Raw genomic sequence first — 57,671 nt, forward strand, 5'->3', positions numbered from 1 at the left:
CTGTTTCATAGCTTTTTAGACGTGCAAGCGTTACGAGTGGACTCGTTTCAGTCATGCCATATGCATGGACGAAAGGAACATTATATTTTTGCTCAAACGCTTTAATAACGCTTTTCGGTGCAGCTGCGCCTCCGCATAGTAATCTCGTTATACTAGATAAATCATAACTATTATTTTCTAACTCTTGTAAAACACCAAGCCAAATTGTCGGCACACCCGCAGCTATCGTTACTTTTTCAGTTTGCATCATTTCTAATAAAATTTTCGGCGTAAACATCGGCCCCGGAAGAACTTGTTTTGCCCCAAACCAAGTAGCCGCAAAAGGAAGTCCCCAAGCGTTCACATGAAACATTGGCACAATAGCCATTGCTGCATCACTTTCCGATAAAGCTGTCGTATCCGCTAATCCGAGTGCCATACAGTGCAACACTGTACTACGATGTGTATAAACAACACCTTTTGGATTCCCTGTAGTCGCTGACGTATAACACATACCAGCAGGTGTATTTTCATCAATATCTTTAACAAATTGGAAATTTGGCTCGCCTTCTTCTAAAAGTTTCTCATAATGATATACAGGCTGAAGTGTAGTTTTTGGGAGCTCCTCTTTATCAGTCATAATAATATATGCTTGTACAGTCGATAATTCAGACTGGATATTCTCAATGAGTGGTACAAGATCTTCATCAATAAGTAAAATACGATCTTCTGCATGTTGAATAATGTATGAAATATGTTGAGGAGATAAACGAATATTAATTGTGTGTAATACGGAAGCAATACCTGGAATAGCAAAATATGCCTCCACATGTCGATGATGATTCCACGCTAACGTTCCTATGCGCTCGCCTTCTTTAATCCCAAGCTTTTTTAACGCACTTGAAAGTCTTCTTGTCCTTTCCCCTAGTTGCTTATACGTTAATGTCGTAACTGTATCATGTGTCCGTGAAATAATTTCTTTCTTTGGGAATAGTTTTTCTGCCCTTTCCATCATAGAACTAATTGTTAGAGGTACATTCATCATCATATTGTTTACATCCTCCCTTTAAAGCGTTTTCATTTCGTTCATTATAACAGACTTCTACAAATAATTACGATATTTTTCTGTATTTTCTGAATTATTTCTTTGGAAATAATTCAGAAAATACTAAGAGAAAATATATTAAAATTCCTTCTTACGATATATAAATACCGAAATGAAATAAGAAAAGATATATATGATAACGCCAATTATTGTATATAGAATTGAAACGTATACAGATGAATTTACATTTGATATTGGAAATTGTTCTATTAGATATCCAATTACACTTTGTAATCCAAAATAAGTAACAAGTCCCCCACATGCGCCTCCAATTGTAATAGCATCAGATTTTTCTGCTCCAAAAACATAGAGAAGCGGATAAGCTATTGCTCCGGCATTAAGAATGATGAACGTCCCTAAAGAAACACTCTTAAATATACCATCATCAATTGGTGTATCTGAAACTAAACCATGTACATAAAATATGCCGTACGATAGTAAAGTACCAATAATTACAACTAAAAAATAGAAAAGATAGTGACTTTGTACAATATTATTTCTAGTAACCGGTAAAGTAAGTACATATTTTTCATACCCCGACTTACTCTCATATTTAATAACTTCAAGTGCAGGAATCGCAGCAAATAAGATAATGAACGTAGCAATTAAACGGTACATTGAAGCATTACCAAAATAAAAAACAAATCCCGATCCTAATATCGCTATTCCCATGAACGTAAAGAAAGTTCGATACACTAGATAATAGTTTGTCAATAATAAACCTTTCATTTATTTTTCACTCCTCGTTAATAAAACACTTATTTCTTCTATCGAAATGGTTCTATGAGCAATCCCATTTGGTAATTTATGCACATCTGATACAAGTACATTGAAATAAGAACCATTATTCCTTTTCACCACAACTATATCTTTGTTGATTAAAGTTAGTTGTTCCTCATCAACATCTACAATGGCATAATTGTCCAAAACCTTATCCTTTTCTTCATTCAATAAAACTTCTCCATCTTTTATCACAATAAGGTGACTAGCTATTTTTTCTACATCACTCATAATATGTGAAGAAAGTAATATACCACCATTACTTTTATTCACAAAACTTTTTAATTCCTCTAATACCTCCTCCCTAGATGAAGGATCAAGACCTCCCGTCGCTTCATCTAGGATTAATAATTTTGCATTATGCGACAATGCAACAGCTATAGATAGTTTCATCGACATTCCACGGGAAAATCTACCTACTTTTTCATTAGTAGGTAAAGAGAAAGAATGAACTAATCTGTAAAAATTTTCTCTATCCCAAGATTCAAACATCTTTTCAAAAACCGTATTTAGTTGTTTTATTGTAAGATGAGCTGGGAGATTCATAGCATCAAATACGACTCCAATCTTCTCCTTAATCTTGGCATCTTTATTTATATTTTCTTCACCTAATATTTTTACTGTACCGCTATCTTTAGAAATTAATTCTAATACTGTTTTAAATGTTGTTGATTTACCTGCCCCATTGTCACCAATGAATCCAACAATTGACCCTGATGGCACATTGAATGTAATATTTTTTAAAACAGCTTTGTTTCCAAATGATTTACTTAAATTTCTAATTTCTAGAACGTTTGACATCATTTCACTCCTATCTTAGCTTTTAATAAAAATAGGTTTTCTACTATTAAAAATTATCCACTTTGTCTCTCACTTTCTTTTTTAGTTTAAAAATAATACGATTGCTATATTCCTTATTTTCTACCAAAATTCGATACACCTCTAATACCCCTAACACACGAACAAAAAGATAAACTCCAAGAGCAATAAGTACAACACAATAAGGATAGTACTGCACGAGCTCTCCAGAAGTAATTCGTTTTTTCTCAAATAAAAATGGTATCGCTCCTGCTGCTATGAAACAAAATCCAACGATCACTACTGCAGCATACTTTTTCTTAATAATCGCATATCTTTTTGTCAATTCTTTTAGAAAGTTTTGATCAAATAGTAGTTCTTCCTTTTTCAATACATTGTATCGACTCTCTTCTATCGTTACAGGTACCATCATTGCTCCAATTCCAAGGACAGCAATGATAATGACAAGGAATGTCGACATTGTTGCATTTTCTTTAAATAATAAATACGGTATTGTAGATAAAATGAGCAAACTAAATCCTAACGCAATATATTTAGAAATTTTTTGTCCATACACTATATACCCTTCTGCCATTTCCTGACTTACGTAATAGCCCTCCACATTTTCATTACTTTGCTCAGCAGTTTCTTTTAATAAATAGTCGAGTGATACTTCAAATACATTTCCAATCATTATTAATTTTTCAGTTTCAGGAAATCCTTGACCGTTTTCCCATTTACTAACTGCTTGCCTTGTTGTGTTTAATTTTTCAGCTAACGCTTCTTGAGAAAGGCCCTTTTCCTTTCTTAATTTAAAAAGCTTTTCACCAAATCCCATATGTGTGTCCCCCTTTGTTTTCTTAACTAAATTGTATGTAAGCATTGCCCTTATCTCTATCTTCCTGCGGTTGCACTTTGTCAACTTACGGTTGCGATTGTGTTATATAGCGGTTTTCTATACGATTTAGCTAGTTTTCTTCTGTGATTATCGCGTTAATAAAACACTCTCTCCTAATAACCAATCATAACAATTAAAGGTAATTATTGTTATAAAAAACAAAAACTCCCTTATTCATTTAAAGGAGCTTTCGATATGAAATATTCCAATAGGGACTAATTTTTCTTCCTCATATTGATTCACAATTTCTTCTATACATTTTTGTATGTCATATAGCGACAGTATATGTTGTCATCTCCTTATATAAGGCATACTCATATATATGTAAAATATTACTCCTATTAACTTCCCTAATAAAAACACTTCTCAATAATCATAACGGCTTCTGCTTAAACTTTTCATAATGTCGTACTTTTAATAAAAGGATATTCCCGCAATCTGTACAAATATAAGCATCTACTGGTGAAGATGTGAACATCGTTTCCTTTTTCCGTATTTGTGCATAACCGATAAACTCACCTTCTCCTATGTTTTGAGAACCGCAATGAGAGCATGTCTGCACGTCTTTCTGTTTCATGAGAGCACCACCTTTAATCTGTTTCCACTCCCTTCGACAGTTCGCTTCCATTTCCCTTCCAAAAAACTTCTTATTCTCTTACATTTCAACAGGAATCTCAGAAGTAAAATCGTATATGTACTATGAACTATATTAATTGACGGAGGAATCTTATGAGTACGATTATGACATTCAATGCAGCACAAGAAATTGAAAACGCAGAAATAGATATGCTCTCTTCTAGATTAGCGCTACTACAAGCAATAAGCGGAAATCCAATGCAAATACAAATGAAAAAATTCGAGAGCGCCACTGCCTTTTCATCAAAAGTAATTCTTGGTCCTGCTTTTAATACAGTAAAAGGCATTACATATACAAATACAGATGCGATAGATGAAATCATCTCTTATTTTGAATCACTACAAATCCCTTGCCGTTTTGAAATTACACCAGCGCAAGGTACAGCTGAACTATTTCAACATTTATCTCAAAAAGGTTTTTATCAATCTAGCTTCCATACTGCTTTATATAGTATACCGAGAGCAGATCCATCCCTTATTCCTTCTAACATTTCAGTACGCCAACTAAAAGAAAATGAATTTGATATTTTTGCAGACATATATGTACGTGGATTTAACATGCCATCCTTTACAAAAGATGGTGTGCACCAAAATAACGAAATTCTCTACAATAAATCCAGCTGGCATTTTTTCATAGCCGAAGTTCAAAACACTCCTGCTAGTATAGGGGTACTTTATATAAATAAAGGTGTTGCCTCTTTAGCTGCATCCGCTACTTTACCGGAATTTCAGCGTAAAGGGTGTCATACTGCATTAATTCAAAAACGAATTGAGACCGCTGTTGAAGCCAATTGTAATTTAATAGTTGGACAAGCAAGATTCGGTAGCGGCAGTCAAAATAATATGGAACGTGCCCATATGAAAATTGCTTATACAAAATCAATATGGACTGCGAAAGACATGTAATTAACATTCTTTCTCCTTCCATTACAACCTTATACATTTTATGACAATTCCTTTTCTATTCTATTAATCACTTGAATATTCAAATTATATTCGTTACGCTATTACTAGATACATCATTCAACTTGCAATATGAAAAGAGAATTCTAATCAAACTACAAGGAGGAAAAATGTATGACTAAGCATGATCATGGTTTAAAAGAAAAAGTAGAGGGTGCCATTGATAAAGTAAAAGGTGAAGTAAAAGAAGTTGTCGGGAAAGTCACTGACAATAAAAAATTACAAGCTGAAGGAAAATGGGATAAGGTAAAAGGCACTGCTAAAGATACTGTCGGTAATGTAAAAGAGAAAATACATGAATATAAAGAGAACAAATAAAAAAGAGCCACGATGTATGGTTGTGCAAGTAGTAAGTTACTAAATCTGAGAAGATTGTCAGCTACTCAAAGATGAAAATACAACCGAGAAAGTAAGAGAGTTTGTATTTTATATTTACCAATAATCTTATTTTAAAACGACAAATAGATGCCTCAAGCTCGAGGCATCTATTTGTCTATAAACAACTATTTTACTTCTATTGTATAATTACCTAATCCTAATCACTCAGGTTTTTCCTTACTAACATTTTCTAAGATAATGCCTTTGCTACAAAAGATTATTTGCTTTAAGATTAATTTTACATCTTATTTTTATTTACTTTGTGAAATCTGGTTTTAGGTCACCTGTATACGGTTCATGCTCAACAAAGATTTTTATATCTTTTCCATCCGCATCTTTCCCCATTCTTGTATACGTAAATTTATCTTTATTTAACTCTGTAAGTTCAAGAACCGCACCATATTTATTATTCCCTAACGAAACGTGAGCTCTTATTTTATTCCCATGTACAACATCGAAGAAACCATAATCCCCACGACTTACACCTGTATTCACATTGAAAAACTCGTATTTATTTGTATTTTTATCATATTTTGCTAGACTGATTAAGTTAGAGTTGTACTTTGTTACATTATTACCCTGTTCATCTAATACCACTGTTCCGTTCCATAGAGTACTAGATAAGATTTCATCTCCATCAACGTCTGTAACTACTTTCCCCGTCGAACTTTCTAAATTTTTATCAGGTCGCGTGAAAGAAAGCTCTTTTTCTTGATAAGGAACATGCTCAACAAATACTTCTACATCGTTCCCTTTTGCATCTTTCCCCATCCTTTTATATGTAAATTTCTCCTTATCTAATTGCGTTAATTCAACAACTGCCTGATAATTTTGCGTTTCAGAAATTAACACTCTTTTCTTCCCATCATTGGTTATAAAAAAGGTACCACTATCATTACGACTCTCTCCTGTATTTGCATTAAAAAATTCATACCTTGCAGTTTTAGCGTCATATTTTGCAAGCCCGATGAAATTTTGGTTTTCTTTCGTTAAATCATTATGATCTTTGTCATAGACTTTTGTCCCTTTCCAGTTTGTTTCACCAAGTATACTAGCTAGTAGTTGCCCTTTCGTTTGTTTAGTTTGTTTAGTTTGTTTAGTTTCTTGTATTGCATTGTATAAAAATTGTGCGTACTGTTCACGCGTCACATCCATACTTGGAGCGAATTCCCCTCCTCCTACTCCTTTTGCAATATTATTTGTTTGAACAGCACTAATTGCATTTCTTGCCCATGAGTTCGTTGAAACGTCATTAAAAGTGTGATCACTCTTTGCCTTTAAATGAAAAGCATTTGTAAGAACCTGTGCCATTTCTGCACGTGTTAAAGATGCCTTTGGTCTAAAGTTCCCATGCTCGTCACCCGTAAAAACACCCATTTCTGTTAAAGACAAGATTTCCTTTATATAGCTTGTCGAATCTTCGCTTACATCCCCGTATGGGTTCTGATAACTTTTGTTTTCTGCCATATTAAAATAACGATACATTAAAGCTGCAACTTGTTCACGTGTTACGTTATCTCCAAAACCAAATCTTCCATCATCATAGCCGAAAATGATTTTCTCACCTGTTAATTGCTGAATCGCCTCATATGCCCAGTGCCCCTTTGGAACATCTTTGAATACACCAGTATGATTTGTTTGTGGTGTAACCTCTTCTGCTTTTACTTCTCCATTTTTTTCACTTAATAGACTTCCACCTAAAACTGCTGATATGATACATGTTTTTAAAATTGTTTTATTCATAGCTTCCCAATACCTTCCTTCATTTAACAATGAATTACACCACTTATCTTCCAAAAGAAGATTCTATATGAGCAATTCATGTTTTAAATTTTAATTACAGCTAATTGTATACAAATTTTCAATTCCCCAACTTTGATACGAAGTATGTTGCTACCTACATCGTTACACTTCCAAAGTTCTTTTTCATAGTATCCATAGCTGTTATATATAGGAATTATAAATAGCAACTATAAATTGCCCATAAATAAATTATTAAAAAAAGATAAAATTAAGATAATATATTTTTAATCTCAATCAAAAAACGTTATTCTTTCTCATCTAGCTTGTTAAGAAAGAATAACGTTTTTTTTAATTCTAGGGTTACTTGTGGCAAAAAAGAAAAGTTTTATTTTATATGTCCAAAAACAATTTCACGGCCTTTTCCAAACAAAACATCGAAAAAAAGCCGTGGCATATACTTATTTTATAATTGACGGAAGACGACCAAAATAGCTCTTTTTACTTCCCTTCATTCTTCTCTAACACATACAAATCTTCTTCAATATTTGTTAATTTTTCAGTTACAAGTTTTCTTGCATCTCCAATTGCTTGATTGTATGCAAATGGTCCTACTAACTTTATCATTTCTTCTATTAAACGTTCTGCTTGGAAACGTCCAATTTCATCTAAATCTTCTTCAACGAAAAATTGCTGAATTTGTGCTACAAGCTCTTCTTTTTTATCATTCGGTATTTTTATGTTCATCATCATTCATTACTCCTCTATATTTAAGATAATACTTTTCTTAACTCTACCATAGAAAATCGATTTCCTGGACAAGTTTTTGTAACCCCTTCTAACTCCCTATGGCCGAGTATATTTCCTTTATCTATGGCAAACTGCTTCATAAACATTTTACATAAAGAATATAATGAATTCATTTGTGCAGTAGTTGGATCATATTTATCAAAATTTCCCGTCATACATATTCCAATTGTGTCACTATTATTATCTTTCGCATGTGCTCCAATATGTAAACCTCGTCCTTCGACTACAGTTCCGTCTTCTTCAATAAAATAATTGTAACCAATCCCACTCCATCCTCTTACCTTTTGATGAAATTCGTGGGTTTTATACACATCCCATCCATCTTCTGACGTATGGTGGATAATCAGTTTATTTACTTTCTCTAAAGGAACTAATTCATCTTGAAATGTTAAATTTACACATTTAATTTCCATTTGAACTTCCTCCCCTTAAAAATCAATTATAATAATTGTTTTATCATCTGGTCTTATTCTATTTTCTCCTTCTAGCCTTTCAATGATTGCTACATATTCTTTTATACTATTCTTTCTTATATATACCACAATTTGTTCTAACGACCACTCCGGATGGAACAATCCGTCCGAACAAATAAAGATCCCACTTACATCAGCTACATGTAATTCCCCATGTTGTAAATAAGTCATTGCTTCTTTCATCCCATTTGCAACTGAGTAACCGTTTGGCACATTCGCAAGATAGCGGTTGTATTTCAACTGCTCCCGAACATCTTGAAAAACATGTTCTTCCGGGACTGGTAATCCTTTTTTACGATCTTCTTCTCTCTTCTTTTTTGCGCGTTTACTAATTCCCTTAACTGTATCTTTCGTTAATACTCTTATCGCTCCATCCTGAAGTATTGCAACGATCATACAATCACCTAATTGTGCATATTCAAGTTTCTCGCCTTCTATTTGAACTGCTGCAATACATGTACACCACAGATGGTCTTTTTTTCTCGTATCAACCTTGTACTCTAGCATCTTGTTTTGCAATAATTCATTCGCCCTTGCAACTTCACCTTGTAAACTATTAATCTCCCTTAACGAATTAAAATGACTTGCAAATAAATGTGAAGCGATGTATGCTCCATTATGTCCTTCTTCATCACAAAATGGAACTAACGGTGTTGCTCCATCGCATACACCGTAAATCATTTTATCTTCATTACAAAAAAATGAATCCTCACACTCTTGTTTTAAAGGACTCTTCTGTTGATACGTCGTTATCTTCATATCTGTATCTCCTCCTAATTTATCAAACACTCAAACTATTTAGATTAATCTAATTTTCCGAAATAAACTGTTTTTCCCTAAAACTTTCAATTTCATATATAATCTTGAAATAATATGATTATTTAGTGAAGGACGGGAAAGAGATGGTCAGATTTCTTGGTGTTATTTTTGGTTCTATTATTATTGCAATTGCCTTTAATCTTTTCCTTATCCCCCATAAAATATTAAGTAGTGGAATTGGCGGAATTGCTATTATTTTAGGGATTGTAACCCCTGTAAACACAGGTATTATTAACTTTGTATTGAACTTACCTATCCTTATTTTAGGATACATAGGTCTTGGAAAAAAAGTAATTTTTAACACGGTTGTTTCTGTAATTGTATTATCTGTTGCATTATACTATGTTCCAGTAAAAGTCGTAGCAACAGATCCACTTTTATCATCTGTATTTGGCGGTGTCATCGCCGGAGCTGGTATCGGTCTTGTCTTTAACTGCCATGGCTCAACTGGTGGATTTGATATTATCGGTATGTTGTTATCTCGTAAGCGAGATATTAAACTTGGTGGATTCCTTATTGCATTAAATACCGTTGTTGTTGTCATTGCAGGATTTTTCTTCACTTGGGATGTTGCCCTTACAAGCTTACTTTCAATTTATGTAACTGGTAAAGTAATTGATGCCGTTCATACGAAACATCGTAAAGTTACACTTATGATTGTAACAAATCAAGCAGAAGAAATGAAAAAAAAGCTTCTTTCAACTGTAGTACGTGGAATTACGTTACTTGATGGTGAAGGTGCTTATTCAAACGAGAAAAAACGTGTACTTATGACAGTCGTTTCACGTGAAGAACTGGCAAGTATGAAACTAACGATTTCGGAAATTGATCCTCATGCATTCGTTAATATTACGGAGACTGTTGAAGTATTAGGATTGTTTAGAAAAGTGTAAAAAACTAGGTGGATCTCCACCTAGTTTTTATTTTCCATAAATTCAATTCGATTTCCAAACGGATCTGACACGTAAAATCTGATTACATCTGGTCGCACATGATCATCTATTACTTCAATACCTTGCTTTATTAACCCTTGTTTAAATTCATTAATTTTCAAAACATAAAAAGCTGGATGCGCTTTTTTAGCTGGATTAAAATTTTGCTCAACTCCGATATGAATCTCTTGATTTCCACACTTAAACCAACACCCACCACGCTTCTTTAATTCCTCTGGCTTTGGGATTTCCTCCATACCAATTTTATTACCATAAAATTCTCGTGCTTCTTCTTCACATCCTAGTGGCGCCGCTACTTGTACATGATCAATTCCTTGAATATAATTTTTCATATTCCTTCCCCCTCTTCTATCCTAATGTTATAACGAAAATACATTCATGGAACTTAGAAAAAATTAATAAAGCAATATAAGATTCTCTTATTACTACCTTTTTTACCTTCCACTAAAAATAAAAAAGAAAATTTATTATATAATTTCCATTTTTTATAGAAATACATATTGAACCTATATTATAGTTAGTACTAGATTAATCTTTTTTAGATGCTAGTTGTACGGAGGAAATATTATGAGTCGTAAAAAATATTCATCTACCCAAAAAAAGCGTCATCCGAACGTATCTGGACGCTTGCGAAACCATATACAAAATCGTTCTTTAGCAGAAATGTATGCATCTCTTTTTGAACATAATCCTGATAGTATTATTTCATTGAATTTAGAAGGAGTTATTTTACATATTAACCCCGCTGCTGAAAGAATATTAGGTTATACTTCTAGCGAATTAGAGCGAAAAATAATCACTTCTATTTTAGAAGCACATATTTCTGAGCAAGTACTACAATACATAAAAAATACTGCAGCTGACAATCAAAAAGAGTATATCGTCTCTATTTATCATAAAGACGGATATTCACTAGATGTCGTAACAAAATTAGTTCCTATTTTTGTTGAAAACCGTTTAACAGGTGTATACGCCATTATGAAACCCCTTGAAAAATCAGAAAGAATTGAGAAAGTATTACAAGAGAGTGAGAAACGATTACGCACATTAATGAATTCAATGCCTGCGTTTGTTATTTTTAAGGATCATGAAGGGCGCTGGCTTGAAGCAAATGACTATGCGCTTTCTTGTTTCAATTTCCATAACGTTCCTTATCGTGGAAAAAGAGATAATGAACTCATTCAATATAACGAAGCGTACCGCGAATCTTTTTTGCATTGTGAAGAAGTTGATGAACTAACATGGCAAAAAGGACAAATTCTTCACGGAGAGGAATTTATTATACATAGAGATGATTTCGACCTAGTTTTAAGTATTTCAAAAGTTCCGCTCTTCCACCCTGATGGCTCACGCAAAGGTCTTATAGTGATGGGAAGAGACGTTACCGAACTAAAAGAAACTGAAAAGTTATTACGAAAATCCGAAAAGCTTGCAGTAGTAGGACAACTGACAGCTGGAATTGCCCATGAAATTAGAAACCCACTCACTTCATTAAAAGGATTTTTAACATTATTACATCCAGAAATAAATGAGGAAAATAAATGGTATGTGGACGTTATGTTGAGTGAAATTTCACAAATGGAATCTATAACAAGCCAATTTATGGCGATGTCTAAACCACAAGTGTTATCTATTCATACATGCAACGTACAAGCATTAATTGAAGAAGTTGTAACTTTTATTTTACCAACAGCAGTTATGCATAGCGTTCATATCATCATGGATCATTTCGATTATATTTCTGACATTCAATGTGACAGTAATCAATTAAAACAAGTTTTGATTAACATATTAAAAAATGCAATTGAGGCGATGCCTGATGGTGGTAACATATTCATTCAAACAGCTTCGTTAGAAAATGATTTTGTTTCAATACGCATTATGGATGAAGGTTGTGGGATTCCTGAAGAGCGCATGGCTCGTCTTGGCGAACCTTTTTATAGCTTGAAAGAAAAAGGAACTGGCCTTGGCTTAATGATGTGCTATAAAATCATTCAAGAGCATCACGGAAAATTATTCATTTCCAGTGAATTAAACATAGGAACAACTGTCGATATCCAATTACCGATTGCTACAGCTCAGCCTGTAACAAACTCTTAACTATGCTACATTAATATAGTAAAAGACATCTGTTATAAGTAGTCGGGTTATTGTGGAAAACATCTACACTAATACGTTAAAAAGCTCACAGTCTCTATATGACTCTGAGCTTTATTTTTGTATACGATTTATTTTATTAAATCCACTCTTTTCCATGTTTACGAATAAACTGAATATCATTTTCATAATGTTCAAGATGCCCTTCATCTATCATCTTTTGGAAGTTCATATCGCCTTCTAGTGCTTTTCTTTTCATGTATTTACATAATCCTTCTAATCGTAGAAGTACCATCTCCAAATAATCCTCGGCCATGTCATCACTTTTATAGGACTCAAAAAACAATTTAACTCTTTGCTTTATGCGGTCTGCATGCTGTAATGAATTATAATAAACCGCCTCACCTGTTTCCTTATAATAAACTCTACTTAATGGGACACAAGTGTAAAGAGTATAGGCTATGTCCCAAAGTCTTGGTCCAGGACCAGCAACGTCAAAATCAATAATACCTACTGGTTTTTCGTTATTAAAAATAATGTTGTATATTGCAAAATCATTGTGGCAAACAACCTCTATATTATTTGGCGTATTATCCATCGGTTTCCAATCATCTGATAAAGGAAAATCACTCACAGCATCATGATAAAGCCGAAGCATCTTCGCTATTTCTTTTAAAACATCATTAGACCACATGTACTCTTTTAAAGGATAATTACCGGCTTTCCCTTCAATAAATGATAATATCTCTCTATCTTTATCATCAATTCCTAAAAACTTTGGTGCATAACTAAAATCTTTGTTTTCCAAATGATTTAATAGCTTATGAATTTTTGTACTACCTTTCTTTAATTCTCGTCGAACAGTATCTTTCGAACGATATACGTTTGAAACATTCCCTCCCGTTAGCATTTCTTCATTTTCGTAGTTTTCCATCTAATAGTTTCCCCCTCATTATTAGAAAAATCCACGCTCCTGCTCATTAACAAACAGGAACCCCTTTACTTTTCTTTATATTTTAACATAGTTTTCCTATTCTCTTTTAACCCCTTAAATTACAACAAAAAACGGGTATAAAATCTTTATGATTTTATACCCGTTTTAGTCTATCATTTATGCCTGTGAAACCATTTCTTCATACCATTCCGTTGCCTTCTCTACTTCACCAATCGTTAATTGATGTCCTCTATTTTCCCAATGCATTGTTACATTAGCATTTGCATTTTCTAATAGCATCTTCAATTCCTCTGACTCAGAAGGTGAACAAATTGGATCATTTGTTCCAGCAGCAATAAACACTGCTTTTTCTACTAAATTAGGAAGTTCTATCCCCCTTCTTGGGACCATTGGATGATGAAGAATAGCACCTTTTAATGCATTTTCATAATGGAATAATAAACTCGCTGCAATATTTGCTCCATTTGAATACCCAACAGCTACGATATTATCTCTATCAAATTCATATGTTTTTGCTGCTTCATTTAAAAATTCATTTAATTCCTTCGTACGGAAAACAAGATCCTCTTCATCAAAAATACCTTCTTCTAATCGGCGGAAGAAACGGGGCATCCCATTTTCTAATACATTTCCACGAACACTTAATACAGAAGCTTTTGGATCAATTCTTTCTGCAAGCGGTAATAAATCTAATTCATTTCCTCCTGTACCATGAAGCAATAACAATACTGGTTTTGATGTATCTTTTCCTTTTTGAAAAACATGTTTCATCATATTCCTTTTCCCCTTTCAATCACTTTAATCTAGATTTCTCACTTCAAATGGTAAGAGTGTCTGTTCAATTTGTTTTCTATGTTGTTCATATCGGTCCGGTAATTTTAACTCCTCACCCATCGTCTCTAAAGATTCGTCATGGGCAAAACCAGGAGGGTCTGTTGCAATTTCAAATAAGATTTCGCCGTGTTCTCTAAAGTAAATCGCGTTAAAATAATTTCGATCTTGTACAGGGGTTACACCATATCCAAAACGAGACACATGCTCTTTCCAGTCTAGTTGATCAGCATCGTCACTCGCTCTCCAAGCAATATGATGGACTGTACCAACACCCATCTGACCACGCCCGATTGTTGATGACCTCAAGTCGATAATATTTCCAATATCAGCAGAAGAACGGAATCGAATAAATTCACCTTCTTCTCCAATTTTCTCAAGACCCATAACATGCTCTAACAATTCAGCAGTTTTTTGAGGTTGTGCCGATAAAAGAACAGCACCGCCAAATCCTTTAATTGCGACTTCTGGCGTAATTTCCCCAAAAGTCCAATTATTTAATTCGCCCTCTTCTCTTTCAACTAATTCTATATGCAAACCATGTGGATCATCAAATTCTATATACTGTTCTCCAAACCGAGTCATTTTTGTATACGGCACTTCGAATTTTTCTAATCTATTTTCCCAAAACTCCATTGCACCTTTTGGTACGACATAAGACGTAATGCCTACTTGACCGTCCCCAATAATACCTTGACGAGCACCTGCCCATGGGAAAAACGTAATAATTGTTCCAGGCTTTCCTCCTGCATTACCAAAATAAAGATGATACGTTCCTGGATCATCAAAATTCACTGTTTGTTTTACTAAACGCAATCCTAATACACCTGCATAAAAATCTACATTTTCTTGTGGGTGACCTACGATTGCTGTAATGTGATGAATTCCCATCGTTTTCTTTTCCACTTTCTCCACCCCTTTTTTTATTTCATTACAAAAAACATTTATTCACTAAGATTCATTATTCATTTTGTCCATACTGCAAAGTAAAATCCATCGTTATAATTTTATCTTGAATTCGAGATAATTTCCAAAAAAATATTTACTCCATCTGAAATCTTTATTCGGAACACAAATTATCTTGAACTCAATATTTATTATAAGTTACTTACTTTTAGTTGTCAACAAGTTCCTTATTTTCATCTTAAATCAAAAGAGAGTAAATGCTAGTTATCATTTACTCTCTTCGCTAATTATTTCGTTTCCTCTTCCAGCACTGCTTCCATCTCATTAAATTCACGATGAATTGCTTTAACTGGTTCTTTCGTTAATAAACTCACCACAATAACAGCTAATAAGCTACAGAAGAATCCAGGTACCATTTCATACATAGTCGCTTTTAAACTTGGAATTTGTACCCAAGTAATAACAACTACCGCACCTACAATCATCCCTGTAAGAACGCCCCATTTGTTCGTTCTCTTCCAATATAAACTTAATAAAATGGCGGGTCCGAATGCTGAACCAAATCCTGCCCAAGCATATCCAACAAGTGTTAAAATTGTATCACTTGGATGATACGCTAAAACAACTGCAATCATAGCTACTATTAATACTGACAAGCGACCAATAAATACAAGTTCTTTGTCACTTGCGTTACGACGGAAGAATGTTTTATAGAAATCTTCCGTTACTGCACTTGAAATAACAAGTAATTGCGAGGAAATACTACTCATAATCGAAGCCAAAATAGCTGATAATAAAAATCCAGTAATGTACGGATGGAATAAAATATTTGAGAATGTTACAAAGACCATTTCTGGGTCTTGTAATGTCGTATTATTTTTAGCGTAATAAGCAATACCAACTAGACCAGTAAGCATTGCACCTATAATTGAAATCGTCATCCAACCGATACCGATTCTACGAGAAGTTTTTAAATCTTTAATAGAGGTAATTGCCATAAAGCGAACAATAATATGCGGTTGACCAAAATACCCGAGACCCCATGCTAAAAATGAAATAATCCCAAGAATTGTAGTCCCTTTAAACATATCTAAATGCGATGCATCAACTTGCTTAATTGTATTGAATGTTTCTGTTACACCGCCCACATCTGTAAAAGCTACAATTGGAACTAATACAAGTGCAATAAACATAATACAGCCTTGCACAAAGTCGGTCCAACTTACTGCTAAAAAGCCACCGAATAGTGTATAAGCAACAACGACACCCACAGTTACAAATAAACCAATTTTATAATCAAGGTTGAAAGAATTTTCAAACAAACGTCCACCTGAAACTAAACCAGCCGACGCATAAAATGTGAAAAATACTAAAATGACGATAGCGGAAACAAAACGAAGTATTTTCGTACGATCTTTAAACCGATTTTCTAAAAAATCCGGAATCGTAATTGAATCATTTGCCACTTCTGTATACGTTCGCAAACGCGGGGCAAGAATTAAATAGTTTGCATACGCACCTATTAATAAACCTATCGCAATCCATACACTTGATAATCCTGTTGCATACATCGCACCAGGTAATCCCATTAGCATCCAACCACTCATGTCAGAAGCACCCGCTGATAAAGCTGTAACTGCTGGACCGAGTCCCCTTCCGCCTAACATATAATCTGATAAATCGGATGTCTTCTTATAAGACCAATAACCGATATACAACATACCTGCCATATAAATAGCAAGCGAAACCATAATCTCTATCTTCACCAAATCTCTCCCTTAGTTACATAAGCCATTCAAAATTTCGAAAAATGACTTTTTCTATTTTCTTGTTTTCGCTTATGGTTCCCTACCTTAACAAACATTTTTTGTTCTTTCAAGTGAACAAGCCCTTTTCACTATATGTAAAAACCTTTATAAACGCCTTTATCCCAGTGGATTACCCGGGTTTTCAAAGAAATTAAAGTAAAAATATTCAGATAATAAAACACCGTTTTTTCACACCTTATTTCCATTCATTTATCCGACAAATTTTAAAAGAAAAAAGCCATACAAATGTATGACTTTTTCATCTATTAAACATAGCTTATCTTCGATTTACTATAGGAAACAATTCCGAAAGAGGTACTACTCTCCCCACCTCATCTTTAAATACAATATGCTCCCTCGTTAAGTGGCGTGGGCTCTTTACCCCTGCTGCTGCCGCTAATGAAAACAAACTATATCTCATACTAATAACATAGTTCATTACTCGCCATTTTTTCTCATATGGATCTAATGCTTTTTGGTAGTGTGGATTCGTGGTTGCAACCCCTGATGGGCATTGCCCTGAATTACATTGAAGCGCCATAATACAACCGCTTGCCATCATAAATCCACGTGCTGAATTTACGGCATCTGCACCGATAGCTAAAGCAATCGCCACTTTATCTGGTGTGATTAATTTCCCAGAGGCAAACACCTTTAATTTATCCCGGACACCAAAATGATTTGCTGTATCAATAAATGTAAGTAATGCCGGTATAAGCGGAAGCCCCATACTATCTGCCATCGATTTATACGTAGCACCCGATCCACCTTCTGAACCATCAATTGTAATAAAATCTGGATAAATATTTAATTCACTCATTGTTTTTAATAAATCTTCCAGAGGCTTCTGCTGTCCAATTACGATTTTCATCCCGACTGGCTTACCACCGTTTTCTTGCAACTTTTGAATAAAATACAGTGTATCCGCTGCATTTTTTAAAAATGAAAATCGATTCGGTGAATTAATCGTCTCCCCTTCTCGTACGTTCCGAACAGAAGCAATTTTCTCATTTACTTTTTGTCCCTCTAGATGGCCACCACGTATTTTAGCACCTTGCCCAAATTTTAACTCGAACGCCTTAATATTACTTTCTTTCGCTTTATCCATAAATTTCTCCATTGAAAAATTCCCGTCTTCATCACGGTATCCGAATAACCCTGGACCAATTTGTGCAACGATATTCGCACCTGTATGTAAATGTTCTGGAATTACACCCCCTTCTCCAGTATTAATCCACGATCCACCTGCCATTTTCGCACCAAAACCGCTCGCTAAAATATAATTCTCTCCAATCGCACCGTATGATGTCGCTGATGCTCCAAACATTCCATGTAGCTTCCATGGGTATTTACGATTTTCACCAACTATAATTGCATCGTTATCTTCATATAACCAAAGATTTGTTGTATCCGCTGTCAATTTCTCTCTTCTTGAAAATAATCCTTCTTTATGAATTACATACTTTTTCCCCTCACTTTCTTTCGTGAGATTTACGCTTAATTCATCTGTTAAAATCGGAAACAATGTATTAGCAATATAATAGCCAGATGCATCAAAATCTCGTTTCGATCCAAAACCAAGTATTTCAGAACGATATTTCGCTAAGAACATAACACTTTGAAAATCGTAACGTGAAAAAGGTTTTCCATCCGTGTCATGATCAAACCAGTATTGCCGGAATTCCGGTCCTATCTTTTCAAGTAAATAGCGCATTCTTCCTAAGTATGGATGCAGTTTTAATATAGAATGGTGCGTCCGTTTTTTTATAAAAAATGTAATAATAAAAAAAACAATTAAAAGTAACATCAAAAAGAGCAATATACTAATAATAACGAGTAGAGTTTCACTCATCCCGCTTCCCCCTATGAAATTCCATAATAAAAGGAGAACACCTCAAGTGTTCTCCTTTTATCCTTATTCAGATTAACGTAGCAAGATGCTCTTTCGCATCATATTCAACTAAACTTTCAGCATTTTTAATTCGATGAACAAAATCCGGATTAGCGATTAATGGTCTTCCAAATGCCGCTACATCAATTGTTCCTTCTTGCAGTGCTTCTTCTGCCTCTTTCGGATTCAAATTACCTACTCCTACGATAGTACTATCCCAATACTTTCTTACTAATTGATGAAAATTCTTACCGTCAGCAATAACTTGCGTATAATTCATCGTTGAAGGGTGAATCATCGTTAATCCAACTTCTTTAAACATATTTACAAACGTTTCAATTGCAAGTTCAGGATGTTCCCACATATAAGTAGGATTATCACCTTTAAAGGCAGAGAAGCGAAGAAGCGTTTTATCAGCTCCAACTGCTTCAATTACAGCCTGAACAACTTCTTTCATAAACGTTAACCTTTGTTTTAAGTCACCGCCGTATTTATCAGTACGCTTATTCGCAAATTCATAAGTAAATTGATCTATTAAATAGCCGTGTGCACCATGAATTTCTACTCCATCAAACCCAGCTTCGATTGCGTTTTTTGCAGCTTGTGCATATTGACCGACAACTTCTTTTATTTCTTCTATTGTCATTGTTTCTGGTGTATCAAATGGTTTACGAAAACGCGGAACATTCCCCTCCGCAGCAATAGCAGAAGGTGCTTGCGGCATTTGACCACCAATTATTTCGTGATGACTCATACGTCCAACATGCCATATTTGAGCAATAATCGTTCCGCCTTCTTTATGTACTGCCTCTGTAACAGGTTTCCAAGAATCGACTTGCGCTTGTGTATAAATACCTGGTACTCCTGGATTCCCTTTTGCTCTCTGACTAATGACAATTCCTTCTGTAATAATTAGTCCAATCCCATCAGCAGCACGTTTTCGGTAATATTCGACTACGTCAGCACCAACGACTCCAGTCTCATTATTTGCAAAACATCTCGTCATCGGTGCCATCGCTATGCGATTACGAAGAGACCAAGATCCAATTTGAATCGGATGAAATAACTTCGTTTCTTCAATATTTTCAAAAGACCCCCAAGCGTTTATATTTGTTCCTTCATAAATACTTGCCGCTTTATTATTTGAACTTGTCATTTTTCTTCCCCCTAAAAAATCTAACTATAATCGCATCATACTTACTTTTAGATAGTAACGTCAATTTATACGTCTTTACCATTTAACATTCGAATATTAAACAAATAGAATGGTAAAAACAAAAATTAAAAAGGTTTCCTAATTAGGAAACCTTTTTTAGTTGACCATATAAGGCTAACAATTCGTTTATCTCTTTTACATAAAGAAAATAAATAATTATTATCTCCTCACATATGGAAAATTTCTTAACAATAGAAATGAAAGTGGACCAGTATTCTTCTAAAAATAATAACTTATATATACCTAAAACAATGAAAGCCCTACCTCTCTTTCATCCTTACGGCTCCTCGTCCGTGCCAGTGTGAATCAGGATTGCAAAAATCAAGTAACTATTTTATCGAAGTATTTAATTAAACTTCGAATATTCGTAAAAGAAATTAAAAAATAAAAATGGATTTGATTGTAGTAATAACAAAAGAGGTTAATGCTCTAAAAGTGGTTTGAAAGAGTTGAATGTCTTTGAAATGATTGATTCTCTATAATTATGCTCCCAAAAAATTCAAGTTCTTTTTTGGGATGTAATACATTATTTGTAATGAATCTTAACAAAAGCTTTTTATTTGATTTTCTGTGATACCTTCAATTAATCCCAGTTCACTAATCAAAAATTCATGTGCGTTATCTAACATTTTCTTTTCGCTTGCATTAAGTGCTTTTTCTTTTTGCATACGTAATAAATCACGTACAACTTCAGCACCTTCTTGTATTTTACCCGTTTTTATTTTATCAGTGTTCAATTTATACCTTTGTTTCCACGTAAGTAATCTATCTGATTCTCCATGTTGAAAAACATCTATTATGTGTGTTAATGCCTTTAGAGTTGTAACTGGTCGTATATTTGAATTCAATATTTTCCCCATAGGAATCATTACTTCCATATTACTAGCCGACATTTTTATAACATAATACTGTTGTTTTTCTCCTGAAATTTCCTTCTCTTCTATGGCTTTAATTATACCTGCTCCGTGCATTGGATAAACAATGTTATCGCCAATTTGAAACAAATAATCCACCTCCATATATGGTAACCTTCTCAAGCATAACACACATTTATTTTTTTAGCAAAATTTTTATAATATCACAAAATTATTTTCCATGTCAATTTATTTACACATAAAAATTCAATCTGTACAAAAACACTAAAAAACCCGCATTTTTGTTACCTTTTCACGCCCATTTCCTCCAATTTTATATACCTTGTAAAACAAAAAATACATCACTACATATAAGTAGCGATGTATTTTTATATAATGTGCAACATGAAAGACAAAAACGGTTACTTCAAAACTTCACACACACGATTCTTCGCTTATATACTAACCTGTTTACTAATCGTTTCTCGCGCTAACAGAAAACTCATAATCACTTGCGCAGCTATTCTACTCGTCATATCCCTAAAATCAAGAGTTGGATCAATTTCTACTATATCCATCCCTTGAACGAGTGGCTCTTTACCAAGGAATTCAATTGCATCAAGTAAAGTTGTACTATCCATTCCACCAGGGCCAATTGCTGGACAGCCTGGCGCAAACGCTTGGTCTAATACGTCCATATCAAGAGAAATATAAATAGAAGTCACACCTTGTTTTCTTAATACTTCAATACTTTCTGAAATAAGATCTTTTATTTCTCGCTCTCTTACATCTTTCATTGTATACACTGTCACGCCATGCTCTTTTGCATATTCATGGTACGTACGTGCATTTGAAAAATTACGAATTCCGATTTGAACGAGTTGTTTTCCTGTAATCACATCATTTTCTAGTAAACTACGGAACGGTGTACCATTTGATGGACCACCATCATCTAAATTGCGTAAATCATGATGGGCATCAAATTGAATAATACCGACCTTTCCTTTACTATTTGCAAAACCAGTGATACTCGGAAAACTAATCGAGTGGTCACCACCAAGAACAATCGGTATCATTTTCGGGTTTACTTTCGTCAAATGACCAACTGTTTTCGCAATCCGGTTATGACTTTCTTTTATATCTGTCACATGCATCGTAATATCACCGCAATCATGAAGAACACTTTCTTTCATATCGTGTTCTTCTGTAATTGCGTACGTGCTATATGCATCTAACATCGCACGAATAGTTTTCGGTGCAAAACTTGCTCCTGAATGACTAATCGATGGTTTAGAAAGGGGTGCACCAATTAAGGCTGCACCGAATATTTCTACGCCTTCCTCCCAATCTTTAATCATCTCACTCCATTTCGTCACTTCACGATCAATAAATTTTGCATTTTTCTTTAAATAGTGGCCGTGCTCCACGATTGTTCACCTCTTGTATATGCAATATTACCATTCTTCCACACTGTATTTACATGACTTACGCCGTAATGGTACGGTACGTAAGCATAATTGTAAGCATCCCATAAAACTAAATCTGCCTTACGACCAACTCTAATTTTCCCAGCTACATCGCCTCGATTAATAGCATAAGATGAGTTAACCGTTACGGCATTCCAAACTTCTTCTGGTGTCATTTTCAGTTTTAGCATCGCAATGCTCATAATAAGCTGAATGTTTTCAGTTGGACAGCTACCTGGGTTAAAGTCTGTGGCTAAAGCAACCGCTACACCTTCATCAATCATTTTACGACCACGAGCGAAGCTTTCTTTATTTAAATAGAAAGTTGTTCCTGGTAATAACGTTGCTACTGTATTAGAGTTTGCAAGCATTTCAATTCCTTTATCAGAAGCGCCAACTAAATGGTCCGCTGATGCTGCACCAATTTCAGCTGCTGCTTCCGCACCACCAAGAGGGTCGATTTCATCTGCATGGATTTTCACATCAAAGCCAAGCTCTTTCGCTTTTAATAAAAATTCTTTTGATTCTTCTACAGAGAACACACCTGTTTCGCAGAAAATATCGACGAATTCAGCTAATTGCTTCTCTTTCATTTCTGGCAGTAGGTCTAACATCCATTGTAAAAATTCTTTTGATCTACCTTTATACTCTTTCGGAACTGCATGAGCACCTAAAAATGTGGAAACTAAATCGATTGGATGCTCTTTTTGTAATTGCGCCGTTGCCTCTAATTGTTTCCATTCTGTCTCATCATCTAATCCGTAACCACTCTTAGCTTCTACAGTTGTCACACCGAAAGATAGCATACGGTCTAAATGAAATTTCGCTTTTTGAACAAGTTCTTCTTTCGTCGCCTGCTTCGTTGCATTTACAGTTGAAAGAATACCTCCGCCTTGTTCTAAAATTTCTAGGTACGGAACTCCTTGTAATTTCAGCGCGATCTCATTTTCACGAGATCCACCAAATACAAGATGAGTATGCGGATCAACAAGACCAGGAGAAACCATTTTCCCGCCGCAATCAATAACTTCTTTCGCCTGAAGCCCTTTTGCTTCTTCCGCTGTTCCAACGAAAGTAATTACGCCGTTTTCAATTCCAACCACACCGTTTTCAATAACAGGAAGCGTGTTCATCGCTTCCCGTCTTAACAAGCCATCTTCTTGATCCATTGTTAGTAATTGACCGATATTTATTAGTAAAGTGTCCAGCATGTTTTCTCCTCCTTATTTCATCATCGGAATGTTAACGCCTTTTTCTTTCGCAGTTTCCACAGCTAAGTCATATCCTGCATCAACGTGACGAACAACACCCATACCAGGGTCAGACGTTAATACGCGCTCAATACGTTTTGCTGCTGCTTCTGTTCCATCTGCAACAATAACCATTCCAGCGTGAAGTGAATAACCCATACCAACGCCACCACCGTGGTGAACAGATACCCAGCTCGCACCGTTTACACTGTTAATTAATGCATTTAAAATTGGCCAGTCTGCTACTGCATCACTGCCGTCTTTCATCGATTCTGTCTCACGGTTTGGAGATGCTACTGATCCGCAATCTAAATGGTCACGACCGATAACGATCGGTGCTGATAATTCACCATTCGCCACCATTTCATTAATGATGCGACCAAATTTCGCGCGCTCACCGTAACCAAGCCAACAAATACGTGATGGAAGACCTTGGAACTCAACTTGCTGACGAGCCATACGAATCCAGTTACATAAATGCTCATTATCAGCAAACTCACGTAAAATTACTTCATCAGTTTTATAAATATCTTCTGGATCACCAGAAAGCGCTACCCAGCGGAACGGTCCTTTTCCTTCACAGAATAACGGACGGATAAATGCTGGAACGAATCCTGGGAAATCGAATGCATTTTTCAAACCTTCATCAAAAGCAACTTGGCGAATGTTATTTCCGTAATCAAATGTAATCGCGCCTTTTTCTTGCATAGCAAGCATTGCTTCCACATGTTTTTTCATACTTTCTTTTGATAATTGTACGTAACGTTCTGGATCTTCTTCACGAAGTTTCGCTGCTTCTTCTAACGTGTAACCTACTGGAATATAACCGTTTAATGGGTCATGAGCAGATGTTTGATCCGTAACTAAGTCTGGCGTGATATTACGCTTCACTAGTTCTGGTAAAATCTCCGCTGCATTTCCTAACAATCCGATTGAAATCGGTTCTTTCTTCTCTTTATACTCGTTCGCAATAGTTAATGCTTCTTCTAAAGACTCTGTATACAGATCACAATATCTCTTTTCAATACGACGATCGATGCTGCGCTTATCAACATCAATAGCAATTACAACACCGCCGTTCATCGTTACAGCAAGAGGTTGTGCACCGCCCATACCACCTAAACCAGCAGTAAGTGTTACTGTACCTTTTAATGATCCATCGAAATGTTGACGTGCCGCTTCACCAAATGTTTCATATGTTCCTTGTAAAATCCCTTGTGTTCCAATGTAAATCCAGCTACCAGCTGTCATTTGGCCGTACATCATAAGACCTTTTTTCTCTAGTTCACGGAAGTGATCCCAGTTCGCCCACTTTGGTACTAAGTTTGAGTTCGCTAACAGAACGCGAGGTGCATCTTCATGTGATTTGAAAATTGCAACTGGTTTTCCTGATTGAACAAGTAACGTTTCATCGCTCTCTAACGTTTTTAATGAATCAACAATTGCATTGTAGCTTTCCCAGTTACGAGCTGCACGGCCAATTCCACCATATACAACTAATTCTTCTGGTTTTTCAGCAACTTCAGGATCTAAATTGTTCATTAACATACGAAGTGCAGCTTCTTGAACCCATCCTTTCGTTTGTAACTCAGTGCCTCTTGGCGCGCGAATTGTTTGTTGTACTTTTTCCATTTCAATCTCTCCCTTTTCTCGTTTTATAGTGCTGCGTTTACATCTAATCTTTCTTTTATCGAATAATTCGTTTTTAACCAATGCGTAATATTTTCAATATCCGTTGAGAATATGCGGTCATTTGTAATAGAAGGTACTTGTTGACGACCTTGATGGTAGAAGCTCTTCGTCACTGTACTCATATTTTCGATTCCTCGATACTCCGCTGCTTGCATCGCACAAATCATCTCGATCGCAAGAACGCGTCTTGCATTTTGAATAATTTGATGTGCGTGACGTGAAGCGATTGTCCCCATACTCACGTGATCTTCTTGGTTAGCTGACGACGGAATTGAATCTACACTCGCCGGATGTGCTAACGTTTTATTTTCTGAAACGAGTGAAGCCGCTGCATATTGCATAATCATTGCACCAGACTGAAGTCCTGGCTCTGGACTTAAAAATGGTGGTAGGTCATTTAATTGCGGATTTACTAAGCGTTCAATACGGCGCTCTGAAATATTTGCAAGTTCTGCCATTCCAACTTTCAAGAAGTCCATCGCAAATGCAATCGGTTGTCCGTGGAAGTTACCACCTGAAATTACTTTTTCCCCGCCATCAAAAATAAGTGGGTTATCTGTCGCTGCATTCATTTCAATTTCTAATTTTTCTTTCACGTAATTTAAAACTTGCCAAGAAGCACCGTGTACTTGTGGGATACAACGAAGTGAATATGCATCCTGTACACGAAGTTCTCCTTGTTTTGTCACTAACTTACTATCTTGAAGGATGTCACGAATTCTGCTCGCTACTTCCACTTGCTCTTTATAACCGCGTGCTTTATGCACATTTTCATCAAATGCATCAATAATGCCTTGTAATCCCTCAATTGTCATAGAGGCAATTAATTCAGCTTGATAAGCCGTTGCTTCTGCTTCTATATAAGATAGTACTCCTTGCGCTGTCATCGCCTGCGTACCATTAATTAATGCAAGACCTTCTTTTGCTTCAAGTTCAATCGGCTCAAGGCCCTCTTCTGTAAGAGCAACCATCGCATGAACTCTTTTCCCTTTATAGAACACTTCACCTTCACCTAATAAAACAAGAGCAAGATGAGATAGAGGTGCTAAATCGCCACTCGCACCAAGTGAACCTTGTTGCGGAACGACTGGGTGAATTTTACGATTTACAAACTCAAGAAGCATATTTACAACAAGCGGTCTAACACCAGATACTCCTTTAAGCATCGTGTTCGCTCGTAAAATTAACATACCGCGTGATACTTCTTCAGGAAATGGATCGCCTATCCCGCATGCATGTGATTGAATTAAGTTGTGCTGAAGTGCCTTTACATCATCTTTTTGAATAAGCACATCACTAAACTTTCCAAAACCAGTTGTAATACCGTAAACGACTTTTCCGTCCTCTACAATTTTCTCGACAACTTCGCGGCATTCTGCCACCTTTTGCATACTAGTTGGGCAAGCTGTAACACCTTCACCTTCAAGTAACAACCTCTTCATTTCTTCAACTGTCAATGTGTGTCCTGTTAGCGTAATCATTCTTTTTCCTCCTTATAAAGGCAAAAGGGGACCTTATCTTTTTAAGACAGACTTCTGTCCTAAAAAAGTAAGGCCCCCTTCTAACTAATAGACTATGGGCAAATCATATGTGATTAATTCCTAAACCAATCGCCTCATGCTCAGATCCTTTTACAGGTGCACCAATCGTTCCATATAATGCAACAGCAACCCATTCGCCTTCTTTCTTTCCGTCGTATGGTGTACCGCGCACAATCGCAAAGCGAAGTCCTACTGTACGAAGAACGTCTGCTAACTGAATTTGTCCTCTCGTCACTCCGTACAAAGCTTCCATAATTGCATGATAAAGTGCATGTGTTTCTCTGTAAACGTCTGTTTCAATAACTCGGTTGCTCTTAGCCGCTGTTTCCATTGCTGCTACAACTTTTTGCGAATTCATCGAACCAACTTTCCCCGTACAATATTTCCAACCTTTTGGAATAGATAATACAGGGCTTTCATTCTCATCCGCAAGTGCCAACAACATGGCCATACGACCAATTCGATGTGTTCCTTGAAGAAGCATGTGACTCTCTCATTTCTTTTGAATTATTTGAATATTACTTAATTTAAGAATATATGAAAACGTTTAAATCGTCAATAGTTTAAAATATTATTCAAGTAATTTTTTTATTCCTCTCATACTTGTGTACACAATTTATTTACAGATTTTTTTCAGACGTGCTATAGTCTCACTAACAGATGCAAAGGAGCGAGATTTCAGTGGCAAAGCGTAAAGATATTCATTTTCGAATTGAAGAAAAATTACTTGAAAGATTTGAATCGGCACTCCATTACGAAGGTTTAAATAAAACAGACGTATTAACACATGCGGTCCAGCAATTTTGCACGAAGGTGGAATGTGAAAGGATGAATGATGTAAAACGCCAATACAGCGTAAGCAACCATTTACAAACACGTATCGATACACATAAACATTTTGAAGAGAAACGGGTGAATGTAGATGAAGTCGTCATGGAACATTTACAACTTCAAGGAGAAGAAAAAATATTAGAGGTCGGATGCGCTAATGGAAAATTCCTTTCCCTTTTACAAACGAACGGTCATAAAGGACATCTAACCGGATTTGATCAATCGGAAACTATGCTTTCTGAAGCTGCAATAAAGAATAACAGAATTGAATGGAAACTGGGAGATGCTAGTAAACTTCCTTTCGACGCTAATTGCTATGACTGGATTGTCGCAAGACATATGTTATATCACATGAAAGATGTCGAAAAAACAATTCAAGGATTCCATAAGGTAATTCGTCCCGGCGGCTCACTTTTAGCTACAACAAATTCTAAAGTTTCATTACCTCGTATAGATGAAATGTGTAACAGAATGTTAATTGCATTTGATTTACCAAAAACATCGCCGTCAGTAGCTCCATTTTGTTTAGAAAATGGTAAAGAGATACTACAATCTGTTTTTTCAACTGTTGAAGAAACAATTATTCATAATGCACTCGTTTTCCATCATGCCTCTCCAATTATAAACTATATTTCTAGCATGTTTCCGTCGCTAAATATACCTGATAATATATATCTTCACACTGAAATGAAGGAATGGCTAAAAGAAGAAATAGAAAATGAATTATCACTTCACAACGGTATATGGCGCGATCCGAAAACGATAGCGATTTATCAATGTAAAAAAGAAAAAAGCTAGCAAATGCTAGCTTTTACACGTTTTCCGGTAAAAGCTTCTCCATCATCATATTGCCCTTACCACCATAAAAATTTGTATTATGTTCGTTCGCTACTCCAAAATAAGAAGCAACTGCTATTCCGAATGGTACAAAAGCATGTCCTTGTGCCGTAATAATATTTGAGTGTTGTACAACTTCTTTATATACAAAATTTTCTACTGGAAAACAATCTAACTTTTGATAATCTATAGTCACTGTATAAGAAATCTCTTTAAATAAACCTGCTTTTGCTAATGCATACGGTCCAGCACAAATCGCAGCTACTAATTTTTCTTTTTCAGAAAATTGGCGAATGACTGAAAAGAGAATATCTGCGTCTTTCATATGTACTTCGTCTCCCCCTGGAATGATAATCCCCTCATATTCTTCTACACGCACTTCACTTAATTCTATATGCGGTTGTACTTGCAAGCCTGTTTCACTTATAATCAACTCTTTTGTTAAGCCCGCAGTAATGATCTCATATTTCTTTTTCAGCAATGCTGTCGCTACTGTAATTTCAAACTCCGCAAATGTTGGGTATACGAATAATAATATTTTTTTCATAGTCCTTTCTCCTTTAACCAGCCCATAAAATATGCTTCTAACTCATCCACTGTTAATGTATTCGTGTCCACATAAGTTACAGGAAATTGTTTATACCATTCTTTTTCAGTTTCTACTAATTTAAATTGTTCCTCAAATGTACTTCGATTTCTTGCCCTGTCATTATTTTTTCTATCATATAAATTTTCTTTCGAAACATCTAAATAAAAAATTGCATCCGAACGGTATTCTCTTAATTTATACAATTCATCTTTTAATTTTGTTTCTATATCCCACTCTTTCCCTATCACTTTCGGATAAAAGAGTGTATAAAATTCAATATCTTCTGGCCCACGATCAAAAATCACGACTGAACTTTTCACATTTTGAAACTCTTTTATTTTTGCTTCAATAAACATTTTTTGATTCGTAATAAACCCCTCTTTTGTACACATATCCAAATTTAATTTTTTTCGCTTTTCTACAATTGGATAAGGATTTTCATATATAACTGAAAGCCCACATCGCTCTAAGCTTTTAGCCAATGTTGTTTTCCCACTTGCCATCGGTCCTTGAAGTGAAATTACGTATGCCATCCCTCTCATTCCCTTTTCTTATAATACATTGATAATATACAGAATTTTGAAAACTATCAACATAATATATAGCATCTTGTTTCTTATTCTTATGTAACTTATAATAAAAAATAGAGATTATGACGGACGCAAAATAATGTAAGCTTGGAAATCCAAGCTTACATTATTTTTTGCTTTCCCTTTTCTTATAAAAAGAGTATACTAGACTAGAACGTATGTTCTTAATAATTACATACAGTAAGGAGATAGAACAATGGTATACGACACAAAAGCAATTTCTTGGAATGCATCTTTAAAACAACTTCAACGCCGCTATACAAACAAACAAGTTGACCGAAAAGAATTTGAAGATATTGAACTAATGGAATTCTTCCGCGATAACGACTACATTTCTTTACCTACACATATAAGCGGCCTATCAACAGCGCGTTTTACTTCTTACTCTATTTTCACAACTGAAGATAAAGATCGTAAAGTTGGCACACTTATTATTGAATACGTTGAAGACAATAATAATAATTTATGTGTTGAACAACTATACTTCGTTTAAACTATAACGCTTGGTCAAATTGACCAAGCGTTCTTGCTTTCTATGAATCTCACTGTTTATAATATGAATAAAAGAAAACCGCAATCATTAAGGGGGGATATACTTGCTCGAAGGATGGTTCAGTTGGTTTATTGTATTATGGACTGTTATTTTATTAGGACTTATGTCTATCGGTGGATACTTTATGTTCAGAAAATTTTTAAAACGATTACCGAAAGAAGACGGTATGTCCATTTTAGATTGGGAAGAGCACTATATTAATAAAACGAGACATTTATGGGATGATGAACAAAAACAATTATTAGAAGAACTAGTAAGTCCCGTTCCTGAACTATTTCGTGATGTTGCCACGTCAAAGATTGCCGGTAAAATTGGTGAACTTGCAATAAAGGAAAACGCTTCAAAAATTACACAAGATTTAATTATACAAGGATATATCGTTGCCACACCGAAGCGCGACCATAAATTTTTAATTAAGAAACTTCAAGAAAAAAAGATTGATTATTCAAATTACAAATCTTTACTTGCAGAATAATCTTCATTTTTTATTTCCCTATTTTCGACAAGTTACGTTTTATACGTCGTGGTTGGAACAGAAGGTGCTAACAATACCAATAAAAAATACAGCGTCTTTGACGCTGTATTTTTTATTTTATACATGTACAATTTTCACGTTAATTTCATATCTTTTTCATTATAAAAACCATCTTCTTTTTCCATTTCCTTCTGTAATTTCGTAAAGGAACGATACATGGCAATTCTCCATGAAACAATCATCGCGAACGCCAGTAAGAAGAACATGCCACTAAGTTGTCCTAAATCAAGAGATTGGCTTAAGTATGTTTTAAATACAATCCGCACGACAAGTAATCCAATTAATATAAAAACAAAGGCTTTTGAACGCTTCAAATAAATCTCTTGTCCTCTAATTTCAAATTTAGATGTTTTAATAAGAAAAATAGAGAAAAACAAACCGACGCCAATTGCTTCTAACATTTCTGCTGGAGTTAATCGAAATTCAGGAAAAACAAACATCAACGCTCCCGTGCTCATAAAAAATGGTGGAAGTATAATTTTTTTCAATGTTGCAGGTTTCTTAGCTGCTTTTAAACGAATAAACATCGCACCAACAGCCATACAAACAGCAACGATACTTGATAAAACAACTATGTTCATATTTTCTCATCCTTTTTTGTGGCTATATGCAAAATATACTTTCATTATATGCTTTTCCGTTAGTATTTCCAACATTTTCACAGAATAATACTAAAAACCGGTAAAACCACCAAATAAACTTGAGAAATATACGATAATTTTCGTCATCCAATTAAAGTATAGGAAGATACCCATGACAATCATAATGTATCCTCCGACTTTCATGAAGGCCATACTATTTCTTTTAATCCAAGACATTTTCGTAATAAAAAATGAAAGTACGAAAAACGGGATAGCAAATCCAAGTATGTAAGCAATCATATAAATCATTGCTGATTCTGGGTTTGTTGCTGCTAATCCAATTACGGACACTAAAATAGGTCCAGTACATGGCGTCCATCCTGCAGCAAATGCCAATCCAATTAGAACTGAACCAAAATAACCACTCGGACGATTCTTAAAAGTAAATTTACGATCTTGCATTAAAAACTTCGGCTTAAACACACCGACAATTATAAGACCAAACACGATGATAAATATACCACCTAACTGTCTAATTAAGTCTTTATAATCCGTAAAAATGCCTCCGATAAAACTTGTACCAAATCCAATCGCAATAAAAATAATTGAAAAACCAAGTAAGAAAAACGCTGTATGTATCATACTTCTTTTGCGAAGCATTGCATTTTCTTCTTTCAATTCAGAAACCGACATACCTGTTATGTATGATAAAAATGCCGGATAAAGCGGTAAGCAACATGGGGAAATAAATGATAGAAACCCAGCACCAAACGCTAAAAAAATACTAATATCTTGCATGATTCCACTCCTCTCCTTACATATTGTAGCAAAAACACATAAAAATACTATGAACAATTCGTGAACTCACTTTAACAACGTGATAATAAGAAAAACTACCCATACAAACAGTTTCTAATAAAACGTTTTCATTTCCTTCTATTATATAGAACAATCTCAATTGGATGATGAAGCTCTTTCTAATTGTTACTAACATAACAAAGGTTTCACAGTTTCTCAAATACTTAGCACACTACAATTAACTTCACACATATTGACCTAAAAAAATATTTTTTTCAAATGCTGTCTTTATACAATGCAACACTGATTTTACAATACTTTAATTATTATTAATTTCAAGATTATGCATAAATATCATACTTTTATTATTATTCTATAAAATGTCGCACTTTTCTTTCAGTTGACCCTTTATTTTTAATTTTGTATACTTCCCTCTAGTTATATATGTCCGTTACGGAACAATTTCATATAGATGGGAGGAATTTTTCATGCTTCGCTATTCTCTTTTAGTTCTATTAGGAGCGTGTAGTTATGGGATTTTAGCTATTTTTGTTAAACTTGCTTATGCAGAAGGGTTTTCACTCGGAGAGGTAATTGGTAGCCAATATTTGTTCGGCTGGATTATTTTGCTTACTATTACACTTCTATTTTCTAGACACCGTGTTCCATTAAAACAAGCGTTAATTTTATTCATTGCAGGAACATCGGCGAGCTTTACTGGAATTTTTTATTATGCTTCATTAAAAACTGTACCAGCTTCTATTGCAATTATACTTTTATTCCAGTTCGTTTGGGTTGGGATTATCATTGAAGCAGTCGCAACGAAAACATTACCTTCAAGAGAAAAAGTTATTTCGGTTATTTTCTTACTTGTAGGTACATTTTTATCAAGTGGTTTACTAGAAAAATCAGCAGGTGATTTCGATACGACTGGAATCATACTAGGTTTATTATCTGCCGTTACATTCGCAACATACATTTTCGTGAGCGGAAAAGTTGCTGTTGAAGTGCCTTCATTACCGCGCGGTGTTCTTTTAATGGCTGGTGCTTTAACTTTAGTAATGCTCGTATTCCCGCCAACATTTATTATGAACGGTTCCATTTCTCAAGGGCTTTGGAAGTATGGCTTAGGATTAGGAATATTTAGTATCGTTATTCCATCTATCGCCTTTACAATTGGCATTCCAAAAATCGGTTCTGGATTAGCAACTATTCTTGGTGCAGCAGAACTACCAGTTACAACAATTATGTCTGTATTCGTTTTAAAAGAAGCTGTACTATCTTCACAATGGTTCGGTGTATCACTTATTTTAATCGGTATCGCAATCCCGCAAATTGCCTATGCAATGCGTGGACGCTATCGTAAACATCATACACACAAAAAATTGGCAGCATAAAACGAGAGAGGATTTTCATTTGAGAATCCTCTCTTTTCTTATTGTATACTTAATGTAAATACTTTATTTAAGAAAGAAGGCATTATACGTGGCAGCAAATCTAGAGCAATTAACTGAGATGCTAATTTCTATTCGTCGAAATTTACATGAGCATCCAGAATTATCATACGAAGAATTTGAAACGACGAAGACTATAAAAAATTGGTTAGACGAGAAAAACATTACGATTATAAATTCTAGTTTAGAAACAGGCGTTATTGCTGAAATTTCAGGGAATAGTAGCGGGCCAATTATAGCAATCCGTGCTGATATTGATGCCCTTCCTATTCAAGAAGAAACAAATTTACCGTACACTTCAAAAATTCCTGGTAAAATGCATGCTTGTGGGCATGATTTTCATACAGCTGCTATTATAGGTGCCGCTTATTTATTAAAAGAAAAAGAATCTTCTCTTAGCGGAACTGTACGTTTTATATTCCAGCCAGCTGAAGAAAGTAGCAATGGTGCTTGCAAAGTAATTGAAGCCGGGCATTTACATGGTGTGCAAGCTATTTTCGGTATGCATAATAAACCGGATTTACCAGTAGGTACAATCGGTATTAAAGATGGTCCACTGATGGCCGGGGTCGATCGATTTGAAATTGAAATTCACGGAGTTGGTACACATGCAGCTGTACCAGATGCTGGGGTAGACCCTATTGTCGCGTCCTCTCAAATTGTTATGGCACTGCAGACAATTGTAAGTCGAAATATAAGTTCATCTCATAATGCAGTTGTTAGTGTTACAAATATCCATTCAGGAAATACGTGGAACGTTATTCCTGAAAAAGCTACGTTAGAAGGAACTGTACGTACATTCCAAGCTGAAACACGCGAAAAGATTCCAGCATTAATGGAGCGTATTATTAAAGGGGTTTCTGATGCACTAGGTGTAAAAACAGAATTCCGATTTTACCCAGGTCCTCCTACTGTTCATAACGATAAAACACTCACTAATCTTTCTATTCAAATTGCAGAGCAAATGAATCTAAACGTTATCTCTCCTACACCATCAATGGCCGGAGAAGATTTTTCTTTTTATCAACAAGAAATACCTGGTTCATTCGTTTTTATGGGAACGAGTGGTACACATGAATGGCATCATCCAGCTTTTACAGTAGATGAGCAAGCATTACCTATTAGCGCGGAGTATTTCGCCTTATTAGCCGAAAAGGCTATTCATCAATTAGCACATACAAAAAGCCGTTAAGTTAATCCTTAACGGCTTTTGCTTATGCGGTTAAATCTCGTTTTATAAATACTGTATAGGAAATCCCTAGAAATACAATTAAATACAGAAGAAGCATACAAGAAGCGAATGGGAATGTTACCCCATCAATAAAGCTCCCACCCTTTGAAAGCCCATATAAATCTGTATTCGCTGGTAATAAATATTTCGCCCATTCATATCTTGCTGCCGGAATTAGCGCTATCCCCCCTGATAATGCGAGAAATAGAGAAATCCCGATTGCACCTCCGCTCGATCTAGTTAAAACGGAAATCATAAAGGCAAATGCAGCATACACAAGAGTTGGTAGCCACGATAAAACGTAATACTTACTTGCTTCCATAAAAATATTTTGTTTTATAATATTTCCATCTTGGAAAATAAATTCACTCCATGCAGGCTGTTGGAATTTATAAATAACAAGTCCACATAAAGCGGAGAAAATCATATTAAATATAAACAATAACGCTGCAAATATAACGATTGCTAAAAATTTAGCTGTTAATATTTTAAATCGATTTGCCGGACGGATCGTTAAAAACTTATATGTTCCCCAGCTATATTCATTCGCAAAAATTGTACTTGCATACACGAGAATAAACGGAAGCAAAATTGGAAATACGATAAAACCTGTATCTCTCATGAAAGAAAGCGGAGAGCTGCTTGCCGGTGCTGTATCTGTATCTAAATGCTTCATCTTAAGCTGATATTCCTTTACCAGCTCGTCCCCAGACCGTTCTGCTAAAATAGCTTCTTTTTTCATGCCTAGTTTTTTCTCAATTTCTACAGTTCGTTCTGTATAATCGGCTTTCCACCCTTTTGTTTCTGGCTCTAAATACTTTACCGTAACCCATCCTAATCCAATAATTAATACTGCAATAACTGCAAAAGGAATAATCGTTCGCTTTCGCTTAAATATTTTATACAACTCGTTATAAACTAAATTAAACAATATCTTTTCCCCCTGTTAATTCTAAAAATTGCTCTTCTAACGTTTTTCTTTCTTCATATACACGATACACTTGAATATTTTTCTCAAGCAATGTACGAATAACATTCGGGATTTCTTCATCTTTTACATTTATAAGTAGATCATTACCTTTTATTAAAACATCTTGGTCTAACATTTCTGCCGCTCTCTTCGCATCATCTACACGTATACGGATTGTCTCCATCTCTTCGCTTTGATTATGCTGAATATTTTGCGTCGCGACATATTCTCCGTGCTGAATAATGATAACTCTGTCACACATTAATTCAACTTCTGAAAGTAAGTGACTAGATACGAGTACCGCTTTTCCTTGTTCATGTGCAATTTTCTTTATGTACATTCTCATTTCATGTATTCCACTAGGATCTAATCCATTCGTTGGTTCATCTAATATCAATACATCTGGATCATGAATAAGCGCTTGAGCAATTCCTAAACGTTGTCTCATGCCGAGTGAATATGCTTTTACTTTACGATCAATTACTTGTCCCATCCCTAGCAATTGCACTACTTCATCGATACGTTCTTCGGTTACGTTGCCATTCATTCGTCCGAAATATGTTAAATTTTCATAGCCGCTTAAGAAAGGATAAAATTCCGGTGTCTCAATTACTGCTCCAATTTTCGCAGCAGTACTCTCAAATTGCTGTTTTACAGATTGACCGTCAATCCAAACTTCGCCCTCTGTCATACGAATCATGCCGACCATCATTCTCATTAAAGTCGTTTTTCCAGCACCATTTGGTCCTAATAAGCCAACTACTTCACCTTTTTTCACTTCAAAACTAATATTTTCTACTAACGTCTTTGAACCAATTCGCTTTGTTAATCGATCAACCTTTACAATTGATTGTTCATTTGTCATACTATACAACCTTTCCTTCCCATTCTTTGTCAGGTGTTTACACTGTAACATGATTATTTTTATGTGTAAAATAGGAAAAGGCATGATTTCTCATGCCTTTTCCTTGAATGAAAACGAATTTTCATCTTGTAAACTTTGAACAAATCGAAAACATTGCATCATCGATAATAAGACGATAACGATCATAATTATACTAACAACTACTATTGCATATATTGTAATCGGTGCACTATTTATCCCTTGTATTCCTGCTATTTTCATAAAGATAATCGTAAATAATTTCAAAAATAACATCCCATTAACTAATCCAAAAACAAACGCTGCGCCATAAATGAATAATTGCTCCTGACATAATAAACATAGTGCGTTCCTATTCTCTGCTACATAAGATTTAATTTCCTCTTTCCTCACTTGCAGAAGAGCAAACGTTATTTTATATGTAGTGAAAGTACATATAAAAATGAATATAAGAAACAGCGTGTAAAAACACATTTGAAATAAAAGTGTAATCCCTAATTCCTCAACAACTACTTCGTTAAATTGAAGCGATATCATAAAAAATAAAATCATAGTACTCATAGCAACCCACATAAATTGCTTCATCCTTTTGGCAGCAAATGTTCTTATATTTTTTCTCACTAACTGACATAAAGACATATGTTCTTCCCCTACCTTACTTCATACCATACTCATTCTATAGTACTAGTGTATAAAAATATGACATTTTAAACATCGCACTACAATCTGAATTTGTTCTAAGTCTTTAGTCCTAGAAAATAAAATGGTAAAAAAATCATATTAAGAATATAATTGTAAAAAGGAGGGGGTTGCATGCGTATAAAATTACTATCAATCTTGTGTTTATTAGTTCTCACAAGTTGTAGCCCACTTAAAAACAATGAGATCGCGATTGTTGAGCCATACAAATTAACAGAAGAGCAATCTTCTATTTTACAAATGACCCCTTTTCAAGAAGGAAACAGCATGTTTTATAGCGTTACACTTAAAAATGAAAAAGATGAAATACATGCCACAATTGATTATTATCAAAATGGTAAAAAAACAAACGAAATTGTGAATACAGCTACCTCACATTTTCCAAAAAAGAAAGTAAAGCTTTCTTTTTTACCACCTCAATCCCAACTCGATAAAGATATACAAGCGCAAAAACATTGGTATGTTAATATTGAAGGTAGTTCCATGCTCGTTCCTGAAGAAGCACCTCCAAGTATAAATAGCTCTGCATCTACTACTCTTCAATCTGCTATAAAATTAAAATATAATCAAAAAACGACTTTAACAGCTATAATAAAAACGAATAAAGAAACCGTAAGAATCCCAATGCTTGAGGAAAAAAACGCTATTGACCAACTATTAAAAGAAAACGAACATGTTTATCTCTTTAGTATAGAACTAAAAAAAGAACACTAAAGCGGAAATGCAATACTATTGCATTTCCGCTTTAGTGTTTAACGAGGTGTACTTTTTAATAACTTAATTAATCTCATCCTCAACTTCTATTCTTTTCTTCTCTCTTGCAATTTTCAAGAACTCTAACAGTTCTGGATTAGTATTCATTTTTTTGTAAGCCACCGACATTTCTGCTACAAAATTAGAGTCACATAGCTCCTTATACACAACTTCTGTTTTATACAATTTATTTGCTGATACAGGTATCACCGTAATTCCAATACCTGCTGCTACAAGACCCATGACAGTTTGATACTCCGTTGCTTCTTGTACAATGTGCGGACTAAAACCTACATCACGACAAAGTGATAAAATTGTATCATATAACGCTGGCCATACTGGTCTCGTAATAAATACGAACGGTTCATCCCTTAAATCTTCGATATGTATTTCGTCCTTTTCAGCAAGCGGATGTGCCTTTGGTAAGCATAACGTACACGAAAGTTTTTGAATTGGTTCTAACTCAAGTAATTGCGTTGGAATTGGCGGACGTAAAAATCCAATATCAATTCGATTATCATGAAGTGCATGCACCTGATCCGGTGTTGACAATTCATGTAATGCTACAGACACTCTCGGAAATTTCTTTCTATACTCTCTGACGATTGACGGTAAAATATCATATATCGCCGCACCTACAAAACCAATTGAAAGTGATCCAACTTCTCCCCTTTGCGCACTTTGTGCGACTTCTACTGCTTTTTCAATTTGTTCAAACGCTTTTTTTACTTCTTTTAAAAACATTTCTCCTGCTTCTGTTAATTCAACCTTTCTCTTCGTTCTTGAAAATAACATAACTCCCATTTCTTTTTCTAATTGCTGAATTTGTTGACTAAGCGGTGGTTGTGTCATTTGTAAACGAGCAGCTGCTCGTCCAAAGTGTAATTCCTCTGCCACTACAACAAAATATTGCAAATGCCGTAATTCCATTTTGGACACCCTTTTCATTTTCGATTAATACATCTAATATATTAATAACATATAATTTATATATTAGACAAATATTTCGAATGAACGTATAGTAGAAACTGTTAATTCTTTTTTACAATTTTTATGTAAAAAAAGAAAGAGGTGGTTACTGTATGAAATGGTGGAAGTTAAGCGGACAAATATTATTATTATTTTGTTTCGCTTGGACAGGTGAATGGATTGCAAAACAGGCACACCTCCCGGTTCCAGGAAGTATAATCGGTATTTTTCTATTATTAATCTCATTAAAATTTAACATAGTGAAAAAAGAATGGATACAAGACGGTGCAGACTTTTTATTAAAAGAACTTATTTTATTTTTCATCCCTTCTGCAGTCGCTGTCATTCGTTACAAAGATACATTATCACAGTATGGAATCGATCTCATTTTAATTATCGTGATTAGTACACTTTGTGTCACTCTCGTAACAGGACTATTAACGGAATTGCTATTAAAGCGGAAAGGATCAACACAATGATCGGCTTTCTTTGTTTGCTATTAACACTATTCACATATTGGGTATCTAAAAAAATGTATCAACGTTGGAATTGGAGCTTACTTTCTCCCCTGCTTGTATGCCCAATCATTTTAATTGCTTTATTGCTCGGATTAGATACACCATACGAAACCTACGAATCTGGTAGTCATTGGCTAACAGAATTATTAAAGCCTGCAACGGTTGCTTTCGCGTGGCCAATCTATAAGTATTTTGATCTATTAAAAAAACATGGCACTGCTATTTTAATTAATGTCATTGTCGGTTCTTTTCTTTCAGTTATTACTTCAGCACTACTAGCTAATTTTTTTCAAATTGACTCTACAATAGAACAAAGTTTAGCACCGCACATTGTAACAACACCTATTGCAATGGCTATTTCAGAAATGATTGGCGGCATGTCACAATTAACAGCAGTTTTCGTCGTATTAACTGCCTTAACTGGAGCGTTACTCGGTCCTACGCTCATACGCATATGTCGTATTAAAACAGCGCTCGCAAAAGGTATAATGCTAGGTACTAGCGCGAATGGCACCGGAACATCAAAAGCATTTGAAATCGGTCCTGTAGAAGGTACAATTGCAAGTTTATCAATGCTTTTAACAGCTGGAGCTAGTTTAGTTATCGTTCCGCTTTTTTTATCTTGGTTACACTAAAAAAAAAGCAAGTGGTTAAACACTTGCTTTTTTATTTATATATTTATTTACAAGCTCCTGGTCTTCTGGAAAAGATAAAGATAATTCTTTTACTTCATCAATTCCTTTCCAAGCTATTTCATGTATTAGCTCATCAGGGTCTTGTATTTTCATGTTACCGCCTATTAACTTTACAATATAGTAATGCACATGAACTGGCCCCCCATATGTTATCCCTTTCTTTTCACATAGTTTTTCTATAATTTTCACTTCATAACCCGTTTCTTCCCACACTTCACGAGCACAGCAGTCCTCAAGTGTTTCTCCCTCTTCTTGTCCCCCGCTTGGCACAGTCCATCGTTTTTCTTCATCTACTTTTCCTTGTAGTACCATTAAAAATTCATTCTTTTCATTCATACATATAGCTGCCGTACCAATCCATCTTTTCATCCCATCTCCCCCCATACTAAATTTCGATCTTTCTATATATATCCTTGAAAAAAGAGGAATAAAGTAAAACGATGACGAAAGATTACATCAACTTCATGAGCAGTCCCTTCTTAGAAATTCAAACCGGAAGGATGAAATTATGATTTCTAAATATGTTGTGGAATGTGTTTTTTGTGAAGAAAATCGAGAACCTCGGCAGGCTATCGTCACAGTGCCCGCCACTTCTCAGCTACTAGCAATCCAAAAAGTACGGGCTGAATGCACACGGCGCTTCGGAAAAACTTTATTATTGCAAACAGAAATTAAAGAAGAATTACTCATTGAACAAAAAGAAAGCTGACCATAAATTGGCCAGCTTTCTTATCCGATCATATTTTCACATGAAGATTAGGGGCATCCTCTTTAAGGATCGGGATTTACCCATTATGTGCGTTCCATAATGGTCATCGAACAATATATTTCTATACAATAAACTATTGAATAGAATAGGGCAAAACTTGTTCGCATTTTTTAGAAAAGGGATAGGGATATAATTCAAGTAATACTTCGAATACTCGAACTTTACACTCATTATATTAAAGCAAATCCTTTTATATGGGAAATATGAATTACTTACATAATTCATTCGTAAAATATATTAATAGTTTTCTTTACTCTACTAACAACATACATCCAGCTAGTATCGGTGTCATAATCATTGAAAACCTTAAAAGCATCCGAGGTGCATAATTTGTAAACTTAGCTCCTATATATGCCCCTAACATTGTTCCAATTAAAACTTGTACTAATAATACATAATCTAAATACCCTTCCGAACTATATCCAAGCCCACCTCCAATTGCGATTGGTAATATAACAAGCATTGTCGTCCCTATAGATTGCTGAATTGTTAATCCTAATAGAACTATTAATCCAAGTTGGATAAAGGGTGCTGAACCAATCCCAAATGAACCAGCCAACATTCCAGTAACCAGTCCGAGACATATACATTTAATCAAGTTATCTTTCGAAAGTTCGTTATGCCCTTTTAAAGACGACCGTTCCTTTTTTTGAAATATAATTAATCGAATAAACATAAAAATTGCAGATAAAAATAACATTCCCGCTGTAAACCAATGTAGAAGATTCGCTGGTATTAGCGAACCAAACTTTGAACCAATAAAGGAACCAATCGCTCCAAATCCCCCAACAATTCCGCCTATTACAAATACAACATTCCCTTCTCTATAATGACTTACTACCCCAGATAATGTCGTAAATGCCATAGCAGTTAGAGATGTTGCAAGAGCAACGTGAATAGGGATATGGAATACTAAAGTGAGTATCGCGATGATAAATCCAGCTCCTCCTGCTCCGACAAACCCTAATAAAACTCCCATTAATAACATTGTTATAATAATTGCCACATATTCCCCCTCCAATATTCCAATTATCTATCACATGCGCACCTCTATACAAACAAAAAGCATCCTAAATGGATGCTCTTTCTACTTTTTCTATATTAATAATATGTACTTACTCTTGATTAATCAAAATAACAGCGGGACCAGAAACAACTACCCCGGCCACTTCTATCTTTTCAAATTCCATCACTGTAATAGATATAACCCCTTCTCTTTCCATCAATTCCTTACTCAGGACTTCAGTCGGTATTGATTTCACCGTCCTACCTCCTTTTCATTTTATACAAAAACTACCCAATGCCTCTAAATATATGCATCACCTCCACTTTCATTCCTTATTCCAGTCAAAATTCATATCCCCTTTCTATAACATATTGAAAAATAAAAAAGCACTCGCCAAAGCGAATGCCTTTCCATTATTTACTCTCTATTACTTTTAACATTCTATTAATAAATGCTGCGGATTCCCCACGTGTTGCAGAACCTTTTGGCATAAACTCATTATTCTCATTCCCTTTTACGATACCTAACCCATAAACACGTTGAACCGCCTGTTTATCATAAGCTAAATTTTGATCCTTAAATGGTAATGGAACTAAATTACCTTTTATATTTTTGTATTGCAATGCACGATCAATCATAATGACAGCTTCATCACGTTTAATCGTATCATTCGGGGCAAATATATCATTTCCTCGTCCACTTATAATCCCAGCACTAGCTGCACGATTAATACCATCTACTAGCGATGGATGAGCTGTGCTTAAATCTTTGAAATTCGATTTTCCCTCTGGTAATTGCAATGATCTTGAAACTAAATTCGCAAATTCACCACGTGTTACAAGACGTTCTGGCCAGTAAGAACCCTTTCCGTCTCCAACCATAATGCCTCTTTTATCTAATTCACGAATATCTGCTTCATACCAACCACCAGTTATATCATCTTTATGATTCGCATCATAATAAGCTTTCGTTCCCTGTAAAAATGGCTCCCATGCATTATTCTTTATCATAATGGCCGGACAATTCTTTCCACTCCAAAATTGATGTTTTTTCACATTTTCTAAAGGAATATTTAATTCCCCCATTAAATATGCTGCTAGTTTGCGAGCATTTTCCACAGCTTTATTATAATCACCATCTTGGTTGACAGCAATTTCAATTGCAATTGATTCTCTATTACCAGTTCCTTCCGCTCCATCTCCAGCATGCCAACCATTTTCATTTAATGGTAGATGTTGATAAATTTCTTTATCATCTACTGTAAAATGCCAAGATGCTGAACGATCAGTCGTTCCTGTTGCTTGACTGTATAAATATTGTGCATGGTTGCTAGCATTTGCCCCAACACTATAATTATCTGTCTCATGAATTGTAATGTATTTTGGTTTCATCGCATAACCTGGACGAATATTTTCATTACCTGTTGGTACAATCATTTCCTTTAATGGTACACCGTAAATATCCGTTGTTTTCTCTGCTGATGGCGCTGCATACATAACCGCTGCACGTTTCGTACGAGTTGGAGTTGTACTTTGAATAAGAGATGCTTTTGTACCCTCAAATTTTGCTGAAGGTGAATAAATCCATTTCACCTCATTATCTATTTGGACTTGGAACCACTCTCCAACTTGTCCAATTGCAATAATTGTTTGCGGCTGTAACACTTTCTCATCTTTATATGAATTAAATGGTGCAGAATATGTAGCTGTCTCTTCATTAATTACTAACTTTTCGTTTGCCAAGCGATAAACTTCCTTAACCTCTACATTTCCTTCACTACTTTGTATCCACCCAGCTCCAGATTCTGTTTGTACATAGTAAGCGTTTCCTTTTCGTTTTTCGGCTTTCACTACTTGATTAGAAAGCTGAACACCTGTCACTTTTTGTAAATCAGCAGAATCAAATAAAGATGCTGAACTTATTATATGTACAAGAAAATCTCCTTGCGCTTCATTTGTTATTCCTTTGTCCTCTCCACGCCCATCTTCATCTTTCATATGGGTTTCAATACTTTTTAAAGCTTGCTCGTCAGTTGAAATTGTTACAGTCTTTTCTACTGTGTCAGCATAGGAAGAACTTGGAATAGTTGCCAAACTAAATACAATTGATGCAGCTAAAACATTATAAAATCCTTTTTTCATACTAATTATTTAACACGTTTATATCTTAATTCGTGTTAACTTCCCTCCCTAATCTAAAATATTTAAGGCTATCTAGCAAACTTCTAAACTAAATAACCCTTTACAATATAACAAACTCTATCTCATTCGTATAGATAGGAATGACTACTATTTGCCTGTTTTTTCTATATTGGAATATAGAAAAGAAGCTATAAAAGATATAGCTTCTCCTCTCACTATTTCAATCTCGTTGTACCTTATACTCTATAACTCTACCATCTTTATCAAATTGCAAAACAAGACATTCACTATCTATAGGAATGAAACTACGTTCATTCCCAAGATAGTATAGTGTAGTAATTCCCGTTTTCAAACTGCTTGTTTTCGTAGGGGCCCCTAACAATTTTATGATTTCCTCATTTGATTTCCCTATCAATTTATGCCGCTTTAATAAGTCATCTATCATATATACCCGTTTTTCTTCATCATTTAACCACCGATCCTGATTAAAATTTGAAGTGTATTTATTTAAACTTAATTGTAAAGTGCATACTATCAATGGAATGAGAGCAACCATCATTACAGTGAACAGCTGTTTCTTATCTTTATCACGTCTTGCTGATACATGTAAGACAGCCTTTTGAATAATAACTAGTAGAATAAAAGGCATTGCTACTACAAAAATACTCATTACACTCAATGACACATGAACCATATCAATAACAAAAATAAACACAAGATACATTACTATATACAAACAAAAATAAATGTACAATATTCCCCAAAATATAGAGCTTTTACCTTTCTCCACCTAACGCACCTACTTTATCACGCTATTTACGATCAGTATGACTCGCACCTCAAAATTCGGCCGTACAGCAAAGAAATTAAGTGGAAATCAGTTTGCCTGTAAATGCCCAATTGATATAACCAATTGTCGGCGTGGGGTTGATCCCCCATTGACTAAAGTCTCACTTTACTTTTCACTTCGTAACATAATTCATCTGGCCAATTATATCTCTAATCTTTTGTAGTTCTTGTACTGTATATATTACTTTACCTGTTAACATTTCATTTCTGAAAAACGTTACAATTTGCTCTCTATCTTTTAATCTCGGCAATTTTTCATTAGAAAGATCAATAACTTCTTTGCCACTCTCATTTTCAAAATATACAACCGGTTTCACTTTTTCCTTTACAATATCTACTTGTATTTCTTCCAAATAATCATATACAGTTTGAGCTAATTTTTCCGCTTTATATACTGGATTCCCTTCATTTCTTACTTGCAAAGTTAATGAAGTTTGATCCGTAATAAATTCAAATGTCTCTTCTTTTTCAATTTCATGTTGATACTTGCCGATTTCATCAATCATAAATGAATATATACCCGCATTTTCTCTCGTTAAGCCATGGATTAATTTTCCCGTCCATTCTTTCGTCTCAAGTAAATACATGCCAGCTTTACATAAGATGAGGTGATGGATTCGATTATCGTTTATTTCACGTTTGTTTCTATATTTATTACTTCTCATAAAAATGTTCGGCATAATATGAAGTTCTTCTTCTAGTATGATTCCTTGCTCGACAAAACCTCGCTTCATATAATGTAACGTTTCGTGCGTACTCATTTCAGCACCAGTTTTTGTATACTCTCGTAAATCTGCAATTAAATTTTGAAACATATGTATTTCGTTAATATGTTTATCTTGCATTTCACTACGTTCTTTACTATGTTGAACAGCTAGTTGATTTTTCATCATACGCATATTTTCAAGTTCTTTAGCTGTACTCACTTGTAAATCATTATATTTTTTCTGTTCCATATTCTTCAAAGTACTTTGTTGTTCTTTATGCTCTGTAATCGTAGCTGCAATTTCACTTTCATACGTTTCAATCGCTTGTTTCTTTTCAAATTCCACTTGCTGACTTTCTGATTCTAACTGTTTATTTTTATAAAACAGTACAAACACTGCAGCTAATAATATTAAAATCCCACCTATTAGCACATACTCCATATTTTTTCTCCTTTATTTCACGTCCGATTATTTTTATAAATATATCGATTATATTATACTATGCTTTTAATATACAATTTGTAAAAATAATATATTTTTTATAAAAAGGCTTCTCAAATAAGATGCCTTTTTATAGTAAAACTGCTGGTGAAAAACAATTGGTATTGGTCAATTGTCTAATAATCAGTGTGGACAATCCTCATCAATTAAAGTTTCACTTTATTGCACACCATATTGAATATAACTTGAATCATAGTATACCCATTGATTTGTACCTAAGCAAAGCCATCCATCTTGCTTACTCCACACTCGATATGATTCACCATGATGTAACTGTCTTATTACATTCCCGTTTAATGATGGAGCGTCTCGCAGATTCACATTATCGCCAGTAATAGTTGCCACATAATGTTTATACTGAATATAACTTGAATCATTATATACCCACTGATTTGTCCCTAAACAGAGCCATCCATCTTGTTCTCCCCAAACTTCATATGATTCGCCACGATGCAATTGGCGAATTACACTAGACTGTAAAGATGGTCCACTTCGTAAATTCACATTATCTCCATTAATTACAGCAACTCCGTATACCGGAGTCGCATTATTAGGCGTGGGAACATTACCTCCACCACTTGCTCCATTTCCTTGTAAAGCTTCTAATGAAACAGCTGCTGATACATCACAATTTCCTACACCTGAAATTTGACCAGAATCTGTGTACTGCCATGCTGTCCACTCTGTCCATCCACCAGCATCAGCAGGCGGTATACTAGAATATCTGGAAATCCATAGTGGAATGTCACTTAACCCGCTAATTCCAAATTCATTAATATACCAAACTCCTGTATATAACATTACATTTTTCCCAGTAGCTTGTTTCACATAATTTACGAAACTTCTTGCCCAATTCGATATCATCGCACCCGTTAAACTACTATTGCTAGTATCCGTTGGCGATTCTAAATCTAAAACAGGAATTAAGTCCGTCTGATTACTCTGTAATATATTCACAAAATATTTCGCTTCTGAAATGGCATCATTTTGTTCTGGCTGCGCAAAATGATATGCACCAATTAATACATTCGCATTTCTCGCGGCTTGTACATTTTGAACGAAAGTAGGGTCAATATAGTTCACACCTTCCGTCGCTTTTGCATACGCCGCTGGAATACCAGATGACTTCACAGCATTCCAATCGATGTTTCCTTCCCAATGAGACACATCGATAAACGTAATATTTGAACTGGATCTATTTTGCATATAAAAGCTCCTATCAAATTTTTTTATTCCGTATACAATATGTATAACTTCAGTTAGTGGACACGACTTTTATGCTATAGTAAGAAAGTTCTAATATATTTATTTTGTCGAGATATTTAAGAAAAAAGTGAAATTGAAACTACACTGTACACCAGAAACTCCATTAATACACTTTTAACACCGCAAAAAAGACCTTGTAATTACAAGGCCTTTTGCAAACTACCTTTATTTTGCAGTAAGTACATATTGTAATAAAGTCCTTGTTTACTAAGTAACTCTTGATGTGTTCCGCTTTCTACAATTCTCCCTTCATGCATAACAAATATTTGATCCGCGTCTTGGATTGTAGACAATCTGTGCGCAATCGCTATCGTTGTTCTGCCTTTTCGCATTTGCTGCAATGCCGTTTGGATAGCCTCCTCTGTTTCTGTATCAATATTTGCCGTCGCTTCATCTAACACTAATACTTTCGGATTGGTTGCTATCGTTCTAGCAAAAGCAATTAATTGCCTTTGACCACTAGAAAATGCAGCTCCTCTTTCGACAACTTCAGTATCATACTGCTCTGGTAATTTTTCAATAAACGTATTCGCTTGCACAAACTTTGCTGCTTCCTCTATCTCTTCATCCGTAATCTCTTCATTATACATACGAATGTTTTGCTTTACATTTCCAGCAAATAAAAATGCATCTTGCAGCACAAGACCAATTTTCTTTCGAATTTCTTGTTCTTCAAACTTCTCTAAATCTACTCCGTCTATTACAATATTTCCTGATTTAATATTGTAAAATCTCATTAATAAATTCATAATCGTACTCTTTCCGCTACCAGTATGCCCTACGAAAGCAACCGTTTGCCCTGGCTTTACGTGAAAAGATACATTTTTTAAAACGTCACGCTTTCCATCATATGAAAAAGTAACATCTTTAAACTGAATTTCTCCGTTAACTACTCTTGGCTGTTCACTCCCCATTTGAACAGGAGCTAAATCTTTATCATCCATTAAATGAAATACACGCGATGATGAAACAAGCGCTTGCTGGAAGAAAGATAGTTTCATCATCATCTCATTTACCGGCTGGAAGAAACGATGAATATAATTAACGAAAGCATATAAAACCCCTACTTCAACAGGACTCTTTAAAGCATCGATTCCGAATAAACCAAGTACTAACGCAATTGCTACAATATGAACAAGATCTGTTGCTGGACGTAAAAGTAATGCATCTAATTTCAATGTACGACGTCCAGCACTAAAATGTTTATTGTTCACTTCTTCAAATTCTTTTCTCATCCGCTTTTCTTGCCGGAACACCTGAACAATATTCATACCTTGAATGGACTCATTTAACTTTGCATTTAATATACTCAGCTGATTGCGTACCTCTAAATAAAAAGCTGCACTTTTCCGTTGATACAACACCATAATTGCAAACATTATCGGAATTAATATGAGCGAAAATAGCGCTAATTTTACATCTAATAAAAACATCGCTACTAAAATCCCTACTAAAAAGACTACATTTTTCACGAATGTTGATAGTACACTAACATAAAAATCCTTAATCGCTTCTGTATCATTCGTTATGCGGGATACGAGCGTACCAATCGGCGTACGATCAAAGAAGCTTAATGACAATTTTTGAACATGTTCATACACTTCAACTCGCATATCTTGGACAATCTTAAAAGCGATATTTTGAAAGTACAATAAGTCTAAATAAGTAAATAATACTTTTAATAAATGAGCAATAATATACACTACAAATAGGGTTACAAGTGCTGATTGTTCAAAGTTACCTGGCACTAAGTGTTCATCAAGAAATTGTTTAATTAAAAAAGGACCCATCATTTCAGTTACAGTTGCACCAACTAGAAATAAAAATGCTAACGCTAATAACCCTTTATACGGCCTCATATAAGAAAGCAACCTTCTTAAATCACTCCGTTTTTTCTCAACCATCATACGCCCCCTTTCTCTACTAATGCCTCTAACTGCTGGCTTTCGTACATTTCTTTATACCAACCATTTTCTTTCATTAATTGCTCATGTGTCCCTCGCTGCATAACTCTACCTTCATCAATAACAAGAATAAGATTTGCATGCTGAATAGCACTTAAACGATGGGCAGTAATAATCGTCGTTTTCTCTGCCCTTTCTCGTTTCAATGCAGTTAAAATAGTTTCTTCTGTTTTTGCATCTACGGCTGATAAACAATCATCTAATATTAAAATTTCAGCATTTGTTAATAATGCGCGCGCAATAGAGATTCGCTGTTTTTGACCTCCTGATAGTGAAACGCCTCTTTCACCTACTACAGTGTCATACCCTTCTGGAAATTGAAATATATCATTATGAATACAAGCAATATCAGCAGCGCGGCTAATTTCTTTATATGTAGCATCGGCCTTTCCAAAAGCAATGTTCTCCCCAATACTCGCTGAAAATAAAAAGTGATCTTGCGGTACATATGAAATTGCAGAACGCACACCGTGAAGTGTTAAATCTCGAATATCCCGCTCCCCAACTTTTAATTCACCATTAAAATGATCATACTCTCGAATTAAACATTTTAACAACGTCGTCTTCCCTGCACCGGTACGTCCTACAATTCCTAACGTTTCACCTTTTCTTAAGTTAAAGTAAATATCTTTTAAGTTTAATAGTTCATTCTTTTTATAAGAAAACGAATCAACAGCGAACGAAACATCACCACTTGCTATAGTATTTATAGCATTTTCCCTATTCACTACATCTGAAGTTTGTGAAAGTATTTTCTCCACACGATCATACGAAGCACGTCCACGCTCCATAATATTAAATAGCCATCCAAACGCTAACATTGGCCATACAAGTGTCCCTAAGTACGTTGTAAATGTTACCAATTCCCCTACAGTTAATTCACCCCGTACGACTAATAATGATCCGTAACAAATTGCGATTAAAAATGAAAATCCGACAATTAAGGAAATCGTTGGATCGAATAACGAGTCAATACGTGCAACTAGCATATTTTTATGTACGACATCTTCAGATTTTTTCCGAAACGCTTGTAAATCCTCTTTCTCTTGTCCAAGTGAGCGAATTACCTTCATCCCACTCATACTTTCTTGTACTTTATCATTGATTTCAGAAAACGATTGCTGTGCCTTATGAAATCTTCTATGCAATAAAGTTCCATAATAATTTGTAGAAATAGCTACAATTGGCATCGGAATTAAACTTAATAACGTTAACTTCCAACTAATTGTAAATCCCATCGCTACGAGTACACATCCTCCAACAGCTAATGAATCAACGAGTGTTAAAACACCTGACCCCGCAGTTTGCTGAATCGCCTGAATATCATTGGTCGCATGTGCCATCAAATCGCCTGTGCGACGTGATTGATAAAAGGATGGGCTCATCTTAGTAAAATGTTCATATAGATTCTTTCGCAGTTGACGAGCTAGTTTTAAAGAAGATCCAAAAATCATAATACGCCATAAGTAACGTAATATATACATCGCAATTCCTACAACTACTAATAGAATAACCCAGTTCAACAATTTTTCAGACGTTAATGTTCCATTATTAATTTCATCTACTACAATCCCTAGTACTCTTGGCGCTACAAGTTCAAGAAGCGCGACACCAAATAACATAATAATTCCGATTATGTACGCTCGTTTTTCTTGCTTAAAAAACCAAGCTAAATTAAAAAACACTTTCATATTTATCCTCCTCCCTTAAAATGAGCGATGTTTTCAGTTTACCAAAAACACAGAATTTTTAAAAGTTTTAAACACTTATTATACCCAAAAGAAAAGGACACTCGGTAAGAGTGCCCTTTAGCGCTTATTTCGTTTGTTGCTTGTTCATCGCGCTCATCATTTGATTGATTTTCTTTTGGGAAGGTTTTTGCCCCATTTGCATCATCATCATTTTTAGCATTTGTTCGTTAATTGGTGGATTTTTTTGTAAGTAATTCATCATATATTTGCGGGCAATGAAAAATCCTAACGCCACGCCTGCTACTAGTGCTACTACGCCCACTAGAATACCTAACCACATTGGCATATCTTTTCCTCCTTCATGTTGTCTACCTTACAGTGTACTAAAACCTTTTCAATAAGACAAGATACTATTCGACATTTTTTACACATATGTTCGTACTTGTTTGAGAGGATTTAACCAGCCGTACTTTTTATTTTCATAATCCATCGCTAAAAATGTTAACTCACACTTTCTAAGCACCTCAAAGAAAGTTGTTTCCATGGATACATTTCCAGAAGTATTCATTCGAATATATTGTGATTTCACGACTATTTCGCCGTATTCAGCTCCTGTATAAAGCGTATGAGTATAATTCGTTCTTTCATATTTGCCAAGAACACGCAAAGCTTGTTCTAATTTATGATGAATTTTCATTACTTGTAACGGCATCGTAATATACGTCATTTGTTTATATAATACTTTCTTCTCCGAAAGGGACCCAGATTCTGAAAATCGAGCAAATAAATCAAAAAACAAATATTCACGACCAAAGTAAGCTTTCGCAATATCCTCTTGAATTAAATACAATTCATACGTTTTCATTTTTCCCCTCCCAATCTGGACAACCTTTTCCCTACATTATATAAGAGAAAATTTGCAATGATTGTCTGACTACGGAGAGAGAAAAAACTTTTTCTGTCGAAAAAACTCAACTACATAGAAAAATCTCCCCATGCTGGAGAGATTTTTCTAAAATCATTAAAGCATTTCTTTTACTTTACGAACAACGTTCTCTACAGTAAATCCATACTCTTCCATAATCTTCTCACCAGGAGCAGAAGCACCGAATGTATCGATACCTAGTACATCTCCATCAAGACCTACGTAACGGTGCCATCCGATTGTAGCACCCATTTCAATTGCGAAACGTTTCGTTACCGCTTTTGGTAGTACAGATTCTTTGTACTCAGCAGTTTGAGCTTCAAAGCGATCCATAGATGGCATGCTAACAACAGCTGCATCAACGCCGTCTGCTGCTAGAGCTTTTTGCGCTTCAATTGCTAAGCTTACTTCAGATCCAGTTGCAATTAAGATTACATCAGCAGTTTCTTTTTTGCTTGCAGAAACTACATATGCACCTTTTGCTACTTTTTCATAAGTGTCGTCTTTTGCACCTTCTAATGTTGGAAGATCTTGACGAGTTAACACTAATGCAGTTGGTGTTTTTGTTGATTCTAGAGCTAATCTCCAAGCTGCAACTGATTCGTTACCGTCTGCTGGACGAATAACAGAAACGTTTGGCATTGCACGAAGTGCTGCTAATTGTTCAACCGGCTCATGTGTTGGACCATCTTCACCAACAGCGATACTATCATGTGTGAATACATACGTTACAGGCAATTGCATTAATGCTGCAAGACGAATTGCTGGACGTAAGTAGTCAGAGAATACGAAGAACGTACCACCGTAAGTTTTTAAACCGCCATGAAGTGCGATACCGTTCATTGCTGCACCCATTGCGAATTCACGTACACCGTACCAAATGTTTTTTCCGCTGTAATCAGCTCTTGTAAAGTCTTTTTCGTTATTCATGTATGTTTTGTTAGAACCAGCAAGGTCAGCAGATCCACCGAAGAATGATGGTACAGACTCTGCAATTGCATTAATTACAGCACCTGAAGAATTACGTGTTGCTGCTTTTGATCCTAATTCATAAGTTGGTAAGCTTTGTTCCCAACCTTCTGGAAGAAGACCGTTCATTGCTGCTTGCAGTTCGTTTGCTAATTCTGGATATGCTTGTGCATATTCACCGAGCATCGTGTTCCACGCAGCTTGCGTCGTTTCACCAACATCTTGTACTGTTTTACGGAAGTTGTCATATACTTCTTCTGCTACATGGAAGTCTTGTTCAGCAGTCCAAGCGTATGCTTCTTTCGTTAATTTTGTTTCGTCTACACCAAGTGGAGAACCATGTGAAGCTGATTTTCCTGATTTGTTTGGAGAACCGAAACCAATTGTCGTTCTTACTTCAATTAGCGTTGGGCGTTTTTCGTCAGCTTTCGCTTCTTCAATTGCTTTTGCGATCGCTTCAATATCGTTTCCATCCTCAACACGGATTACTTGCCAGCCGTATGCTTTGTAACGATCTTCTACACTTTCAGAGAATGAACGATTTAAATCGCCATCTAATGAAATATCGTTTGAATCGTAAAGTACAACAAGACGACCTAATTGTAAATGAGCAGCTAATGAAGATGCTTCAGCAGAAACGCCTTCCATTAAATCTCCATCACCACAAATAGCGTATGTATGATGATCTACTACATTATACGCATCACGGTTGTATTTAGCCGCTAAATGTCTTTCAGCCATTGCCATACCTACAGCAGTTGCAATACCTTGTCCAAGTGGACCAGTAGTTGCGTCTACACCTGCTGTATGACCGTACTCAGGATGTCCTGGAGTTTTGCTTCCCCATTGACGGAAGTTCTTTAAGTCATCCATTGTTACATCATAACCAGATAGGTGAAGTAGGCTGTATAATAACATTGAACCATGACCTGCAGATAATACGAAACGATCGCGGTTAAACCACGTTGGGTTATTTGGATTGTGTTTCATAAATTGAGTCCATAATGTATAAGCCATTGGTGCTGCACCCATTGGCATTCCTGGGTGACCAGAGTTTGCTTTTTCAATCGCATCAATGGATAATGTGCGAATCGTGTTGATAGAAAGTTGTTCGATTGAATGTGACATGCTATTCTTCCCTTCGCGTATGTTAGTAAACGTTTTATACATTTATATGATAGCTTCCCACGCAAGATTATACAACATGTATCGACAAATATGTTGATGTTTTTTTGATATTTTATAAAAAAATCAATGTTTCCGGGAATGTATGGGCATTCAATATGACATACTTTTTCATTGTTTTTATTTTAAAAAGAAAGGGAATTATCTGTATTTTTATGCAATATCATTAAATCCAAAAATAAAAAATGTATATTTAACCTTTCATTACTGCGCGTGGCAAATGAATAGAAGGCTCTAACTAAAAATAAAGAAGAGTGTTCTCCCTTTGAATCGAAATAAAATCAATAATAATTACCATCAAAGTAACACATGCACAAGACCATATTTTAAGCTTAGCGCAAATATGAAGAGCACATTAATTTCAACCACGCACTCCTACTAATCATAAAACAAATTGCACAAGCATATTCTCCTCGCATCTATTTTATCCTGCCTAAAGAATTACTGTATATACAATCTACTTGAATCTACTTGCAATCATTGCTTCTAATAACGCTATGTCAACCAATTCGATTTATTCACATATTACCTTCGCAACAAGTACATAATAAAAGACATATCAATTGATATGTCTAAATTCACCACTCACTATGTATTGAAACGATTGAAGTAGCATTACAACCGGAAAGCTATTACTCACGTATCTTTCTATTAATATCAAAAAAGACGGGCTATGCCCATCTTTTAATTTAATTTTGCATTATCTTGCTTTTTTAAAGCTTTCAATTTCGTCGGTGTAACATCCGTGCCTTCTTCGTTAACGACTTTAATTCCTTTTAATTCGTTTAACATATTTTGACGAAATCCTTTTAAATATTGTTCACGTAGCGATTGGCGCTCACGTTGTTCTTCTTCAGTTAAGCCTTCAGCTTTTGCTTTTTTCGCTAAGAAGTTAATGCGTTCAATGAGTTCGTGACTTGGCATCTCGAATCCCCCTTCTACTCAAAACTGATTATTATCATACAATAGTTAGTCCTCTTTATCAAGCAATTGCTTTGTATATTCTACATATCTTCGATGTACAGTTGCTTTTGAAACATCATGACCAAAACCACGAAGTGTTGCTGCAATTTCTTCAAAAGTTAATTCATTCCGGCGTAAACGTACAATTTCCTCAATTGGTACTTCTTTTTTCTCACGTCCTATACTTAAATGACGATTTTTCAAATTATTCTCTGGGCGAAACCCTTTCTCTACCGCCCTTTGCATGCCACGCTTAATTTTCAAATTGTGAATCTTCCTTTGATACTCTTCCACGATTCCAATGATATCCAATACCATCGAGTCAGAATCTGAAAGTTGTAATTCACCATTATGCGTATGTGTATATACTTTTATTCCTTCTTTATGTAAACAATGCATTAATGCAATCTTCGCATTCCCTCTACCAAGACGCGTTTCATCTTGTATTAGAAGTACATCAACTTGTTCATCTCGAATTGTATCTAATACTTCTAATATGCCATCACGTTCAATTGTATAGCCACTAGCCTGCTCCTCAATCACCTTTGTCACATTCATTTGATAGCGCTCAGCTAAATGCAATAATTCATCCTTTTGACGCAATAATGATGTTTCTTGTGCTTCTTTTGTTGTACTGACACGCGCATAAACAATTGCATTCATTTTGAACCCTTCTTTCTCGCTTTATTTTCCCTCTAGTGTATCATAAATCTTCCTTTTGTTCGAACTTATGTTTGTAGAATGTTTTTTCGCATGTTATACTTATTAATAAGAAAAATGAAAGAAAACGAGGTGTTAGAAAACATGGAAAAGTTAACGAAACGCCAGCAAGACATTCTCGACTTTATTAAGCTAAAAGTACAAGAAAAAGGATATCCACCTTCCGTACGTGAAATCGGTCAAGCAGTCGGCCTCGCTTCTAGTTCTACAGTGCACGGACATTTATCACGACTAGAAGAAAAAGGATATATTCGACGCGATCCAACAAAACCACGCGCAATTGAAATTTTAGGTGACAACCGAATGGAAACAGAAACACAATCTGTTATTCAAGTTCCAATCGTCGGAAAAGTTACTGCCGGTTTACCGATTACAGCAGTCGAAAGTGTAGAAGATCACTTCCCACTTCCAGCTAGTATCGTTGCTGGAGCAGATCAAGTGTTTATGTTACGCATTTCTGGAGATAGCATGATTGACGCTGGTATTTTTGATGGAGATTTAGTTGTAGTTCGCCAACAACAGTCTGCATACAACGGTGAAATTGTAGTTGCTTTAACAGAAGATAACGAAGCAACTGTTAAACGTTTCTATAAAGAAAAAGATCATTTCCGTCTACAACCGGAAAACTCTTCACTAGAACCTATCATTTTAAAACAAGTGTCAGTTATCGGAAAAGTAATCGGCGTATATCGTGATTTACATTAAAAATAATAAAAAGAAGATAATCCCCTTATTTATATAGGGGATTATCTTCTTTTTATATTTTGATAGATTTCCGTTTACTCAAAAGAATGCATTACCTTAATTATTAACGCGTTTCAATAGTAACATCTCCAGCAGCTGTTTTACCGCTAATTTTTTTACTCCCATTACCAATTGTTATATTTTGATTTTCTTCATTAAAAATTGTCACGTCTCCAGCAGCACTTTGCCCCGTTATAACTGCATCTTGTGGTTTTTCCAACAAAGTAATATCTACATCTCCAGCAGTTGAACTTGCCTCTACATCATATTTTGGATCATGATCCATAATATATACATCTCCGCTAGCCGTTTTTGCTGTTACTTTCCCTATTACTTTTTTAAAGCTCACCTCACCAGCTTTTGTAGATCCCTCCACACTCTTAGCTGTTACATGTTTCAAATCCACTTCTCCTGCGAGTGTTTCAACACTTACGCGGTCACTTTTCACATTACTTATTTCTATTTGTCCAGCGGATGAATTTACTTTTATCTCTTGATAAGAACGTTCAGGTACTAATATAGTCAATGTAGGCGTTCGAAATCCAAAATTGTAAAATGAAAAATCAAATGAAACACCTTTTTCTATTTCCCCTATGACTTTTAATGTATCACCATCTTCAGCAATACGAATTTCCTGTTTACTTACGTCCCCTGTTTGCTTTACATAAAAAGAGGAATCAGGAGATTTTTGGACAACAATATCTCCTGCATCTAACTTAACTTCTACATTTTTTAGCGTTTCGTTCTTAATTACGTCCTCTTTATCTCCTTTTTCTGCAGTTTTTACTGCTTTTTCATATGTTTGTGAAATCCCTATTACTCCAATAATGATACAAGCGATAGCTACTAATAATATCTTTTTCATCATCTACTCCCCTTTTATCATTTTGAAGTTCCATACTACATAGCGTACACATAATCTTTTAAACCACTTCGTACTATAATA

Annotated in this window: 61 protein-coding genes and 1 pseudogene (2 of these 62 running past the window's edge); 14 read left to right on the forward strand and 48 right to left on the reverse strand. The window is 35.2% G+C overall.

All coding sequences use genetic code 11. The annotated features are described in order from the left end of the window. The 6 genes and pseudogenes from BAU23_RS26890 to BAU23_RS26910 form a co-directional block, all read right to left on the reverse strand. Window positions 1-1,027, reverse strand: the 5' portion of a protein-coding gene (locus BAU23_RS26890) for a long-chain fatty acid--CoA ligase (RefSeq protein WP_071735560.1). It extends 587 nt beyond the left edge of the window; 1,027 of the gene's 1,614 nt are visible here — the first part of the coding sequence; its start codon is at window positions 1,025-1,027; its stop codon lies beyond the left edge, outside the window. 135 nt (window positions 1,028-1,162) lie between these two features. After that, window positions 1,163-1,813 (reverse strand): ABC-2 transporter permease, encoded by a 651-nt coding sequence (locus BAU23_RS26895; protein ID WP_000677373.1) that lies wholly within the window; start codon window positions 1,811-1,813, stop codon window positions 1,163-1,165. Then, a complete protein-coding gene (locus BAU23_RS26900) occupies window positions 1,814-2,665 on the reverse strand; it encodes an ABC transporter ATP-binding protein (protein ID WP_000073171.1) in 852 nt (283 codons plus the stop codon). It abuts the gene before it with no gap. 46 nt (window positions 2,666-2,711) lie between these two features. Next, complete coding sequence (locus tag BAU23_RS26905; RefSeq protein ID WP_000505626.1) at window positions 2,712-3,500, reverse strand: helix-turn-helix domain-containing protein; 789 nt, start codon at window positions 3,498-3,500, stop codon at window positions 2,712-2,714. 261 nt (window positions 3,501-3,761) lie between these two features. Continuing rightward, window positions 3,762-3,930 (reverse strand): annotated as a pseudogene (locus tag BAU23_RS31070) (GNAT family N-acetyltransferase); the annotation flags it as partial. A gap of 3 nt (window positions 3,931-3,933) precedes the next feature. Continuing rightward, entirely contained in the window at window positions 3,934-4,137 is a 204-nt protein-coding gene (locus BAU23_RS26910; protein ID WP_000810204.1) for a hypothetical protein, read from the reverse strand. A 152-nt stretch (window positions 4,138-4,289) separates the two neighbouring features. Between BAU23_RS26910 and BAU23_RS26915 the strand changes: the two genes are divergently transcribed. Together BAU23_RS26915 and BAU23_RS26920 are read left to right on the forward strand one after the other, a co-directional pair. Next, window positions 4,290-5,102 carry a GNAT family N-acetyltransferase gene (locus BAU23_RS26915; protein ID WP_071735562.1) on the forward strand — a complete coding sequence of 271 codons (813 nt, stop codon included), beginning with the start codon at window positions 4,290-4,292 and terminating at the stop codon, window positions 5,100-5,102. A 171-nt stretch (window positions 5,103-5,273) separates the two neighbouring features. After that, window positions 5,274-5,477 carry a CsbD family protein gene (locus tag BAU23_RS26920; protein WP_002033531.1) on the forward strand — a complete coding sequence of 68 codons (204 nt, stop codon included), beginning with the start codon at window positions 5,274-5,276 and terminating at the stop codon, window positions 5,475-5,477. 315 nt (window positions 5,478-5,792) lie between these two features. On the opposite strand, the gene BAU23_RS26925 is transcribed toward BAU23_RS26920, so the two are convergent. The 4 genes from BAU23_RS26925 to BAU23_RS26940 all read right to left on the reverse strand — a co-directional run bounded on the left by BAU23_RS26925 (window position 5,793) and on the right by BAU23_RS26940 (window position 9,319). Beyond that, window positions 5,793-7,280, reverse strand: a complete 1,488-nt coding sequence (locus tag BAU23_RS26925; protein WP_071735609.1) for a DUF4822 domain-containing protein — start codon at window positions 7,278-7,280, stop codon at window positions 5,793-5,795. A gap of 498 nt (window positions 7,281-7,778) precedes the next feature. After that, complete coding sequence (locus BAU23_RS26930; protein WP_002076869.1) at window positions 7,779-8,030, reverse strand: DUF2164 domain-containing protein; 252 nt, start codon at window positions 8,028-8,030, stop codon at window positions 7,779-7,781. 17 nt (window positions 8,031-8,047) lie between these two features. Beyond that, on the reverse strand, window positions 8,048-8,500 hold the full coding sequence (locus tag BAU23_RS26935) for a peptidoglycan recognition protein family protein (protein ID WP_071735564.1): 453 nt from the start codon (window positions 8,498-8,500) through the stop codon (window positions 8,048-8,050). A 15-nt stretch (window positions 8,501-8,515) separates the two neighbouring features. Beyond that, a complete protein-coding gene (locus BAU23_RS26940; RefSeq protein WP_071735566.1) occupies window positions 8,516-9,319 on the reverse strand; it encodes a protein phosphatase 2C domain-containing protein in 804 nt (267 codons plus the stop codon). Window positions 9,320-9,462: 143 nt separating this feature from the next. Between BAU23_RS26940 and BAU23_RS26945 the strand changes: the two genes are divergently transcribed. Further along, the gene (locus BAU23_RS26945; RefSeq protein ID WP_000251329.1) at window positions 9,463-10,272 is read left to right on the forward strand and encodes a YitT family protein; all 810 of its coding nucleotides are present in this window, start codon (window positions 9,463-9,465) and stop codon (window positions 10,270-10,272) included. Between the two features lie 20 nt (window positions 10,273-10,292). Here BAU23_RS26945 and BAU23_RS26950 read toward each other — a convergent pair whose 3' ends face one another. Next, window positions 10,293-10,664, reverse strand: a complete 372-nt coding sequence (locus BAU23_RS26950; RefSeq protein WP_000800765.1) for a VOC family protein — start codon at window positions 10,662-10,664, stop codon at window positions 10,293-10,295. A gap of 235 nt (window positions 10,665-10,899) precedes the next feature. On the opposite strand from BAU23_RS26950, the gene BAU23_RS26955 reads away from it, so the two are divergent. Further along, window positions 10,900-12,432, forward strand: a complete 1,533-nt coding sequence (locus BAU23_RS26955) for a BA3702 family sensor histidine kinase (RefSeq protein WP_000087681.1) — start codon at window positions 10,900-10,902, stop codon at window positions 12,430-12,432. A gap of 136 nt (window positions 12,433-12,568) precedes the next feature. On the opposite strand, the gene BAU23_RS26960 is transcribed toward BAU23_RS26955, so the two are convergent. The 12 genes from BAU23_RS26960 to hutP form a co-directional block, all read right to left on the reverse strand. Next, a complete protein-coding gene (locus BAU23_RS26960) occupies window positions 12,569-13,363 on the reverse strand; it encodes a phosphotransferase (protein ID WP_000432921.1) in 795 nt (264 codons plus the stop codon). Between the two features lie 177 nt (window positions 13,364-13,540). Further along, window positions 13,541-14,155 (reverse strand): alpha/beta hydrolase, encoded by a 615-nt coding sequence (locus BAU23_RS26965; RefSeq protein ID WP_002094460.1) that lies wholly within the window; start codon window positions 14,153-14,155, stop codon window positions 13,541-13,543. A 27-nt stretch (window positions 14,156-14,182) separates the two neighbouring features. Then, window positions 14,183-15,121, reverse strand: a complete 939-nt coding sequence (locus BAU23_RS26970) for a ring-cleaving dioxygenase (protein ID WP_071735568.1) — start codon at window positions 15,119-15,121, stop codon at window positions 14,183-14,185. A 287-nt stretch (window positions 15,122-15,408) separates the two neighbouring features. Then, window positions 15,409-16,887: a sodium/proline symporter PutP gene (gene putP / locus BAU23_RS26975; protein WP_071735570.1), complete on the reverse strand. Its 1,479-nt coding sequence runs from the start codon at window positions 16,885-16,887 to the stop codon at window positions 15,409-15,411. Between the two features lie 319 nt (window positions 16,888-17,206). Further along, a complete protein-coding gene (locus BAU23_RS26980; protein WP_071735572.1) occupies window positions 17,207-18,781 on the reverse strand; it encodes an FMN-binding glutamate synthase family protein in 1,575 nt (524 codons plus the stop codon). A gap of 67 nt (window positions 18,782-18,848) precedes the next feature. Next, window positions 18,849-19,976 (reverse strand): alkene reductase, encoded by a 1,128-nt coding sequence (locus BAU23_RS26985; RefSeq protein ID WP_000204416.1) that lies wholly within the window; start codon window positions 19,974-19,976, stop codon window positions 18,849-18,851. A 602-nt stretch (window positions 19,977-20,578) separates the two neighbouring features. Next, window positions 20,579-21,040 (reverse strand): CarD family transcriptional regulator, encoded by a 462-nt coding sequence (locus tag BAU23_RS26990; RefSeq protein WP_000486322.1) that lies wholly within the window; start codon window positions 21,038-21,040, stop codon window positions 20,579-20,581. A 305-nt stretch (window positions 21,041-21,345) separates the two neighbouring features. After that, entirely contained in the window at window positions 21,346-22,317 is a 972-nt protein-coding gene (gene hutG, locus BAU23_RS26995) for a formimidoylglutamase (protein ID WP_000399823.1), read from the reverse strand. Continuing rightward, window positions 22,296-23,567 (reverse strand): imidazolonepropionase, encoded by a 1,272-nt coding sequence (gene hutI, locus BAU23_RS27000; RefSeq protein ID WP_000887559.1) that lies wholly within the window; start codon window positions 23,565-23,567, stop codon window positions 22,296-22,298. Before hutI ends, hutG begins: the two co-directional genes overlap by 22 nt. A gap of 12 nt (window positions 23,568-23,579) precedes the next feature. Beyond that, window positions 23,580-25,238, reverse strand: coding sequence for a urocanate hydratase (hutU, locus tag BAU23_RS27005; protein WP_000416940.1), 1,659 nt, complete (start codon window positions 25,236-25,238; stop codon window positions 23,580-23,582). Window positions 25,239-25,261: 23 nt separating this feature from the next. Then, the gene (hutH, locus tag BAU23_RS27010) at window positions 25,262-26,779 is read right to left on the reverse strand and encodes a histidine ammonia-lyase (RefSeq protein ID WP_016130081.1); all 1,518 of its coding nucleotides are present in this window, start codon (window positions 26,777-26,779) and stop codon (window positions 25,262-25,264) included. A 103-nt stretch (window positions 26,780-26,882) separates the two neighbouring features. After that, the gene (gene hutP, locus BAU23_RS27015) at window positions 26,883-27,323 is read right to left on the reverse strand and encodes a hut operon transcriptional regulator HutP (RefSeq protein ID WP_000926519.1); all 441 of its coding nucleotides are present in this window, start codon (window positions 27,321-27,323) and stop codon (window positions 26,883-26,885) included. A 197-nt stretch (window positions 27,324-27,520) separates the two neighbouring features. On the opposite strand from hutP, the gene BAU23_RS27020 reads away from it, so the two are divergent. Further along, entirely contained in the window at window positions 27,521-28,468 is a 948-nt protein-coding gene (locus tag BAU23_RS27020) for a class I SAM-dependent methyltransferase (RefSeq protein ID WP_001129125.1), read from the forward strand. A 13-nt stretch (window positions 28,469-28,481) separates the two neighbouring features. Here BAU23_RS27020 and BAU23_RS27025 read toward each other — a convergent pair whose 3' ends face one another. Both BAU23_RS27025 and BAU23_RS27030 read right to left on the reverse strand, forming a co-directional pair. Continuing rightward, a complete protein-coding gene (locus tag BAU23_RS27025; RefSeq protein ID WP_000722194.1) occupies window positions 28,482-29,054 on the reverse strand; it encodes a DJ-1/PfpI family protein in 573 nt (190 codons plus the stop codon). Beyond that, window positions 29,051-29,638 carry an AAA family ATPase gene (locus BAU23_RS27030; RefSeq protein ID WP_170959292.1) on the reverse strand — a complete coding sequence of 196 codons (588 nt, stop codon included), beginning with the start codon at window positions 29,636-29,638 and terminating at the stop codon, window positions 29,051-29,053. The genes BAU23_RS27025 and BAU23_RS27030 overlap by 4 nt, the downstream gene beginning before the upstream one ends. Before the next feature lie 244 nt (window positions 29,639-29,882). Between BAU23_RS27030 and BAU23_RS27040 the strand changes: the two genes are divergently transcribed. Beyond that, window positions 29,883-30,179, forward strand: a complete 297-nt coding sequence (locus BAU23_RS27040) for a hypothetical protein (protein ID WP_000262393.1) — start codon at window positions 29,883-29,885, stop codon at window positions 30,177-30,179. A gap of 103 nt (window positions 30,180-30,282) precedes the next feature. After that, complete coding sequence (locus BAU23_RS27045; protein ID WP_000889388.1) at window positions 30,283-30,714, forward strand: DUF2621 domain-containing protein; 432 nt, start codon at window positions 30,283-30,285, stop codon at window positions 30,712-30,714. Window positions 30,715-30,848: 134 nt separating this feature from the next. On the opposite strand, the gene BAU23_RS27050 is transcribed toward BAU23_RS27045, so the two are convergent. From BAU23_RS27050 to BAU23_RS30980, 3 genes are all read right to left on the reverse strand, one after another. Then, a complete protein-coding gene (locus tag BAU23_RS27050) occupies window positions 30,849-31,355 on the reverse strand; it encodes a CcdC family protein (protein WP_001028637.1) in 507 nt (168 codons plus the stop codon). 90 nt (window positions 31,356-31,445) lie between these two features. After that, window positions 31,446-32,153 carry a cytochrome c-type biogenesis protein CcdA gene (gene ccdA, locus BAU23_RS27055; protein WP_001152675.1) on the reverse strand — a complete coding sequence of 236 codons (708 nt, stop codon included), beginning with the start codon at window positions 32,151-32,153 and terminating at the stop codon, window positions 31,446-31,448. 16 nt (window positions 32,154-32,169) lie between these two features. Continuing rightward, window positions 32,170-32,319 (reverse strand): peptidase T, encoded by a 150-nt coding sequence (locus BAU23_RS30980; protein WP_309442985.1) that lies wholly within the window; start codon window positions 32,317-32,319, stop codon window positions 32,170-32,172. A gap of 322 nt (window positions 32,320-32,641) precedes the next feature. Here BAU23_RS30980 and BAU23_RS27065 point away from each other — a divergent pair, with 322 nt between their 5' ends. Both BAU23_RS27065 and BAU23_RS27070 read left to right on the forward strand, forming a co-directional pair. Next, window positions 32,642-33,550: an EamA family transporter gene (locus BAU23_RS27065; protein WP_000947050.1), complete on the forward strand. Its 909-nt coding sequence runs from the start codon at window positions 32,642-32,644 to the stop codon at window positions 33,548-33,550. A gap of 88 nt (window positions 33,551-33,638) precedes the next feature. Next, window positions 33,639-34,799 carry a M20 peptidase aminoacylase family protein gene (locus BAU23_RS27070; RefSeq protein ID WP_000729785.1) on the forward strand — a complete coding sequence of 387 codons (1,161 nt, stop codon included), beginning with the start codon at window positions 33,639-33,641 and terminating at the stop codon, window positions 34,797-34,799. A gap of 22 nt (window positions 34,800-34,821) precedes the next feature. Here the strand turns inward: BAU23_RS27070 and BAU23_RS27075 are convergent, their stop codons facing one another. The 3 genes from BAU23_RS27075 to BAU23_RS27085 form a co-directional block, all read right to left on the reverse strand. Next, on the reverse strand, window positions 34,822-35,769 hold the full coding sequence (locus tag BAU23_RS27075; protein ID WP_000482781.1) for an ABC transporter permease: 948 nt from the start codon (window positions 35,767-35,769) through the stop codon (window positions 34,822-34,824). After that, window positions 35,762-36,673, reverse strand: a complete 912-nt coding sequence (locus tag BAU23_RS27080) for an ABC transporter ATP-binding protein (RefSeq protein WP_000180620.1) — start codon at window positions 36,671-36,673, stop codon at window positions 35,762-35,764. The genes BAU23_RS27075 and BAU23_RS27080 overlap by 8 nt, the downstream gene beginning before the upstream one ends. A 90-nt stretch (window positions 36,674-36,763) precedes the next feature. Next, window positions 36,764-37,330, reverse strand: a complete 567-nt coding sequence (locus tag BAU23_RS27085) for an ABC transporter permease (RefSeq protein ID WP_071735578.1) — start codon at window positions 37,328-37,330, stop codon at window positions 36,764-36,766. Window positions 37,331-37,504: 174 nt separating this feature from the next. Between BAU23_RS27085 and BAU23_RS27090 the strand changes: the two genes are divergently transcribed. Further along, window positions 37,505-38,104 (forward strand): histidine kinase, encoded by a 600-nt coding sequence (locus BAU23_RS27090; RefSeq protein WP_071735579.1) that lies wholly within the window; start codon window positions 37,505-37,507, stop codon window positions 38,102-38,104. 63 nt (window positions 38,105-38,167) lie between these two features. On the opposite strand, the gene alsR is transcribed toward BAU23_RS27090, so the two are convergent. Continuing rightward, a complete protein-coding gene (gene alsR / locus BAU23_RS27095) occupies window positions 38,168-39,073 on the reverse strand; it encodes an acetoin biosynthesis transcriptional regulator AlsR (protein WP_000423231.1) in 906 nt (301 codons plus the stop codon). A 152-nt stretch (window positions 39,074-39,225) separates the two neighbouring features. Here alsR and BAU23_RS27100 point away from each other — a divergent pair, with 152 nt between their 5' ends. Beyond that, entirely contained in the window at window positions 39,226-39,591 is a 366-nt protein-coding gene (locus tag BAU23_RS27100) for a CidA/LrgA family holin-like protein (RefSeq protein ID WP_000872360.1), read from the forward strand. Continuing rightward, the gene (locus BAU23_RS27105) at window positions 39,588-40,265 is read left to right on the forward strand and encodes an LrgB family protein (protein ID WP_000578967.1); all 678 of its coding nucleotides are present in this window, start codon (window positions 39,588-39,590) and stop codon (window positions 40,263-40,265) included. Before BAU23_RS27100 ends, BAU23_RS27105 begins: the two co-directional genes overlap by 4 nt. 15 nt (window positions 40,266-40,280) lie before the next feature. On the opposite strand, the gene BAU23_RS27110 is transcribed toward BAU23_RS27105, so the two are convergent. Next, window positions 40,281-40,694 carry an NUDIX hydrolase gene (locus BAU23_RS27110; protein WP_071735581.1) on the reverse strand — a complete coding sequence of 138 codons (414 nt, stop codon included), beginning with the start codon at window positions 40,692-40,694 and terminating at the stop codon, window positions 40,281-40,283. Between the two features lie 139 nt (window positions 40,695-40,833). Between BAU23_RS27110 and BAU23_RS27115 the strand changes: the two genes are divergently transcribed. After that, window positions 40,834-41,034, forward strand: a complete 201-nt coding sequence (locus tag BAU23_RS27115) for a DUF3903 domain-containing protein (RefSeq protein WP_000624199.1) — start codon at window positions 40,834-40,836, stop codon at window positions 41,032-41,034. 310 nt (window positions 41,035-41,344) lie between these two features. Here BAU23_RS27115 and BAU23_RS27120 read toward each other — a convergent pair whose 3' ends face one another. The 13 genes from BAU23_RS27120 to BAU23_RS27180 form a co-directional block, all read right to left on the reverse strand. Continuing rightward, window positions 41,345-42,100, reverse strand: coding sequence for a sulfite exporter TauE/SafE family protein (locus tag BAU23_RS27120; RefSeq protein WP_000974642.1), 756 nt, complete (start codon window positions 42,098-42,100; stop codon window positions 41,345-41,347). Window positions 42,101-42,209: 109 nt separating this feature from the next. Further along, on the reverse strand, window positions 42,210-42,356 hold the full coding sequence (locus tag BAU23_RS27125) for a BC1881 family protein (protein WP_000836278.1): 147 nt from the start codon (window positions 42,354-42,356) through the stop codon (window positions 42,210-42,212). A 157-nt stretch (window positions 42,357-42,513) separates the two neighbouring features. Next, window positions 42,514-44,241 carry an S-layer homology domain-containing protein gene (locus BAU23_RS27130; RefSeq protein ID WP_000715239.1) on the reverse strand — a complete coding sequence of 576 codons (1,728 nt, stop codon included), beginning with the start codon at window positions 44,239-44,241 and terminating at the stop codon, window positions 42,514-42,516. Between the two features lie 220 nt (window positions 44,242-44,461). Next, window positions 44,462-45,031, reverse strand: coding sequence for an MFS transporter (locus tag BAU23_RS27135; protein ID WP_000410754.1), 570 nt, complete (start codon window positions 45,029-45,031; stop codon window positions 44,462-44,464). A gap of 172 nt (window positions 45,032-45,203) precedes the next feature. After that, complete coding sequence (locus tag BAU23_RS27140; RefSeq protein WP_016130091.1) at window positions 45,204-46,238, reverse strand: NERD domain-containing protein; 1,035 nt, start codon at window positions 46,236-46,238, stop codon at window positions 45,204-45,206. Window positions 46,239-46,457: 219 nt separating this feature from the next. Further along, window positions 46,458-47,504 carry a GH25 family lysozyme gene (locus BAU23_RS27145; RefSeq protein ID WP_071735583.1) on the reverse strand — a complete coding sequence of 349 codons (1,047 nt, stop codon included), beginning with the start codon at window positions 47,502-47,504 and terminating at the stop codon, window positions 46,458-46,460. Between the two features lie 200 nt (window positions 47,505-47,704). Then, on the reverse strand, window positions 47,705-49,468 hold the full coding sequence (locus BAU23_RS27150; RefSeq protein WP_016130094.1) for an ABC transporter ATP-binding protein: 1,764 nt from the start codon (window positions 49,466-49,468) through the stop codon (window positions 47,705-47,707). Next, window positions 49,468-51,219, reverse strand: coding sequence for an ABC transporter transmembrane domain-containing protein (locus BAU23_RS27155; RefSeq protein WP_000862309.1), 1,752 nt, complete (start codon window positions 51,217-51,219; stop codon window positions 49,468-49,470). The genes BAU23_RS27150 and BAU23_RS27155 overlap by 1 nt, the downstream gene beginning before the upstream one ends. A gap of 124 nt (window positions 51,220-51,343) precedes the next feature. Beyond that, window positions 51,344-51,565: a YneF family protein gene (locus BAU23_RS27160; RefSeq protein WP_001132292.1), complete on the reverse strand. Its 222-nt coding sequence runs from the start codon at window positions 51,563-51,565 to the stop codon at window positions 51,344-51,346. 78 nt (window positions 51,566-51,643) lie between these two features. Continuing rightward, window positions 51,644-52,084: a sporulation inhibitor of replication protein SirA gene (sirA, locus tag BAU23_RS27165; RefSeq protein ID WP_000860649.1), complete on the reverse strand. Its 441-nt coding sequence runs from the start codon at window positions 52,082-52,084 to the stop codon at window positions 51,644-51,646. A gap of 156 nt (window positions 52,085-52,240) precedes the next feature. Beyond that, window positions 52,241-54,241 (reverse strand): transketolase, encoded by a 2,001-nt coding sequence (tkt, locus tag BAU23_RS27170; protein ID WP_000019764.1) that lies wholly within the window; start codon window positions 54,239-54,241, stop codon window positions 52,241-52,243. 741 nt (window positions 54,242-54,982) lie between these two features. Further along, window positions 54,983-55,222: a DUF896 domain-containing protein gene (locus tag BAU23_RS27175; RefSeq protein WP_001139098.1), complete on the reverse strand. Its 240-nt coding sequence runs from the start codon at window positions 55,220-55,222 to the stop codon at window positions 54,983-54,985. A 45-nt stretch (window positions 55,223-55,267) separates the two neighbouring features. Beyond that, a complete protein-coding gene (locus BAU23_RS27180; protein WP_000991795.1) occupies window positions 55,268-55,924 on the reverse strand; it encodes a YneB family resolvase-like protein in 657 nt (218 codons plus the stop codon). Between the two features lie 141 nt (window positions 55,925-56,065). On the opposite strand from BAU23_RS27180, the gene lexA reads away from it, so the two are divergent. After that, complete coding sequence (gene lexA / locus BAU23_RS27185) at window positions 56,066-56,686, forward strand: transcriptional repressor LexA (RefSeq protein ID WP_002094456.1); 621 nt, start codon at window positions 56,066-56,068, stop codon at window positions 56,684-56,686. A gap of 103 nt (window positions 56,687-56,789) precedes the next feature. On the opposite strand, the gene BAU23_RS27190 is transcribed toward lexA, so the two are convergent. Together BAU23_RS27190 and BAU23_RS27195 are read right to left on the reverse strand one after the other, a co-directional pair. After that, window positions 56,790-57,590 (reverse strand): DUF4097 family beta strand repeat-containing protein, encoded by an 801-nt coding sequence (locus BAU23_RS27190; protein WP_000722548.1) that lies wholly within the window; start codon window positions 57,588-57,590, stop codon window positions 56,790-56,792. 3 nt (window positions 57,591-57,593) lie between these two features. Beyond that, window positions 57,594-57,671, reverse strand: partial view of a DUF1700 domain-containing protein gene (locus BAU23_RS27195; protein WP_016130097.1) — the final stretch only. It continues 465 nt past the right edge of the window; only the last 78 of its 543 coding nucleotides appear in the window; its start codon lies beyond the right edge, outside the window; its stop codon occupies window positions 57,594-57,596.

The sequence above is a fragment of the Bacillus nitratireducens genome (assembly GCF_001884135.1).
In the GTDB taxonomy this organism is placed as follows: domain Bacteria; phylum Bacillota; class Bacilli; order Bacillales; family Bacillaceae_G; genus Bacillus_A; species Bacillus_A nitratireducens.

Coding starts and splice junctions, on each gene's coding strand:
- BAU23_RS27175 (WP_001139098.1), bottom strand. CDS start 55,222: ATGCCAAGTCACGAACTCATTGAACGCATTAACTTCTTAGCGAAAAAA.
- BAU23_RS26915 (WP_071735562.1), top strand. CDS start 4,290: ATGAGTACGATTATGACATTCAATGCAGCACAAGAAATTGAAAACGCA.
- sirA (WP_000860649.1), bottom strand. CDS start 52,084: ATGAAAACGTATGAATTGTATTTAATTCAAGAGGATATTGCGAAAGCT.
- BAU23_RS26900 (WP_000073171.1), bottom strand. CDS start 2,665: ATGTCAAACGTTCTAGAAATTAGAAATTTAAGTAAATCATTTGGAAAC.
- BAU23_RS26985 (WP_000204416.1), bottom strand. CDS start 19,976: ATGACAAGTTCAAATAATAAAGCGGCAAGTATTTATGAAGGAACAAAT.
- tkt (WP_000019764.1), bottom strand. CDS start 54,241: ATGTCACATTCAATCGAACAACTTTCTATCAACACGATTCGCACATTA.
- BAU23_RS26940 (WP_071735566.1), bottom strand. CDS start 9,319: ATGAAGATAACGACGTATCAACAGAAGAGTCCTTTAAAACAAGAGTGT.
- BAU23_RS27040 (WP_000262393.1), top strand. CDS start 29,883: ATGGTATACGACACAAAAGCAATTTCTTGGAATGCATCTTTAAAACAA.
- hutP (WP_000926519.1), bottom strand. CDS start 27,323: ATGCTTCTTCAAGGAACACATCGAATTGGTCGTATGGCCATGTTGTTG.
- BAU23_RS26925 (WP_071735609.1), bottom strand. CDS start 7,280: ATGAATAAAACAATTTTAAAAACATGTATCATATCAGCAGTTTTAGGT.
- BAU23_RS27030 (WP_170959292.1), bottom strand. CDS start 29,638: ATGAGAGGGATGGCATACGTAATTTCACTTCAAGGACCGATGGCAAGT.
- BAU23_RS27145 (WP_071735583.1), bottom strand. CDS start 47,504: ATGCAAAATAGATCCAGTTCAAATATTACGTTTATCGATGTGTCTCAT.
- BAU23_RS27160 (WP_001132292.1), bottom strand. CDS start 51,565: ATGCCAATGTGGTTAGGTATTCTAGTGGGCGTAGTAGCACTAGTAGCA.
- BAU23_RS27065 (WP_000947050.1), top strand. CDS start 32,642: ATGCTTCGCTATTCTCTTTTAGTTCTATTAGGAGCGTGTAGTTATGGG.
- BAU23_RS27155 (WP_000862309.1), bottom strand. CDS start 51,219: ATGAAAGTGTTTTTTAATTTAGCTTGGTTTTTTAAGCAAGAAAAACGA.
- BAU23_RS27190 (WP_000722548.1), bottom strand. CDS start 57,590: ATGAAAAAGATATTATTAGTAGCTATCGCTTGTATCATTATTGGAGTA.
- BAU23_RS27110 (WP_071735581.1), bottom strand. CDS start 40,694: ATGAAAAGATGGATTGGTACGGCAGCTATATGTATGAATGAAAAGAAT.
- BAU23_RS27115 (WP_000624199.1), top strand. CDS start 40,834: ATGATTTCTAAATATGTTGTGGAATGTGTTTTTTGTGAAGAAAATCGA.
- BAU23_RS26950 (WP_000800765.1), bottom strand. CDS start 10,664: ATGAAAAATTATATTCAAGGAATTGATCATGTACAAGTAGCGGCGCCA.
- lexA (WP_002094456.1), top strand. CDS start 56,066: ATGGAAAAGTTAACGAAACGCCAGCAAGACATTCTCGACTTTATTAAG.
- BAU23_RS26905 (WP_000505626.1), bottom strand. CDS start 3,500: ATGGGATTTGGTGAAAAGCTTTTTAAATTAAGAAAGGAAAAGGGCCTT.
- BAU23_RS26960 (WP_000432921.1), bottom strand. CDS start 13,363: ATGGAAAACTACGAAAATGAAGAAATGCTAACGGGAGGGAATGTTTCA.
- BAU23_RS27050 (WP_001028637.1), bottom strand. CDS start 31,355: ATGAACATAGTTGTTTTATCAAGTATCGTTGCTGTTTGTATGGCTGTT.
- BAU23_RS26920 (WP_002033531.1), top strand. CDS start 5,274: ATGACTAAGCATGATCATGGTTTAAAAGAAAAAGTAGAGGGTGCCATT.
- BAU23_RS27180 (WP_000991795.1), bottom strand. CDS start 55,924: ATGAATGCAATTGTTTATGCGCGTGTCAGTACAACAAAAGAAGCACAA.
- hutU (WP_000416940.1), bottom strand. CDS start 25,238: ATGGAAAAAGTACAACAAACAATTCGCGCGCCAAGAGGCACTGAGTTA.
- BAU23_RS27140 (WP_016130091.1), bottom strand. CDS start 46,238: ATGGAGTATGTGCTAATAGGTGGGATTTTAATATTATTAGCTGCAGTG.
- BAU23_RS27150 (WP_016130094.1), bottom strand. CDS start 49,468: ATGGTTGAGAAAAAACGGAGTGATTTAAGAAGGTTGCTTTCTTATATG.
- BAU23_RS26910 (WP_000810204.1), bottom strand. CDS start 4,137: ATGAAACAGAAAGACGTGCAGACATGCTCTCATTGCGGTTCTCAAAAC.
- BAU23_RS26930 (WP_002076869.1), bottom strand. CDS start 8,030: ATGATGATGAACATAAAAATACCGAATGATAAAAAAGAAGAGCTTGTA.
- BAU23_RS27085 (WP_071735578.1), bottom strand. CDS start 37,330: ATGTCTTTATGTCAGTTAGTGAGAAAAAATATAAGAACATTTGCTGCC.
- ccdA (WP_001152675.1), bottom strand. CDS start 32,153: ATGCAAGATATTAGTATTTTTTTAGCGTTTGGTGCTGGGTTTCTATCA.
- BAU23_RS26980 (WP_071735572.1), bottom strand. CDS start 18,781: ATGAGTGAAACTCTACTCGTTATTATTAGTATATTGCTCTTTTTGATG.
- BAU23_RS26895 (WP_000677373.1), bottom strand. CDS start 1,813: ATGAAAGGTTTATTATTGACAAACTATTATCTAGTGTATCGAACTTTC.
- BAU23_RS27090 (WP_071735579.1), top strand. CDS start 37,505: ATGCGTATAAAATTACTATCAATCTTGTGTTTATTAGTTCTCACAAGT.
- BAU23_RS27025 (WP_000722194.1), bottom strand. CDS start 29,054: ATGAAAAAAATATTATTATTCGTATACCCAACATTTGCGGAGTTTGAA.
- BAU23_RS27130 (WP_000715239.1), bottom strand. CDS start 44,241: ATGAAAAAAGGATTTTATAATGTTTTAGCTGCATCAATTGTATTTAGT.
- BAU23_RS27105 (WP_000578967.1), top strand. CDS start 39,588: ATGATCGGCTTTCTTTGTTTGCTATTAACACTATTCACATATTGGGTA.
- BAU23_RS27100 (WP_000872360.1), top strand. CDS start 39,226: ATGAAATGGTGGAAGTTAAGCGGACAAATATTATTATTATTTTGTTTC.
- alsR (WP_000423231.1), bottom strand. CDS start 39,073: ATGGAATTACGGCATTTGCAATATTTTGTTGTAGTGGCAGAGGAATTA.
- BAU23_RS26955 (WP_000087681.1), top strand. CDS start 10,900: ATGAGTCGTAAAAAATATTCATCTACCCAAAAAAAGCGTCATCCGAAC.
- BAU23_RS26965 (WP_002094460.1), bottom strand. CDS start 14,155: ATGAAACATGTTTTTCAAAAAGGAAAAGATACATCAAAACCAGTATTG.
- hutI (WP_000887559.1), bottom strand. CDS start 23,567: ATGCTGGACACTTTACTAATAAATATCGGTCAATTACTAACAATGGAT.
- hutH (WP_016130081.1), bottom strand. CDS start 26,779: ATGATTACGCTAACAGGACACACATTGACAGTTGAAGAAATGAAGAGG.
- BAU23_RS26945 (WP_000251329.1), top strand. CDS start 9,463: ATGGTCAGATTTCTTGGTGTTATTTTTGGTTCTATTATTATTGCAATT.
- BAU23_RS27080 (WP_000180620.1), bottom strand. CDS start 36,673: ATGACAAATGAACAATCAATTGTAAAGGTTGATCGATTAACAAAGCGA.
- BAU23_RS26935 (WP_071735564.1), bottom strand. CDS start 8,500: ATGGAAATTAAATGTGTAAATTTAACATTTCAAGATGAATTAGTTCCT.